Here is a 57,671-nt window from a genome sequence, read left to right as displayed (position 1 = left end):
ACGCTGCACAGCCCCCAGAATATCCCCATTACACCGCGCTCCCGAGAATAAAGATACCGGTAATAATCAGCCCTACGCCCAGCCAGTGGCGTGTCGTGACGGGTTCACGCCAAATTTTCCAGGCCGCCAGCGTGACCCAGACAAAGTTAAGGCTCAGCATGGGGTAAGCGATGCCGACGGGAATGTTTTGCAATACCGCCAGCCACAGCAACATGGCCAGACCGAGACATGCCAGAGCCAGACCAATCCACAGCGTAATGTGGCGTTTGCGCATGCGGAGTGGTACCGGGCGGGTAGCCTGTTTCTGACACAGTTGCCCGCATACGCTGAGCAGGCTGGCGAAGACTAATGCTAGCCAGATCATTTAGGTCGGTACTGAATCAGGACCAGACGCCCCTGGTTGTCGATGTAGTCGGCAGGAGGAATGGTAAGGTGATTAATGTCTTCATCCTTTGAGACAGACAGCACCAGCGTAATAATACCCTCCTGGCGATGTTGCGCTAACCAGTCGGGAAAGCCAGTCTGACTGACAAAGCGGCCCTGGGCATCGGGATAATTCAAGCCATATTTTAGCTCGCCCATTTGCCCGTACAGGATGATGTCATCGCGTTTCAGGCTCCAGGCGAGACCCGCAGCGACGCCTACGTTGTCTGCAAGCACGTAGCGACTTGATTGTAGTGACTCTTTGGTCATCTCAACAAAAAACTGCGGTTGTTTCGCTTCCATGACCCTGTCGGGGATCGCGTATCCAAACAACAGCGCCAGTCCCAGCGGGCACAGTGCGGCATATTTCCAGGTTTTTTGGCTATTGGTCAGCGTATACCAGCCAAAAAAAGTCCAGATAAGAAAGATGCCCCACGAATAAAAAACCTTATAGGTTTCGATATGCGTCCAGACCGGGGTCTTGAGCGGACCCAGCGTGGAAACGACAAAGGTGGCGATAATACCTGTCACTCCAAACAGGATATTGATCCCGCCATTGACGCGCAGGACGCCAGATCCTTTCTCCGCCGCCTGCACACCGAAACGCGCGATGAGGAGAGCCAGCGGCGCGAAGCAGGAAAGAATATAGGTGGGGAGTTTTCCTTTAGCGATGCTGAAAAACAGGATCGGCATGACAATCCAGCCGAGCAGATAGAGTGCGCTACGCGGAGTATCCCGCTCACGCCACCCCGTTTGCAGTGCACCGGGTAGAAGACCTAGCCAGGGCAAACAGCCTGCGATAAAGACGGGCAGGTAATACCAGAACGGGGCTTTATGCTGAGCGTCGTCCTGCGCGAAGCGCTGAATATGTTCGACCCAGAAGAAATAATGCCAGAAATCCGGCTCGCGCTGGGCAATCGCGATTCCCCATGGCAGCACAACTGCAATACAGCCGACCACCGCCAGCAGACCGTAAATAATGAGATCTTTCCAGCGTTTTTGCACAACTACCCATGGCAGCACGCTGAGTACCGGGACGGCAAGCGCGAGAAAACCCTTGGTCATCACCCCCATGCCGCAGGTTAGCCCCAACAGCAAAAAGGCGATGATTTTGCCGGTTTTCGTGGTGGCCTGCATGCCTTGCCAAAAACAGCACATGCCTGCCATCAACCATAGCGCGATGATCGGGTCGAGTACCGCGTAGGTGCCGATGCTGTAGACTGAAAAAAACGTTAAAAATATAAGCGAAGAGAGTATCGCAGTCCGCTTATCTCGCCATAACTGCAGGGCCAGCCAGGCGACCAACAGAGCGGTTAGCAAGGTGGCAAAAATAGCCCCGGCTCTGACGCCAAAATTGTTTGCACCAAATAACCACTGCCCGATGCTGTTTAACCAGTATCCGGCAATCGGTTTTTCAAAATAGCGTAACCCGAGAAAGTGCGGGACTATCCAGTCGCCGGATGTCAGCATTTCCCGGCTGATCTCCGCGTAGCGCGTTTCGTCAGGCTGCCACAGCAGGCGGCTATTGATGGGCAGAATAAAATACAACGCAATAAAGGCGATAAATCCCAGGCCGTAACGTATCGATTTCATTGCATCATATCCACGGGTTGCTGACAGCCGAGCCATCCCTCTCTGCCGGGTATTTTTCCACGCACGATCTGTCCTGTGGGAAGCGTACTGATATCGTCAGGCAGCAGGTCGCCAAGCGGGCAAAATGTTATCCCCATGTCGGCAGCGCGAATAAGCAGATCGTCAAAATTCTGGTGACAGGCAATCCCTTCGACTTCCGCATGAATCGTGTACACCGGCGTTCCTCTGCTCATCTGGATGTGGGAGAGAATATACGCGTTGAAGTCCACTGCCTGAACCTCCTGACCCACCACTTCATCCCATGTGGGTAAAGTAACGGGAATCTGCGGCGTACCTGTTTTCCCGGACGCCAGCCCAGGTCGGAATAACGACGTTCCCCGACAGTCGCTGTTATAGCGCAGGTTAAAGGTTTCTTTAGCGTGGACGACGCGTTCGTCGGCGCGCCATCCGGCCGCGGCAGAGCAGGTGACAGGCCGTCCGGTGATGCTCTCGAGCACTGTAATACCCTGCGAAATATCATCAATCAGTTGTTTGTCATTCCAGGTGCCACTTCGCGCCTGCCAGGCATGGTGATCCCAGGCATGCAGGCCGGTTTCGTGAACCCGGGCGGCTTGCGCAATAATGGCGGCATTCGCGTGGCCTATTTCTTTTCCTGGCCACGCAGTCCCGGCCAGTAAAATATCCCACCCGTAGAGAGAGACTGCGTTTGAGCGCAGCATCTTCCACAAAAATTGCGGTTTCACCAGACGCCAGAGATGGCGTCCCATGTTGTCAGGTCCAACGCTAAAGAAAAAACTTGCCCGAACGTTATGTCGGTTTAATGTCTCCAGCAGGCGGGGCACGCCTTCGCGCGTCCCCCTGAAGGTATCGACATCAATGCGCAAGCCCACTTTGGTCATGATGTGTGTTCCGTGATGTCCACGCTGCGTAAGAAGAAATCGAGCGTCTCTTCTACCGTTTCCTGCATGTCGATGGTCGGCTCCCAGTTCAGACAGCGTCGGGCATTACGAATACTCGGTTTACGGTGTTCAACGTCCTGATAACCTTTACCATAGTAACTGCTGCTTTCGACGTCACGGAAACCGGCAAACGGCGGGAAGTGCTGGCGCAATGGATGTTTTTCAAAGCAACCAAGCAGCATTTCTGCCAGTTCCTGAATGCTGGCTTCGTTTTCCGGATTACCGATGTTGATAATCTCGCCATCGCAGCGTCCGCCAGCGTTTTCTATGATGCGAAACAGCGCTTCAATACCGTCGCGAATATCCGTAAAGCAACGTTTCTGCTTACCGCCTTCAATCAGCTTAATCGGCGAGCCTTCCACCAGATTGAGGATTAACTGAGTAATGGCACGCGAGCTACCGATACGTGCGGCGTTCAGGCTGTCGAGACGCGGCCCCATCCAGTTAAACGGACGGAACAGCGTAAAGCGCAGACCTTCTTTTTCGCCGTATGCCCAAATGACGCGATCCAGCAACTGCTTGGAAACGGAATAGATCCAGCGCGGTTTATTGACCGGGCCAACGGTGAGGTTTGAGCGGTCTTCATCAAAGACCTTATCGCTACACATGCCGTATACTTCGGAGGTTGACGGGAAAATAATACGTTTCTGGTATTTCACGCAGTAGCGAATTATTTTCAGGTTCTCTTCAAAATCGAGTTCGAAGACGCGCAGCGGGTTGCGGGTATATTCAATCGGCGTGGCGATCGCCACCAGCGGCAGCACGACGTCGCATTTTTTCACATGGTACTCAATCCATTCGGAATGAATACTGATGTCGCCTTCGACAAAATGGAAGCGGGGGTGTTGCAGAAAGCGCCCAATGGCATCGCTGCCAATGTCGAGTCCATAAACCTCGTAGTTCTCTTCTTGCAGCAGACGCTCGGTCAGGTGGTTACCGATGAAACCGTTCACGCCGAGAATTAATACACGGGTACGGCGTTTGCTGGCAGAAACTGGCTGGCCGTTCAGGCGAGATCCCGCCACCAGACCCAGAACCTGCGCCAGCTGTGAACCTTGCATCGCAATGCCATCGCCTGCTTGTCCGGTCACGATTTCAAGCGCGCCATCGGCACAGGCTATTTGCAGCGGGGACGCAGAGAGCACGGTACCCGGTTGTGCGTCAGGGGTATTTGCGCACGGACGTGATGACCAGACGGTAAATTTATGCGTGCCGGCATAGCTAAACGCGCCCGGCCAGGGATCGGAGACCGCACGTACCTGGTTATGCAGTTGCGCTGCGGGGTTGTTCCAGTCGAGGAAGCTGTCATCCGGCGTGCGGCGCCCGAAACAGGTGGCATCGGCTTCCTGTTGCGGCGTTTCTTGAATGTTGCCCGTTTTGATGGCGGGCAGCGCCTGTTCCAGAACATGGCGGGCAGCCTGGCACAGCTTGTGGTGCAATGTTAATGCCACGTCATCGGGTGAAATAGCAACACGCTGTTGGGTGACGATGGTACCGGCATCCGCACGTTTGACCATGCGATGCAGCGTCACGCCCGTTTCCGTTTCGCCATTGACCAGCACCCAGTTTAACGGTGCACGGCCGCGATATTTCGGCAACAGCGAGCCGTGCAGGTTAAATGCGCCTACCGGTGCGAGATTAAGAATCTCATCGCTCAGTAAATGACGATAGTAGAAGGAGAAGATAACATCAGGTGCAAGCTGGCTGATGCGCTCAACCCACAACGGATGATTGACGTTGTCCGGGGCATAGACCGGGATCCCTGCGCTGGCCGCAAGCCGGGAAACGGAGCCAAAAAACGCATTTTCACCGGAATTATCGGTGTGTGTGAAAATAGCAGCGATGTCATAACCCGCATCCAGCAAAGCTTGAATTCCCAGACATCCCATATCGTGATAAGCAAATACGACGGCTTTCATGCGTGGTTTTCCTCGTTTGACTGCATGGTGTGTGGACGAATAACGTGTTGAACAAAGTAGCGGGGGCGGGCGCGGACATCGTTATAGATGCGACCGATATACTCGCCGAGTAATCCCATGCCAATGAACTGTGCGCCGATAAACGTAAACAGCACGGCAAATAGCATAAAGACGCCTTCTGCGGCCCACTGTGGGCCCAGCGTCAGGCGAAGTACGACCAGCAGGACGGACAAGGTGAAACCCGTGGCGGCAATCACGCTGCCCAGCAGGCTCAGCATGCGCAGCGGCGTGGTGGTCAGGCAGGTCACCAGGTCATACATCAGGTTAATCAAACGCATAAAGCTGTACTTAGAGTCGCCAAATTCACGCTCTGCATGGTGCACCGGGATTTCCGTCGCGCGACGGGCAAAGATGTTGGCCAGAATGGGAATGAAGGTGCTGCGCTCCTGGCAATGCAGCATGGCATCAACGATATGACGGCGATAGGCGCGTAGCATGCAGCCATAATCCCCCATCGCTTTACCGGTGGTACGTTGAATCAAATGGTTGATCATCCTCGAGGCCGTCTTACGAAAGATGCTGTCTTGCCTGTTTTGGCGCACCGTTCCGACCACGTCGAAGCCCTGGTCTGCGGTGGCGACCAGCCGTGGGATCTCTTCCGGCGGGTTCTGCAGGTCGGCATCCAGGGTAATAATCAAGTCACCGGTGACGTGGCTGAAACCGGCCATAATCGCCGAGTGCTGCCCGTAATTGCGATTCAGCAGAATAGAGACGATATGGCTGTTGTGGGCCTGTGAGGCGTCCATCATCAGCTGTGCGGAATTGTCGCTGCTGCCGTCATCGATCAGCAGGATTTCATAGTCTTTTCCCAGTTTTTCGCAGGCGGCGCTGGTGCGTCTGATGAGTTCCGGCAGGCTTTCCTGTTCGTTAAAAACGGGAATGACCACCGAGACTTTCTTGATCGGCGTGGCTTCAAACATGGTCATTGTCCTGCAATCTGGTGAAGTGTCGCGATGACACGTTGGGTGTCTTCGGCGGTCATGTCGGGGAATAAAGGCAGTGAACAAATGCGGGCGCTATTCCATTCTGTGTTGGGGAGCGACAGGGTGGGGAAGCGTTCGCGATAATACTTTTGCGTGTGCGCCGCGCGAAAATGCAGACCGGTACCGATACCTTCAGCCTTCAGTGCTTCCATTAAGGCATCTCTGCTCAGGCCGCAACGTGCCTCGTCAACACGAATAATAAACAGATGCCAGGCGTGAACGTGCGACCATTGCGGCAGGCTCAGTGGCTGAAAAGGTGTATCGGCCAGTGCCTGCTGATACTGGTGCGCAATGTCAGCGCGACGCGCGTTCAATGAGGCGAGTTTTTCCAGTTGCGCCAGGGCGATAGCGGCATTAATGTCGGTCAGATTGTACTTGTACCCAGGGGTTATAACTTCCGCCTGCGGTGCCCGGCCAAAGGTTTGCCGGTCATAGGCATCCACGCCCAGACCGTGGAATTTCAGACTGCGTAGACGTTGTGCGAGCACGCTGTCGTCGGTCACGATCAGCCCGCCTTCCGCGCAGGTGATATTTTTGATGGCGTGAAAGGAGAAAATTGCCGTACCGTGCGCGCCAACATGACGGCCTTTGTATAAGGTTCCCACCGCATGGGCGGCGTCTTCAATAACCGGGATGCCGTACCGTTCGCCGATAGCGTAAATCGCATCAAGATCGGCAGGGGCGCCGGCGTAATGCACCGGAATAATCGCTCTGGTACGCGGGGTGATGGCCGCTTCGATTTGTTCGGGAGTGAGCATCAGTGTATCGCGGTCGACATCGACCATCACCGGTGTTGCCCCCAGCAGGACAACCATATTGAGCGTGGAAACCCACGTCATTGACGGGGTTATCACCTCATCACCCGCGCCTATGCCAAGCGCCATCAGTGTGATGTGCATACCTGCTGTGGCGGAGCAGACAGCGATAGCATTTTTGTTGCCCGTCAGGCGGCAGAAGGCCTCTTCCAGTTGCTGATTTTTAGTGCCGGTGGTTATCCATCCTGAGTCCAGAACGGTCTTGGCGGCGGCAAGCTCTTCAGTACCGAAGGCCGGGCGAGAGAAAGGCAAAAAGTCAGACATCATTATTCCTTCAAGCCATTAAACGCCATCGCATATTTATTAGGATGATAAATAGAGGTGTCGTTAATTATTTCATCAGGCTGCAAAGATTAATGATTGAAGGTTAATTTATCCTTAAGAGTTTAAGGTTGGGAAATAATGTGGGCTTTCTGGGTTTTTTGATTATCCAATTGAAAATTAACTGTTTTTGTATTTTTGTCATGAGATGCTGGCATTGCTCCTTTTTATTAAAAATTTAAGCAATGCCGGTACATATATAATCCATTTTATCGCGATGAAGACGACAGCAATCCTTTCAGTTTTAACGTTTTTCGGGTGGCGACGTTTAAGTCGTAATGGGCGAGGTCCTGCGGTTTAACCCAGGCGAAGTCCTGAAACTCTTCGTTAATCTTCACCTCACGATTGGCTGAAACACAATCGAAGATCAGATAAATCATGTAGATCTCTTCCTGGCGACCATCAGCATAGGTTTTGGTGCGGATATCATCGCTAAAGGTCCACGGGGTAATCTCTGTGAGCACCAGCTGCTCGCCCAATTCTTCGCGTACTTCGCGACGCAGGGCCTCTTCGATACGCTCGCATGGCTCAACGCCGCCACCTGAAAGCGCCCATTGACCGGGGAACACGCCGCGGTCGTCGGCCATTTTACACAACAGATAACACCCTTCATTTTGAATTAATGGGCAAACAATAGTCCTTTGACGCACGACGATATTCCTTAAATTGAGAGGTGAGAGATAAAGAATACGGGAGCCAGGGCGAGGGTGAAAGTGATTATTATCAGTGCCGGCGTGATGTGCTAAACCCTTGTTGGTTAGTATTTAGTTACAATATGTTATTGCATCGCCTTTTTAGCTCATTGATTCCTCGCCATCAGGCAGTACAATCCAGCGGTTTTGGGGCTATGTTTAGTTTCTTGCTGGAAAGGATAGAAAATGAAAAAAAGTATTTTATTGGGCCTTGCTGGAATGCTGTTTGTTTCTGCGTCGGCGAGCGCGATAAGCATCAGCGGCCAGGCGGGGGAAGATTACACCAACCTTGGTTTCGGTTTCGGTACCGAGTCCTCCGGGCTGGCAGCCAGCGGTAACTGGATGCATAACGACGATGATGGTGATGTTGCCGGCGTCGGTCTTGGCCTGAATATCCCGATTGGTCCTCTGCTGGCCACCGTTGGCGGGAAAGGTGTTTATACCAACCCAAACGACGGCGATGAAGGCTATGCGGCGGCGGTTGGTGGCGGCTTGCAGTGGCCGATTGGCGACAGCTTCCGTCTGTTTGGCGAGTATTACTACTCTCCGGATTCGCTTTCCAGCGGTATTGATAGCTACGAAGAAGCCAATGCGGGCGCGCGTCTGACCATTATTCGCCCACTGAGTATCGAAGCCGGTTATCGCTACCTGAACCTGGCGGGTAAAGATGGCAACCGTGACAATGCGATTGCTGACGGCCCGTACGTTGGGGTTAACGCCAGTTTCTGATGTCCCTGGCGCGGCGTTCAGCTGCGCCTGTTTTTCCTTCTCTTACTCATTCTATTTCCCTCCATCCTCCATGTTCCCTCGCCATTGCGTTATAGTGTTTTGATTGCATAAGCAGGAGAACACAATGTTAAACGTGGAGATGCTATCCACCGGGGATGAAGTGTTGCACGGACAGATCGTCGACACCAATGCCGCCTGGCTGGCTGATTTTTTCTTCAATCAGGGATTACCGTTAACACGCCGCAACACGGTGGGCGACAATCTCGACGACCTGGTCGCCATTTTGCGCGAACGCAGCGAACATGCCGATGTATTGATTGTGAACGGTGGCTTAGGGCCAACCAGCGATGATTTGAGCGCGCTGGCTGCGGCAACGGCAAAAGGTGAAGGGCTGGTGCTGCACGAGGCATGGCTTGCTCAGATGGAGCATTACTTCCGCGAACGCGGTCGTATTATGGCACCGAGCAACCGTAAGCAAGCTGAATTACCTGCCAGCGCCGAGTTTATCAACAATCCGGTCGGGACCGCCTGCGGGTTCGCCGTGAAGCTGAACCGCTGCCTGATGTTTTTTACGCCGGGCGTCCCGTCAGAATTTAAAGTGATGGTTGAGCATGAGATCCTGCCGCGCCTGCGGGAGCGTTTCTCACTCTCCCAACCCCCGCTATGCCTGCGACTAACCACCTTTGGCCGTTCTGAAAGCGAGCTGGCGCAAAGCCTGGAACCGTTGCCTCTGCCTCCCGGGGTCACGATGGGGTATCGCTCATCGATGCCAATTATTGAGTTGAAGCTAACCGGGCCGGATTCCCAACGTGAAGCGATGCTGGCACTCTGGCCGGAGGTGAAGCGGGTCGCCGGGCAGAATATGATTTTTGAAGGTACGGAAGGGCTTCCCGCGCAAATCGCGCGGACTTTGCACTCGCGACAGTTCAGCCTGACGCTAAGCGAACAGTTTACCGCAGGGCTGGTCGCCCTCCAGCTTTCTCGGGTAAACGCCCCGCTGTTGGCCAGTGAAGTGGTGCCCTCTCAGGAAGAAACGCTGGCGCAAACTGCGCACTGGATAACCGAGCGACGCGGTAAACATTATGCCGGGCTGGCGCTGGCGGTATCAGGGTTCGAAAACGAACATATTAATTTTGCGCTGGCAACGCCTGAGGGTACACACGCGTTACGTGTACGACTTAGCGCTAATCGCTACAGCCTGCCGGTACGTCAGGAGATTTGCGCCATGATGGCCCTGAATATGCTGCGCCGTTGGCTTAACGATCAGGATATTGCCACCGAGCATGGCTGGATTGACGTGGTTGAATCACTGACCGTTTAGTTTGTTGTTGCCTGATGGCGCAGATTTTGTAGGCCGGATAAGGCGTTTACGCAGCCATCCGGCAGATGTTTTGCCAGATGGCATTTCGCTTATCAGCCTACAATTGGGATGTAGGCTTGGTTAGTTAACCTAACGCCTTAGCCAGCAGGGTGATTGGGTGCTCGCAGCGTTTGCTGGTGGACATCTCAATCTGCCATTTACAGGTTTCGCAGTCGGTGACGACGATATCGGCTCCGCTTTCTTCGATCTGGCGGAACAGCGGGGCGCCAATGGATTGCGACGTGGGGTAGTTTTCCTTTTTAAAGCCGTAGGTCCCGGCGATGCCGCAGCACTGGGAATCCAGCACCGTCAGTTCCAGACCAGGAATTTGACGCAGCAGCTCCAGTGTGTAGAGCGTCCAGCCCATTTTCTCCATATGGCAGGGGGTGTGGTAGACCACCTTCAGCGGCAGCGTTTTCAGCGGCAGCGTTTGCCCGCCGTCCAGTTTGCGCCACAGCCAACGGGTGGCCAGCTCAATATGTTCACGCAGGCCTGTGTTGTCGACATCCAGCACTTCGGGATATTCATCGCGAAGCGCAAAGGTACAGGTTGATGAGGTGGCAAGTACCGGAATACCTTTCCCGTCAATGGCTTCTCTGAGTGAAGCCACGTTGCTGACCGCCTGCTTACGTGCCTTATCGGTAAAACCGTTGGCGATCAGCGGCACGCCGCAGCACTTCTCTTTACTCAGCAACTGTACGCCGGTCCCCATCGCATTCAGCACTTTAATCAGGTCCTTGCCAAGCTGCGGATGGTTATAGTTCACAAAGCAGCCGTGAAAAAAGGCGACCTGATCCTGATACTGCGCCTGCTGTGCGGCAACGCTGCGGTACCAGCGGCGGAAGGTACCAAAGGAGTATTTTGGCAGCGTCCGGCGATGATCGATTTTTAACGCGTAATCGAGCAACTGACGCACGGGCTTCAGCGAGGTGGCGGTATTGACGATAGGCGCAAACGGTGTGGAAACGCTGCCCATCAAATCGGTATGGCTTAAGACAAAGTTGCGCAGCGACGGACGCGTGGTGTCATATTTGGCGCGCGCGCGCTGGATGATATCGCCAATTTTAACATCTGACGGACAGGCCACTTCGCAGCGTTTGCAGTTGATGCAATATTTCAGCGCGTCATCGTACAGCGCACCGTCTTTCAGGCGCAGGCGTTCCCCGTCCGGCCCGGCTTGTTTAGGGCCTGGATAGCTTGGATTGACGCGACTGACCGGGCAGGCCGTGGTGCACACCGTGCATTTGATACAACTTTCAAAACGTGTGTCGCTCATTGCGGGCCTCCTGCACGTTTCGCAATATGATGTGCGGCATGTAAGGCGCTGACTGCGCACACGCCGCCTCCGCAACCCTGGGCGATAGGGTCAAAACCGCCAAGCACCGATCCGATGGCAAACAGGTTCTCTACCGTTTTTCCCGCAAGCGTTGGGCGCAGGGTGTCATCAGTATTCACACCAAATTGTTGCCACGGCTGCGGATCGAAGACGTCGCGCTGATACCACTGCGCACGGGTTTCTGTTTGCTGGACATCCAGGCCAAGAATTGGCTCGTGGACGGCCTCGCGGGTCGCCACCAGTCCACTACTAAAGAAACTGCCGCTGGCGAGCACGGCAAAACGTGGACGCAATGGAATATCAGCATGATTGCGGGTCCACACTTCACTTACCACACCGTCCTGACAGGTGACTTTTTTCACCTCGTCACCGGGCATCCATACGCCGCCCTGGCGTACAAACTGACGCTGTAATTGATTGTGCAGGCGCATGCCGAGAACAGAAGGCGGTAAGGTGGGTAACAACATCAGCGAGCAGGGCAGACGCTCGTTGAGCCACTGCCAGAGCCGGGAATCGGCGAGACCGAAGCAGGCTGGCATAATAATCATGTCGCAGGTTTTTGCTATTGGCAGCAACGCGTCACAGAGCAGTGGCCATTTATCTTCGTTATCCAGCAGGCGTGCGATGTTAACCGCGCGAAACTCGGTGGGGTTGTCGCGCAGAACATCCAGTTCCGGCAGCTCGATTTCTGCGGTGTCGACGCTGAGGTTACGCTGGCTCAGTGAGGCCGCCGCGAGGTGTGCCTGAAAATCCAGTAACCCGCTGATGCCCACCACGCAGATACGCTGAGCAGACAGGGGCCAGACCGGTACTTCCGGCGAACTGAGCCAGGTTGAGCGCAAGGTCCCCAGCGGCGTTACGCGCTGATGTACCTGATGCACCTCGCCCTGCAACTGGGCACCGGATTCTTTCAACAGGGTTTGCGCCTGCTGCGCCAGTGACAGGACGTTTTGCGTACCGATAAGGCTATAAGGGTGCAAGGGGGCCTGCGTGCGCAGTGCGTTCAGACCTGCCTCGATATCGCTCACTGGCTGTCCATCAGGCAGCGTGCTGAGTAAATCCAGCGAGCCGGAGGAAAAATGCAGGGCGCTTTGGCCGCGGGTGACAATGGTGCAGCGCAGACCGCTTTTTTGCAGTTGCAGGCCGCACAGCAGTCCGGCGAGACCGCCGCCTATAATGACGGTATCAAATTTCATCCTGGTGCTCCTTTTCCAGACCGCATAACCCCTGATACACCCAGCGCGTGAACTCGCTTTCGCGCAGTGCATCTCCCCACGCAATCGGCTGCACGCCTTTCCAGCGTTCGTTGAGAAACTCGGAGAGCTGGGTGATCGACTGCGCGGCGGTGGTAACATTAAAACGTTGCAGTAACCCTGCGGCGCGGCAGGCGCACAGTTCGCCCTGGCATGTCCCCATCCCGACGCGAGTTCGGCGGCGCAAGTCCAGCAGGCTGTTGACGGTTAAATTTTCCACGGCGTATTGGACTTCGCCTGCGGTGACCGCCTCGCACTCGCAGACCAGGCTGCGATGCTGACGACCTTCGCTCAGCCAGACCGGGGTGCGATCGCCGTGACGGTAGACTGCCGAGCCGCGTAGCGGTGCGGGCAACGAGATCACGCGCTTAAGCGTGTGCTCGGTTGATTCCTGCGAACCTGGCAGCGCGACGTCCGCCGTGGTGCAAGGGCGAGTGTTGCCCAGCTTGCGGCAAACAGCGTCGGTGGCCCATTCAGCCATCAAGCGGTAGGTCATCAGTTTGCCGCCGGTAATGGTGATAAAGCCATCCAGACCGTCGCGTTCAGCATGATCGAACAACACAATGCCGCGGCTGACGTTACGACCGCTTGGATCATTGTCGCTGGCCACCAGCGGACGCACGCCGGAGTAGGCGCGTAAAATGCGCGTTTTCGCCATAATCGGCGCCAGCTTCTCCCCTTCACGCAGCAGGATATCCACCTCTTCAGCGGTGACGCGGTTGCTGTCGATATCATCGTAATCAATATGTTGCGAGGTGGTGCCGATCAGCGAGATAGTGTCGCCAGGCACCAGAATGTCGGCATCCGACGGTTTACGGCAGCGGTTGATGACATGCTGGTTAATACGATGATCCATGATCAACAACGAGCCTTTTGCCGGGAACATGCGGATGCTCAGATCGGCATATTCCGCGATCCGCTGGCCCCAGATCCCGGCAGCGTTCACCACCACCGGCGCATGCAGGGACTGCATCTCTCCGGTGAGATGATTGCGAACGTTCACGCCGCAGACGGTTGCACCTTCACGAATCAGCCCGGTCACTTCATGGGCCGTCAGAATGACCGCGCCATGCTCTCTGGCATCCAGCATGTTGGCAGCGGTTAAACGGAAGGGATCCACGGTACCGTCTGGCACTTTGACTGCGCCAATCAACTGCGGGTTCACTGCGGGCTCGATAATGCGCGCTTGTTGAGGGTCGATCGCTTCTGCACGAATGCCCGCATCTTCGCAGGCACGAATAAAGGTGGCCTGGAAGGAGAGTTCATCTTCCGGCAGTGTGATAAACAGACCGTCCGTAGGCTCTACGCAGTGGCGGGCGATACGTTTCAGAATTTGGTTTTCGCTAATACATTCACGCGCAGATTCTGCGTCAGTGACGGCATAGCGCGCACCGCTGTGCAGCAGGCCGTGGTTACGTCCCGTTGCGCCGGTAGCGATATCGTGGCGTTCTACTAAGATGACGCGCAATCCGCGCAGAGCACAGTCGCGTGCGATCCCGGCACCTGTTGCTCCCCCACCAATGATAATCACGTCACTTGTTTGCGAGTCGCGAGTTTTCATTGTTTTTCCTCACAGTTCGTTTTTTTATCATTTAGCCACATAAAAAACATGGATTGTTTGATTTCGCGCATAATCGCTCATTATTCGAAAATGAAACGTGATTTCGTGCGCCTTTATGAACATTTGTCATAAATCTGTAACAATCTGTGCTGTGTTTCACATTTTTGTGCTGAATCTTTCCTTAACATCGCGGCCACACTGGGGGAGGTTGCGTCGTGATGACGTACTTACAGTGTTTCCTTCGAACGAAAGACGGCCACGGAGGCTACATACTATGTTGAGCATTTTTAAACCCGCGTCACATACGGCGCGCTTACCTGCAGCGGAAATCGATCCCACCTATCGTCGATTGCGCTGGCAGATTTTCTTGGGGATATTTTTTGGTTATGCAGCGTACTATCTGGTACGTAAGAACTTTGCCCTGGCGATGCCGTATCTGGTTGAGCAGGGTTTCTCCCGTGGCGATCTGGGTTTTGCGTTATCCGGTATTTCCATTGCCTATGGTTTTTCGAAATTTATCATGGGGTCCATTTCGGACCGCTCGAATCCGCGCGTTTTCCTGCCTGCCGGTCTGATTCTGGCGGCGGCGGTGATGTTGTTCATGGGCTTTGTGCCGTGGGCGACGTCCAGTATCGCGGTGATGTTTGTGCTGCTGTTCCTGTGTGGCTGGTTCCAGGGGATGGGGTGGCCGCCGTGCGGTCGTACCATGGTGCACTGGTGGTCGCAGAAAGAGCGTGGCGGTATTGTGTCCGTGTGGAACTGCGCGCATAACGTCGGTGGTGGTCTGCCTCCGCTGCTGTTCCTGCTGGGTATGGCCTGGTTTAACGACTGGAAAGCGGCATTGTACATGCCGGCATTCGGTGCGATTGTTGTCGCCCTGATTGCTTTTGCCCTGATGCGCGATACGCCGCAGTCTTGTGGCTTGCCGCCGATTGAAGAGTATAAGAACGACTATCCGGATGATTACAGCGAAAAAGCCGAAGAAGAGCTGACTGCGAAGCAGATCTTCATGCAGTACGTGCTGCCAAACAAACTGCTGTGGTACATCGCGATCGCCAACGTGTTTGTCTATTTACTGCGTTACGGCATCCTCGACTGGTCGCCGACCTACCTGAAAGAAGTGAAGCATTTCGCGTTGGATAAATCCTCCTGGGCCTACTTCCTGTATGAGTATGCGGGTATCCCGGGCACCCTGCTGTGTGGCTGGATGTCGGATAAAGTCTTCCGTGGCAACCGTGGCGCAACCGGCGTGTTCTTCATGACGCTGGTGACCATTGCAACGATCGTTTACTGGATGAACCCGGCGGGCAATCCGAACGTTGATATGGCATGTATGATCATCATCGGCTTCCTGATCTACGGTCCGGTCATGTTGATTGGTCTGCACGCGCTGGAACTGGCGCCGAAAAAAGCGGCGGGTACGGCTGCAGGCTTCACCGGGCTGTTTGGTTACCTGGGCGGCTCTGTGGCGGCGAGCGCCATTGTCGGTTACACCGTTGACTTCTTCGGCTGGGACGGCGGCTTTATGGTGATGATTGGCGGCAGCGTGCTGGCGGTTATCCTACTGGTGGTCGTCATGATTGGTGAAAAGCGCCATCACGCAGAGATGGAACTGAAGCGTAACGGGGGATAATAGATGAAAACCACATTGAAAAGTCTTAGCGTCGCGTTAATGCTGACCGGTATGGTGGTCAGCAGTGCGGCCATCGCCGCAGACAAGATTGTGATTGCTCACCGTGGGGCCAGCGGCTATTTACCGGAGCATTCGCTACCGGCAAAAGCGATGGCCTATGCGCAGGGCGCGGACTATCTGGAGCAGGATCTGGTGATGACCAAGGACGACCATCTGGTCGTTCTGCATGACCACTATCTTGACCGGGTCACCGATGTCGCCGAGCGTTTCCCGGATCGCGCTCGTAAAGATGGCCGTTACTACGCCATCGACTTTACGCTGGATGAGATCAAATCGCTGAAGTTTACCGAAGGTTTCGATATCGAAAATGGTAAACAGGTGCAGACGTACCCCGGGCGCTTCCCAATGGGTAAATCTGATTTCCGTGTGCATACGTTCGAAGAAGAGATCGAGTTTGTTCAGGGATTAAATCATTCCACCGGTAAGAACATCGGTATCTATCCGGAAATTAAAGCACCGTGGTTCCATCACCAGGAAGGGAAGGACATTGCTGCGAAGACGCTGGAAGTGCTGAAAAAGTACGGCTACAGCGACAAACAGGATAAGGTCTATCTGCAAAGTTTTGATGTGGCGGAACTTAAGCGCATCAAGAATGAGCTGGAACCCAAAATGGGGATGGACCTCAACCTGGTGCAGCTGATTGCCTATACCGACTGGAATGAAACCCAGGAGAAAAAACCGGACGGCAGTTGGGTTAACTACAACTATGACTGGATGTTTAAACCGGGCGCGATGAAGCAGGTTGCTGAGTACGCGGATGGCATTGGCCCGGACTATCACATGCTGGTCGATGAGAAGTCGAAGAAAGGCAACATCGTGTTGACCGGGATGGTGAAGGATGCGCATCAGAACAAGATGACGGTGCATCCTTATACTGTGCGGGCCGATCAGCTGCCGGACTACGCGACGGATGTGAATCAGCTGTATGACATCTTGTATAACCAGGCGGGCGTGGACGGGTTGTTCACCGACTTCCCCGACAAAGCGGTGATGTTCCTGCATAAGCAGTAACGGTATCAGGCCTGCGATAGACGCTTATCGCAGGCTGTTAGATCAGACCGTCTGCGGTCAGTGTTTCCATACATGCCTGCAGTAAATATAAAGGGCTGCCGTCTACCGGCGGCTCTTTTGCCAATAATGATATTTGGCGATAAAACGTTGGCTCCAGCGCCACCGAACGAATTTGCATGCCAACCGCCTTTAATGTGAGCTCCGGTAACAAGGCGATTCCCAGCCCCTGACGAATAAAACTGATTGCCGTATCCGGGTGGTTGAACTCGTACTTAATGATTGGCTCAATACCTTGTTCTTTAAATAACGTCATGATGCTTAATTCATAGCGCCCTTTACTGATAATCAGCGGTTCTCCCACCAGTTCTTCTACTGAGATTGTGGCTTTGGCCGCCAGCGGGTGAGCCTCGGGGACAACAACGGTGAATTTGTCCCGATAAACCGGCACGCAGTACATGCCACTGACCGGAAAATGCACAAAACCCGCATCAATGCCTCCACTCTGCAGCGAATCAATAATGGCACTGCTGTTCTCTTCATAGGGAATGATTTTGATGTTGGGGTGATGCTGTTCAAAGTAGCGGATGATACCGGGCAAAATGCAGGCGCAGGCGCTGGGAAAACAGCCGATGTGCAAGGTTCGGGCGGGGTTTTGTTTCTCCTGTTCGGCGATCTCTTTTACGGCATTCGTTTGTCCAATGATGGTCCGTAAATGCGGGAGCAGCCGGATACCTACCGGGGTGAGCTGAATATCTTTGCGCCGCTCGCGGATCAAAATATTAACCCCTAACTCTTCTTCCAGCGCCGAAATAGCCTGACTGACGGCGGACTGGGTGGTGTATAACCGCTTGCTGGCTTCGGTAAAACCACCGTAGTCAAGCACGGCCAGCAGGGCGTGGATCTGGGTTAGTGTCATTAGTTATCTCTAATTAATACCATTAAAATGATTAATTTCTCTAATAAAATAAGCCTGTTTATACTGACTTTCTACCTTAAATACCCAAAATAATTTGCGTAGCCGACACATAAGCAACGTGAACTATGACGGGGATAAATCACATTTTGACGCACCTGTCCGTTGTTCAGTCGCTCTGAGCGTTGCCTGCGTGCGCCGTCGGGACAGGTTGCCGAGTATGAAAGAAAAATTGTGGACGAAAGATTTTTGGGCCATCACGATTATCAGCTTTATTATCTTTTTTGTTTTTTATGTCCTGTTGACGCTGTTGCCGATCTATATCCTGGAGCGTCTCCATGCGACCCCTGATAAGGCGGGTTTATTAGTCACCTTCTTTTTGGGGGCCGCCATTGTGGTACGTCCGTTTGCCGGACAATGGGTGGGAAAATATTCGAATAAAACGATTCTGGTGCTCTCTTCTCTGGCCTTTTTGGTGGTCACTGCGCTGTATCCTGTCTGCCATTCAATTGAATCACTGCTGTTTATTCGGGTGCTTCATGGTGTCACGTTTGGCGTTATTACTACGGTAAAAGGGACGATTTCCGCGCGGTTGATACCGGCCTCCCGACGTGGGGAGGGCATCAGCTTTTTCTCTTTAGCTATGGGACTGGCGATGGTCGTTGGGCCATGGGTGGGTCTGAACATGGCGCGCTGGGAGGCCTTTACTTCCGCGTTCTGGCTTTGTACAGCGGTAGCGGCGGTGGGCATTGTGCTGTCATTGATTGTTGCCGTGCCGTCGGTGATTCGTCATGCCGATGGCTCGCAGCCTAAGCTGGGGTTTGCCGCCATGTTTGACCGTGCCGCCTTGCCTTTTGCCATGGTGACCTTCTTCATGACCTTTTCCTACGCCGGGGTATCTGCCTTCCTGGCGCTGTATGCACGCGAGCTGGATCTGATGGCCGCCGCCAGTAACTTCCTGCTTTGCTACGCTGTCTGCCTGATGATCTGCCGAACGTTTACCGGCAATATTTGTGATAAAAAAGGACCGAAATACGTGGTTTACCCGTGCCTGGTCGCCTTTACCGTAGGGCTTGTGGTGCTCGGATATACCCACGGCAGCATCATGATGATTATTGCCGGAGGGCTGATTGGCATTGGCTACGGCTCGGTGACACCGGTGTTCCAGACGCAAATTATTAGCGAGGTAGAGCCGCATAAAATTGGCATCGCCAATTCGCTTTTTTTCAACGCAATGGATGCGGGAATGGCGATTGGGGCATTTATTATGGGGATGATGGTAGAAGGCGTGGGGTATCGGGCGATTTATCTGGTCGGTGCCGTGCTGGTGGTTCTTGCCGGAGCGCTGTACATCATGCAGATGAAAAAACGCGGAGACGTGGTGCTGGTCTCCGCGCATGAAGTTCACTAGGCGTTACATCTCAATCTCAATGTCACCCTTTGCCCGGCAACAGCAGGGCAGTATCTCACCCGGCTGAATAAAGGCCAAAGGCTCTGCAATCCAGTCAACCTGACCCGCTACCAGGCGGGTACGGCAGGAGCCGCAGTAGCCTTCACGACATTGATACTCGACCTCAACATTGTGCGATTCAAGCGCGGCCAGCAGGGAAGGATGTTCATCCTGGCACAGCAGCTGCGTGCCAGAGATGCGTAGGGTAATACGGCCCATCAGAGCTGGAAATTACTCAGATCGTCGGTATCGACTTCGGCATCGATTTGCCCGACCAGATAAGAGCTGACTTCCACTTCTTGCGGTGCAACCTGCACGTTATCGGACACCAGCCAGGTGTTGATCCACGGAATGGGGTTCGAACGCGTTTGGAACGGCAGGTCAAGCCCTACGGCCTGCATACGAATGTTAGTGATGTACTCGACGTACTGGCACAGAATATCTTTGTTCAGACCGATCATTGAACCGTCGCGGAACAGGTAATCAGCCCACTCTTTTTCCTGCACAGCGGCCTGTACGAACAGGTCGTAGCAATCCTGTTTACACTCTTCGGCAATCTCTGCCATTTCCGGATCGTCTACGCCGCTGCGCAACAGGTTCAGCATATGCTGGGTCCCGGTCAGGTGCAGGGCTTCGTCACGGGCGATCAGGCGAATGATTTTCGCGTTGCCTTCCATCAGTTCGCGCTCGGCAAAAGCAAAAGAGCAGGCGAAGCTGACGTAGAAGCGGATCGCTTCCAGTGCGTTAACGCTCATCAGGCACAGATACAGTTTCTTCTTCAGCTCGCGCAGGTTCACGACCACCGTCTTACCATTGACCGTGTGCGTACCAACGCCGAGCAGATGCCAGTAGCTGGTCATCTCGATTAACTCGTCGTAGTAGCTGGAGATCCCTTCCGCGCGCTTCTGGATCTGCTCATTGGTGACGATATCGTCAAACACCACCGCCGGATCGTTAACGATGTTACGGATGATATGGGTGTAAGAGCGTGAGTGAATAGTTTCCGAGAAGGCCCACGTTTCCACCCAGGTTTCCAGCTCAGGGATCGAGATCAGCGGCAGCAGCGCGACGTTTGGGCTGCGTCCCTGGATGGAGTCCAGTAAGGTCTGGTACTTCAGGTTGCTGATAAAAATGTGTTTTTCATGCTCTGGCAGTGCCTGAAAGTCAATGCGATCACGAGAAACATCGACTTCTTCCGGACGCCAGAAGAAAGAGAGCTGCTTTTCGATCAGTTTTTCGAAGATGTCATATTTTTGCTGATCGTAGCGCGCGACGTTCACCGGCTGGCCGAAGAACATCGGTTCCAGAAGCTGGTCATTTTTCGTCTGTGAAAAAGTGGTGTATGCCATTGATGTGAATCCTTTGTGGGATGAGCGCCGGATGGCGGTGCAAGCACCTTATCCGGCCTACAAACCGTGCAATCGTAGGCCGGGTAAGCGTAGCGCCACCCGGCATTATTCATCAGATCTTACATGCGCCGCTTTCGCAGCCATCGTCCTGGATAGACGGCACCATATCGTCCTGAGTATCTTCAGCACCGTCGCGGGTGTTCTGATAATACAGCGTTTTGACACCAAATTTGTAGGCGGTGAGCAGGTCTTTCAGCAATTGCTGCATCGGCACTTTCCCTGACGGGAAGCGGGACGGATCGTAGTTGGTATTGGCTGAAATCGATTGATCGATAAACTTCTGCATCACGCCAACCAGTTGCAGGTAGCCGTCGTTATTGGGCATTTCCCACAGCAGTTCATAGGCATTTTTCAGGTGTTCGTAATCCGGTACTACCTGACGCAGGATGCCATCTTTCGAGGCTTTGATACTCACGTGACCGCGCGGTGGCTCAATGCCGTTGGTGGCGTTGGAGATCTGCGAAGAGGTCTCAGACGGCATCAGAGCAGAGAGTGTGGAGTTACGCAGACCGTGAGTCTTGATCGATTCACGCAACGCTTCCCAGTCGTGATGCAGCGGTTCGTTGACGATGGCATCCAAATCTTTCTTGTAGGTATCGATCGGCAGAATACCTTTGGCATAGGTGGTTTCGTTAAACCACGGGCACGCACCTTGCTCTTTAGCCAGCTCATTCGAGGCTTTCAGCAGGTAATACTGAATGGCTTCAAAGGTTTTGTGGGTCAGGTTATTGGCGCTGCCGTCAGAGTAACGTTTACCGTTCTTCGCCAGCCAGTAAGCGTAGTTGATCACCCCAATACCCAGCGTACGGCGACCCATGGCGCCACGCTTGGCGGCAGGGATCGGATAATCCTGATAATCCAGCAGCGCATCCAGTGCACGTACCGCCAGCACGGCCAGCTCTTCCAGTTCGTCAAGGCTGTTGATAGCGCCGAGGTTAAAGGCCGACAGCGTACACAGGGCAATTTCACCGTTTTCGTCGTTAACGTCGGTCAGCGGTTTGGTCGGCAGCGCGATTTCCAGGCACAGGTTGGACTGGCGCACTGGTGCGATAGCCGGATCAAACGGGCTGTGGGTGTTGCAGTGGTCAACGTTCTGAATGTAGATACGACCGGTAGAGGCGCGTTCCTGCATCATCAGCGAGAACAGCTCAACCGCTTTTACGCGTTGTTTACGAATGCTGTCATCGTTTTCGTATTGGGTGTACAGGCGCTCGAATTCGTCCTGATCGGCGAAGAACGCGTCGTACAGGCCCGGAACGTCGGACGGGCTGAATAGGGTGATGTCGCCGCCTTTCAGCAGGCGGGTGTACATCAGCTTGTTGATCTGTACGCCGTAGTCCATGTGACGTACGCGGTTGCCCTCGACGCCACGGTTGTTTTTCAGTACCAGCAGGCTTTCAACTTCCAGATGCCACATCGGGTAGAACAGCGTGGCCGCACCGCCGCGTACGCCGCCCTGAGAGCAGGATTTCACCGCAGTCTGGAAGTGCTTATAGAACGGGATACAGCCGGTGTGGAACGCTTCACCGCCGCGAATCGGGCTACCCAGCGCACGAATGCGTCCAGCGTTGATGCCGATACCGGCGCGCTGGGAAACGTATTTCACGATGGCGCTGGAGGTGGCGTTAATGGAATCCAGGCTGTCGCCGCACTCGATCAGCACGCAAGAGCTGAACTGACGGGTTGGGGTACGCACGCCAGACATGATTGGCGTTGGCAGCGAAATTTTAAACGTCGAAACGGCGTCGTAGAAACGCTTAACGTATTCCAGACGGGTTTCACGCGGGTAGTTCGAGAACAGGCAAGCTGCCACCAGAATGTAGAGGAACTGGGCGCTTTCGTAAATCTCACCGGTGACGCGGTTTTGTACCAGATATTTGCCTTCTAACTGCTTCACGGCAGCATAGGAGAAGGTCATATCGCGGTCGTGCACGATGAACGAGTCCATCTGCTTGAACTCTTCTTCCGTGTAGTCTTCCAGCAGATGATTGTCGTATTTGCCCATTTCAACCATTTTTACCACATGGTCGAACAGCGCTGGCGGTTCGAACTCGCCGTACGCTTTTTTGCGCAGGTGGAAAATGGCCAGGCGGGCAGCCAGGTATTGGTAATCCGGTGCATCGCGGGAGATCAGATCGGCGGCGGCTTTGATAATCGTTTCGTGAATATCGGAAGTCTTGATGCCGTCATAAAACTGAATGTGGGAGCGAAGCTCGACCTGAGAAATCGATACGTTATTCAGTCCTTCTGCCGCCCAATCCAGAACTCGGTGGATTTTGTCGAGATTGATGCGCTCTGTACTACCATCACGCTTTGTCACCAGCAGACTCTGATTCATGTGGTTTTTTACCTGTCCGTGAAAGAAAAAAATATCCCCCGTATTGTCCACAGTGCCATGTTGTGACTAAGTCTGTGGATAAATACTATATGTAGGGGTTGTTTGATAAGATAGACGCTATATGGTGAGTATTCTAGTAGGGATTCTTTTCAGTACAAGAGTTGATTTTGGCGTTAAATTGAGGTTGCAAAAGGGTAATAATCGCTAAGTGCGCGTCTTATAAGGCCTGGCGAGGATGTCAATAATTGAGAAAAAAAATAGAAAATTTGATCGAGTGCTGATTTCTTCATCGAAGAGCGATTACGTTATATGATCTGGCACAGAGTTTGTACGCCTGATAAGCGAAACGTCATCAGGCGTGCAGATAAGTTACTCGGCTTTCGCGGTGGTGTGCACCATATAGTTCACGTCCACGCCTGGACCCAGCTTAAAGGTGTTGGTGATCGGGTTGTAGTGCAGGCCGGTCATGTGGCGCTCTTTTAACACTGTCTGATCAACCCACTGTAACAATTCCGCAGGCTTAATAAATTTTTTCACATCGTGCGTGCCTTTAGGCACCATGCGCAGAATGTACTCCGCGCCAACCACCGCCATCAGCCACGACTTGCCGTTGCGATTGAGCGTGGAGAAAAACACCTCGCCGCCAGGTTTCACTAACTGCGCGCAGGCTCTGACCACCGACTGCGGATCCGGTACGTGTTCCAGCATTTCCATGCAGGTCACCACGTCGTACTGGTGTGCATGTTTTTCGGCGTGTTGTTCCACAGTTTCTTGTACGTATTCCACCTGAATGCCACTTTCCAGCGCATGCAGTTTTGCCACCTGTAGCGGTTCAAAACCCATATCCAGGCCGGTGACCGTCGCGCCTTCGCGCGCCATGCTTTCAGCCAGAATGCCGCCGCCGCAGCCGACGTCGAGCACTTTTTTACCAAACAGCCCGCCTGCGCGCTCGGTGATATAACCCAGACGCAGCGGGTTAATGCGGTGCAGAGGCTTAAATTCACCTTCAAGATCCCACCAGCGCGACGCGACTGCTTCAAATTTGGCAATTTCTTCATGGTCAACGTTCTGAGTCACCGGGGCTTTTTCGGCATTCATTGGGGCTTCTACTCCTTAATTAGCAATACAAACGAGTATATCAGCCTGGCAGGATGAATAAAGCCTCTCTCAGGGGGAATCCATTTACCTGAATCTGCACGGATGTGTTATAATTTGCGACCTTTGAATCCGGGATACAGTAGAGGGATAGCGGTTAGATGAGCGACCTTGCGAGAGAAATTACACCGGTCAACATTGAGGAAGAGCTGAAGAGCTCGTATCTGGATTATGCGATGTCGGTCATTGTTGGCCGTGCGCTGCCGGACGTCCGAGATGGCCTGAAGCCGGTTCACCGTCGCGTACTTTACGCCATGAACGTATTGGGCAACGACTGGAATAAAGCCTATAAAAAATCTGCCCGTGTCGTTGGTGACGTAATCGGTAAATACCACCCTCATGGTGATACCGCCGTTTACGACACCATTGTTCGTATGGCGCAGCCATTCTCCCTGCGTTACATGCTGGTGGATGGTCAGGGTAACTTTGGTTCTGTCGATGGCGACTCCGCCGCAGCGATGCGTTATACGGAAATCCGTATGTCGAAAATCGCCCACGAGCTGATGGCTGACCTGGAAAAAGAAACGGTTGATTTCGTCGATAACTATGACGGCACCGAACGCATTCCGGACGTCATGCCGACCAAAATTCCTAACCTGCTGGTGAACGGTTCGTCCGGTATCGCGGTAGGTATGGCGACCAACATTCCGCCGCACAACCTGACAGAAGTGATTAACGGCTGTCTGGCCTACATTGACGATGAAGACATCAGCATTGAAGGGCTGATGGAACACATCCCAGGTCCGGACTTCCCGACCGCCGCGATCATCAACGGTCGTCGTGGTATTGAAGAAGCCTATCGTACTGGTCGCGGTAAAGTGTACATTCGCGCCCGCGCGGAAGTTGAAGCTGACGCGAAAACCGGTCGTGAAACCATCATCGTGCACGAAATTCCGTATCAGGTGAACAAAGCGCGCCTGATTGAGAAAATTGCCGAGTTGGTCAAAGACAAACGCGTTGAAGGCATCAGCGCGCTGCGTGACGAGTCTGATAAAGACGGTATGCGCATCGTGATTGAAGTCAAACGTGACGCGGTCGGGGAAGTGGTTCTCAACAACCTTTACTCCCAGACCCAGCTGCAGGTTTCCTTCGGTATTAACATGGTTGCGCTGCACCATGGTCAGCCGAAGATCATGAACCTGAAAGATATTATCGCTGCGTTTGTGCGTCACCGTCGTGAAGTGGTTACTCGCCGTACTATTTTTGAACTGCGTAAAGCCCGCGATCGTGCCCACATCCTTGAAGCGTTAGCGATTGCACTGGCCAACATCGATCCGATCATTGAACTGATCCGTCGTGCGCCGACCCCGGCTGAAGCGAAAGCCGGACTGGTTGCCCGTTCGTGGGAGCTGGGTAACGTATCGGCGATGCTGGAACGTGCCGGTGATAACGCTGCCCGTCCTGAATGGCTGGAACCTGAGTTTGGCGTGCGTGACGGTCAGTACTACCTGACTGAACAGCAAGCCCAGGCGATTTTGGATCTGCGCTTGCAGAAACTGACCGGCCTTGAGCATGAAAAACTGCTCGACGAATACAAAGAGCTGCTGGAGCAGATCGCTGAATTGCTGCACATTTTGGGCAGCGCCGATCGCCTGATGGAAGTGATCCGTGAAGAGATGGAGCTGGTTCGCGAGCAGTTCGGTGATGAGCGTCGCACTGAAATCACCGCCAACAGCGCTGACATCAACATCGAAGATCTGATTACCCAGGAAGATGTTGTCGTGACCTTGTCTCATCAGGGCTACGTCAAATATCAGCCGTTAACCGATTACGAAGCACAGCGTCGTGGCGGTAAGGGTAAATCAGCAGCACGTATTAAAGAAGAAGACTTCATCGACCGCCTGCTGGTGGCCAACACCCACGATACGATCCTGTGCTTCTCCAGCCGTGGTCGTCTGTACTGGATGAAGGTCTATCAGCTGCCGGAAGCGAGCCGTGGCGCGCGTGGACGTCCAATCGTCAACCTGCTGCCGCTGGAAGCCAACGAACGTATCACCGCGATCCTGCCGGTACGCGAGTACGAAGAGGGCGTGAACGTCTTTATGGCAACCGCTAGCGGTACCGTGAAGAAAACGGCGCTGACCGAGTTCAGCCGTCCACGTTCAGCCGGTATTATTGCGGTTAACCTGAATGAAGGCGACGAGCTGATTGGCGTGGATCTGACCTCCGGGTCTGACGAAGCAATGCTGTTCTCTGCCGCCGGTAAAGTGGTGCGCTTCAAAGAAGATGCCGTGCGTGCGATGGGTCGTACAGCGACCGGCGTGCGTGGTATCAAGCTTGCGGGCGAAGACAAAGTTGTTTCGCTGATTATTCCGCGTGGCGAAGGCGCTATCCTGACCGTGACGCAAAACGGTTATGGTAAGCGTACCGCGGCGGAAGAGTATCCAACCAAGTCGCGTGCGACGCAGGGCGTTATCTCCATCAAAGTCACCGAGCGTAACGGTTCCGTTGTTGGCGCGGTGCAGGTGACCGATAGCGACCAGATCATGATGATCACCGATGCCGGTACGCTGGTGCGTACTCGCGTGTCGGAAATCAGCGTGGTTGGGCGTAACACCCAGGGCGTTATCCTCATCCGCACGGCGGAAGATGAGAACGTAGTGGGTCTGCAACGTGTAGCTGAACCGGTTGATGACGAAGAACTGGATTCCATCGACGGCAGCGCAGCGGAAGGGGACGAGGATATCGCGCCTGAAGCAGAAAGCGATGACGATGCGGCGGATGACGCAGAAGAATAATTAAGTTGTAATGAGAAGGGCCGGAGAAATCCGGCCCTTTTTTTTAGTTCATTCTTTCTACTATCATCGCAATCCCCTGGCCGCCGCCGATGCACAGCGTCGCCAGTCCAAGGGTTTTATCCCGCGCCTGTAGCGCGTGTAGCAACGTCACCAGAATGCGCGCCCCGCTGGCGCCGATAGGGTGCCCAAGCGCGATTGCTCCGCCGTTGACATTCACCTTTTGCGCATCAAATCCCAGCGTTTCCCCTACTGCCAGAAACTGTGCGGCAAACGCCTCATTGGCCTCAATCAGGTCGATATTAGACAATTGAAGCCCGCTCAGTTGCAGCGCTTTTTGCGTCGCCGGAACCGGACCCATGCCCATCATGGCAGGCGCGACGCCGCCGCAGGCATAGGCTTTGATGCGCGCCAGCGGCTTCAGCCCAGCAGCCAGCGCCGCCGCCTCTTCCATGATTACCAGCGCGGCGGCACCGTCGTTGATCCCCGAAGCGTTACCGGCCGTGACGGTGCCTGCTTTGTCGAAGGCCGGACGTAATGCGGCAAGGCCTTCCGCCGTAGAGTCGGCTTTGGGGAATTCATCACGATCAAACATGATCGCTTTTTTCCGCGATACCACACTCACAGGGACGATCTCTGCCTCAAATGCCCCTGACTCTATTGCCGATACCGCTTTACGCTGCGACATCAGCGCCAGTTCATCCTGCATCTCCCGGCTAATGCCATACTCCTTGGCGACATTTTCAGCGGTGATCCCCATATGGTAGCCATGCTCGGCGCAGATCAGACCGTCGCGCAGGATTACATCTGACAACTGTCCGTCCCCGAGGCGATATCCCCAGCGGGCTTTAGCGTCTAACAAGTACGGTGCCTGACTCATATTTTCCATACCGCCGGCGACAATTGCCTGAGCCTGCCCGGCCTGAATCGCCTGCGCAGCAAGCGCCACGCTTTTAAGGCCAGAGCCGCAGACTTTATTAATGGTAAAGCCGCACACGGTATCGGCGAGACCGCTTTTTAACAACGCCTGGCGTGCCGGGTTCTGTCCTAAACCTGACTGCAGCACGTTACCCATGATCACCTCGTCAACCTGGAGTGGGTCGAGGCGGGCACGCTCCAGCGCAGCTTTAATCACCGTTGATCCGAGTTCGACGGCGCCGGTGGTGGCTAGTGCGCCATTGAAGTTACCGATTGCGGTACGTGCCGCGCTGACGATGACACAATTTTTCATTTTTCTGTTCCCTTAAGTAAGTGGCTGCCGTCAGAACAAGGTCAATCCGATGACGAAAATGACGCCGGAGAAAAGCAGGGCGGTGATGCAGTAGCCCATAATGTCGCGCACGCCCAGCCCGGCGATAGCCAGCGCAGGTAAAGCCCAGAACGGTTGCGCCATGTTCATCCACTGCTCGCCGTAGGCGATAGCCATCACCGATTTACCGAGGTCAGCACCGAGCGCCTGTGCGGCTGGCAGCACGAACGGTCCCTGAATCACCCAGTGTCCACCCCCTGATGGCACGGCAAAGTTAATCAGCGCGGAACTGAAGAAGGTCATTAATGGGAAGGTGTCTTTGTTGGCGACGTTGATGAAGAATTCGGTAATCAGCCCGCCGAGACCGGAATGCTCCATCATCAACTGAATACCGGCGTAGAAGGGGAACTGCACCAGGATCCCCGCAGTGCTGCGGGCGGCGGCGCTGACGGCACGCATATAAGCCATTGGCGTTTTGTGCAGCAGCAAACCGGCAATCATAAACATCAGGTTGACGGTGTTGATGGTGAGGTTGAAACCCTTGTCGGCGAAATACAGTGCCAGGTAAGCAATCCCCAGTCCGCCAATGATCAGCGTCAGAATACGGCTCTCTTCCAGACGCTCGGACGGCGGTGCGTCTGGCGGGAGTTTCTTCTGGAAATCATCTTCTTCCAGCAATAATTTTGGATCGATGCTTACCACATCAGACGGTTTCGGCGTCATCATGCGGGTGATGAACGGCATGACCACAATCAGTGCCAGAGTGATGAAAATATTGAAATCGGTAAACAGGGTGTCGCTGACCGGAATTAATCCAGCAACGTGCTCGACCGGGTTGCCCGGTGTGGCCGCCAGCAACGGCATTGAGCCGGAGAAACCCCCACCCCAGGTCAGAAAGCCGATGTAGGCGCAGGCAATCAGCAGCGGGTAGCCAGAGCCGGGTACCCGACGGGCGACTTCACGAGCAAACATCGCTCCCACCACCAGACCAAAGCCCCAGTTGATGACGCTGGCGACCGCGGCAAAGAATGTCACCAGCATAACGCCCTGTGTGGGGGTTTTAGCGGCTGAAGCGGCGGTGCGCAGCAGACTTTTAACCGGACCGGAGCTGGCCAGCGCGTGGCCGGTGACGATGATCAGCGCCATCTGCATACCAAATGCCAGCAGATTCCAGAAACCGTCTCCCCAGAACTTGACCATGCTGATCGGTGTTTGCGGCGTCAACCACAGCGCAATGGCGAACGTTATCAGCGTCAGCAGCATGGCGAAGATCAGCGGATCGGGCAGCCAGCGGCTGACGAAGCGCGTCATAAAGCGTGACATACGACCAATCATACGTCACCTCGCAGGATCAGCAGATCGTCGGCAATATCAAACTGCGCTTCGGTTTTTTCACGCAGGGCGACGATATCACAGCCTTCAGCGATTTCTGTCAGCCACATTTTACCGTCAATGAAGCGGAAAACGGCGAGTTCGGTGACCAGCATATGTACCGCGTGCTGGACCGTCAGTGGCATGGTGCAATGGCGGAGAATTTTAGCCGCGCCATCTTTCGCACAATGTTCCATGGCGATAATGACTTTACGCGCGCCGGTGACCAGATCCATTGCGCCGCCCATACCGGGCACCATCTTACCGGGAACCACCCAGTTGGCGAGGTTAGCCTGTTCATCAACCTGCAACCCACCGAGGACACAGGCATCCACATGGCCGCCGCGAATTAACGCGAATGACATAGCGCTATCAAACATTGCGGCACCGGGCAAAATACCACACGGTTGCCCACCGGCGTTGACCAGATCGGGATGGGCGGTGGTGACCGGACCCAGCCCGAGAAAACCGTTCTCGGACTGTAGGGTGATGTGAATATCTGCGGGCAGGTAGTTGGCGACCATCGTTGGCAGGCCGATGCCTAAATTCACCACGTCGCCGTCGCGAAGTTCTTGCGCCACGCGGCGCGCAATACGTTGTTTAGCATCCATGATTAGCTCTCCTGTGGAATGACGATATGGTCGATAACGGCGCCGGGGGTGACTATCTGGTCAGGGAGAAGCGAACCTGTTTCGACCATTTCATCCGGCTCCACCAGCGTGAGGTCGGCGGCAAGGGCGATCAGTGGGTTGAAATTGCGCGCGCTGAGTTGGTAGGTGAGGTTGCCAAGCATGTCTGCGCGGTGCGCACGAATCAGCGCCAGGTCCGCACGTAATGGGCGTTCAAGCAGCCAGGTTTTGCCATCAAGCGTCAGGGTCTGCTTGCCGTCTTCGACAATGGTGCCAACGCCGGTCGGCGTCAGAAAACCGCCAAGCCCCGCGCCGCCGCAGCGAATTTGCTCAATCAGGGTGCCTTGCGGCACCAGTTGAACCTCCATTTCACCTGCAATCATGCGTCGACCGGTTTCAGGATTGGTGCCAATGTGCGAAGCAATTACTTTGCTCACACGGCCATTGACGATCAGCGGCCCGATCCCGGTATCGACAAAGGCCGTATCGTTAGCGATAAGAGTCAGATCTCTGACGCCGGACTCAAGTAGAGCTTCAACCAAACGGGGTGGGGTACCAACCCCCATAAAGCCCCCGACCATGATGGTCATGCCGTCGCGAAAGAAATGTGTAGCGTCTTGTAAGGTAAGAAGTTTTGTTTTCATTCTATTTCCCTGTTGCCTGGTCCATTTTGGGTACATCAGGGAATTGCAAGCGGGATGCCAGAATGGTGAAATAGAAAGAAATATCGTTAATTAATTGAATCAGAAGGGTTATTTGTTCTCTGAATATGTGATAGTGATGGGGGAACTATGCAGAGTTTTGCGCAGTGTGCAAAATTCTGCATAGCAACTTTCTGTCTCAAACCCCTGTCGGGTCGATGTCATATTCTTGAAGTTTATACATCAGGGCGCGTCGGCTGATACCCAGCATCAGCGCCGTGCGGGTGCGGTTGCCGTCCTGTTGTTCAAGAACCTCCACGATGATCCGTTTTTCCTCGCGTTTAATTTCTTCTTTCAGGCTACGTTCCCCAGTCTGAGTGGGTTTTACTTCGGTTGTTGCGCTGACGGGTGAACGGAACTGGTCGGGAAGATCGTCGGCAAAAATCACCGCGCCGGTGTTCATTACCACCGCGCGTTCAATCACATTGGAGAGTTCACGGATATTGCCCGGCCACGACCAGGCACTGAGGATCGACATTGCCGTTGGGTCGATATCGATGATATCGCGCTGATTCTCAGAACTGAATTTTTGTAAAAAATGGTTGGCCAGCAGGGCGATATCTTCCCGCCGATCGCGTAACGGTGGCAGCTGAAGGTGGATGACATTCAAACGATAAAACAGATCTTCGCGGAAAGTGCCTGCTTTCACCATTGTTTGCAGGCTACGGTTGGTGGCGGCGATAATGCGGATATCGACGCGAATGGTTTGATGCCCGCCGATGCGTTCAAATTCTCTTTCCTGCAAAATGCGCAGCAGCTTCGCCTGCAGGCCTGGTGGCATTTCGCCAATTTCATCAAGGAAAAGCGTACCCTGATGGGCGCGTTCGAATAAACCCTGGCGCAGCGTTTGCGCCCCGGTAAACGCCCCCTTTTCATGACCGAACAGCTCGCTTTCCAGTAACGATTCCGGCAGGGCGGCGCAGTTGATTTTGATAAAAGGACCGTTGGCGCGTCGGCTGTTGTAATGAATGGCGCGGGCAATCAGCTCTTTTCCGGTGCCGCTCTCACCGCTTACCAACACGCTGGCCTGCGAGAGGGCGATTTTCGCCGTATCTTTACAGATATCCATCATCAACGGGCTGTTGGTCAGGATATGCCCCCATTGCCAGCTGGTACTTAGCGCTTTATGCAGGTTGCGGATCTCCTGCTTCATCGCCTGTAGCTGCAACGCGCGCTGGATAACCAGATTAAGCTCATCCAGATCGAAAGGTTTGATCACGTAATCAAATGCGCCGCTGCGTAACGCTTCCACCGCCGTCTCAACTTCGGCGTAAGCGGTCATCAGAATGACGGGGATCCGCGGTTGACACGTACGCATACGTTTTAGCGCCTCAATACCGTCCATAACCGGCATACGAATATCCATCAACACTACGTCAGGCTGCGTTTCGTTAAACAGCGTCAGGCCAGCCTCACCGTCGCAGGCGCTGTGCGTCTCATGTCCTTGCAGGGAAAACGCGGTCGTCAGCATACGGCAAACATTGGCTTCATCATCAACGATGAGAATACGGTAGGTGGTTTTCATTCTGACGGGGTTTCCTGCGGATAAGTCGGTAAAATAAGGGTGAAGGTGGCACCGCAGCCCGGCATGCTGGCGACGCGAATATCGCCCTGATGGGCGTTAATAATCCGCTGGCTGAGGGCCAGACCAAGCCCTGTTCCCGAGGCTTTGGTGGTGAAGAACGGATCAAATATTTTTTTCTGCAGCGCAATATCGATGCCGCAGCCGTTATCCTCGATGGTCACCGCCTGTTGTGACGCCGTGTATTGCCAGGTACGGATCTTAATGTCACCGCGTGCGCTGATGGCTTGTACCGCGTTGATTAAAATGTTGAGGATCACCTGCTTAAGTAACTCGCGATCGGCAACGATCGCTGGCAGGTTGGGGTGTAACTCGGTGGTAAAATTAATGCGCGCCTGAATACCGGCGGTTTGAACCAGGATCAGCGTCTCCGTAATCAGCGTATTGAGCTGTACCTGCTGCCATTTGCTGCGTCGGGGACGGGAAAAATCCAACAGTTGCTGAATTACTCTGTTGATTGAGTCAATTTCGTTCAGCACCACAGATAAATATTCCTGATGCGCCGGCAAGGTCGTTTGTTGGCGGATAATCTGCACATAACCACGGATTGCCGTCAGCGGATTTCTCACTTCATGAGCCACGCCGGCCATCAGTTCGCCGAGGGTGGCAAGCCGCTCAGTTTGTGCCAGTCGCCGCTGGGTCTCTTTACGGGCGGTTAAATCGGAGAAGAAAACCAATGCGCCGATCAGTTCGCCGTGTGCATTATGGATCCGGCTGGAAGTGACGCTTATCTCAATGACACGGTCGCGTCCGGGAAAGCTGACTTCCTGAGCGACATGTTCGGTACCATGTTCCAGCGTATCCAGCACCGGGCTGGAAAATGGGGTGTTGGAAAAAATCCTGGCATAAGGTTGCCCGACTAACTCATGCAACGTGTAACCGGTAATTTGTTCCGCTGCGGGGTTCATCGTGGTGACATCACCCTGTCTGTCGATAGCAATCACCCCGTCGGCGGCGTTTTCAATAATCAGATCGTTAAGGGTTTTGGTTTCCAGCAGCGTTTGCGCCAGCGCATTGACGCTGCGGCTAATTTGCCCCAGTTCGCCGGGCAATTCTGGCAGTCGGGTTGGCGTCTTTTGTCCCAGCGTTAACAGACCGTCGGTGATGATGTCGATATTGGCGCTGAGACGGCGGGAGAACAGCACGATCAGCAGCAGGCTGATGAGCAGTCCTGCCGCCAGCACGGCGACGATTCTGACGTCCATTTTTCTCGCTTGCTGGCGAATATCTTCCGTCAGTTCGTTGGCCCAGATATAGCCAATAACCTCACCATGACGTTTGATCGGTAGCATTGAATTAAGGATGTCGCCGCGCACCTGTTGGCCTGAGACGACGATGGCCGACTGGGTGCTCATCACGTCACGTCCTGGGTGGTCAGGTGAGATAGTGAGTCCCACATTGCCCTGATAAAGCGCAGAAGGGGAGTAGGTGATCACGGCATCGAGGGCTTTGTGGTAGTAGCCCGCGCCCACGCCGGGAAACGCCTGTGTGATGCGCTCGGTGATGGGGCCCAGCGCCTGATTAAGCGCACGAATGCGCGCGTCACGCGGCAAATTTGCATAGTCGCTAAAACGATCGCCCAAGGCATCGTTTAGCAGGGCTAACACTGATGACAGTTTTTTCTCTTTTTCAGATAAGACTGCTGAACGGCCTTCGGTTTCTACGATATAACCAATGGATATCGTCGGTACTGTCACCATCAGAATGGCCATCATGATCATTTGGTTGCGTAAACGTCGCGGGGTTAAACGACGCGTCAGCCATTTCAGGTCGGGCATTCTGACATCCGTACAAGGTATTTAAGTCAAACGACGATTATCAGAGGTTAAGATAATGTTTTCTCAGCGGTGTATCATATTCCCGTAAAGAGAGGGCATTGCGACGCCGGGCATTTACCGCTACCTTAACCACACTTATTCATACCCTGAGGCGGAGCTTCGCCCCTTTGAAATACCTTGCTTCTGTTCATGCAACCCTAAAAGTCTCACGCTACCTGTTCAGAGCGCTGGCGCTGCTGGTCTGGCTTCTGATTGCTTTTGCGAGTGTGTTCTACATTGTGAATGCGCTGCATCAGCGAGAATCGGAGATCCGTCAGGAGTTTACGCTTAGCTCCGATCAGGCGCAGCGCTACATTCAGCGCACGTCTGATGTGATCAAAGAGCTGAAATATATTGCAGAGAACCGCTTAACGGCGGAAAACGGCGTGATGTCGCTGCGGGCGCGGGATGACAAAACCGTTGTGCCTAATTTTGAGCCGTTGTTTGCTGATTCCGACTGTGCGGTGATGGGCAACGCCTGGCGTGGTTCACTGGAATCGCTGGCGTGGTTTATGCGCTACTGGCGCGACAATTTCTCCGCCGCCTATGACTTAAACCGCGTGTTTCTGATCGGCAGCGATAACCTGTGTATGGCCAACTTTGGTCTGCGTGATATGTCCGTTGAACGCGATGAGGCGTTGAAAGCGTTGCATGAACGCATCGTTAAGTACCGCAATGCGCCGCAGGACGAAAACGGCAATAACCTGTTCTGGATAAGCCAGGGGCCGCGTCCGGGCGTGGGCTATTTTTATGCGCTGACGCCGGTGTATCTGGCTAATCGCCTGCAGGCGCTGCTTGGCGTTGAGCAGCCGATTCGTATGGAAAACTTCTTCACGCCGGGTAATCTGCCGATGGGCGTGACTATCCTTGATGAAAATGGTCACGCGCTGATTTCGCTGGCTGGCCCTGAGGGGACGATCAAAGCTGAACCGCGTTGGATGCAGGAGCGTTCCTGGTTTGGTTATACGCCGGGTTTTCGCGAGCTGGTGCTGAAGAAAAATCTGCCGCCATCATCGCTCAGTATTGTGTATTCCGTCCCGGTCGACATGGTGCTGGAACGCATTCGCCTGTTGATCCTCAACGCTATTCTGTTGAATGTGCTGGTGGGCGCGGCGCTGTTTATGCTGACACGTATGTATGAGCGACGTATTTTTATCCCTGCGGAAAGCGATGCCCAGCGTCTGGAAGAGCATGAACAGTTTAACCGTAAAATTGTTGCCTCTGCGCCAGTCGGTATTTGTATTCTGCGCACTATCGACGGTATTAACATCCTGAGTAACGAGTTGGCGCATACCTATCTGAATATGTTGACCCACGAGGACAGGCAGCGGCTCACACAGATCATATGCGGTCAGCAGGTTAATTTCGTTGATGTGCTCACCAGCAATAATACCAATCTGCAAATCAGCTTTGTGCATTCGCGCTATCGCAATGAAAACGTGGCGATTTGCGTACTGGTTGATGTTAGCGCACGTGTCAAAATGGAAGAGTCGCTGCAGGAGATGGCGCAGGCAGCGGAGCAGGCTAGCCAGTCTAAATCGATGTTCCTCGCCACGGTCAGCCATGAGCTGCGTACGCCGCTGTACGGCATTATCGGCAACCTGGATTTGCTGCAAACCAAAGAGTTGCCGAGTGGTGTCGATCGGTTGGTCACGGCGATGAACAACTCCTCAAGCCTGCTGCTGAAAATTATCAGCGATATTCTCGACTTCTCAAAAATTGAATCTGAACAGCTTAAGATTGAGCCGCGTGAGTTTTCACCGCGCGAGGTGATGAACCACATTACGGCCAACTATCTGCCGCTGGTGGTACGTAAGCAGCTGGGATTGTACTGTTTCATCGAACCGGATGTGCCGGTGGCGTTGAATGGCGATCCCATGCGTTTGCAGCAGGTGATCTCTAATCTGTTGAGCAATGCGATTAAGTTCACCGATACCGGCTGCATTGTGCTGCATGTGCAGCGTCATGGTGATTATCTCAGTATTCGCGTACGTGATACCGGCGTGGGCATTCCGGCCAAAGAAGTCGTGCGTCTGTTCGATCCGTTCTTTCAGGTCGGCACCGGGGTTCAGCGTAATTTCCAGGGAACCGGATTGGGGCTGGCGATTTGTGAAAAACTGATCAGCATGATGGATGGTGATATATCCGTCGATTCCGAACCCGGAATGGGCAGCCAGTTTACGGTGCGTATTCCACTGTATGGTGCGCAGTATCCACTGAAGAAAAGTGTGGAAGGGCTGACCAATACCCGCTGCTGGCTGGCGGTACGTAACGCTTCACTGTATCGCTTTATCGAAGCCAGCCTGACGCGTAACGGGATGACGGTGCTGCGCTATGAAGGTCAGCAACCCGACGCTGATGACGTGTTGATTGCCGATGATGAGCAGGAACAGGCATGGCAGGGACGCGCCGCGGTGATTTTCTGTCGCCGACATATCGGCATTCCGCAGGAGAGAGCGCCGGGTGAGTGGGTGCACAGCGTGGCCTCACCGCACGAGCTGCCTGCGCTGCTGGCGCATATATATCGTGTTGAGCTGGAGGATGAAAATCTCTCCAGCGCGCTGCCTGCGCCGGATAAACTCGGCAATACCTATGATGACATGATGATTCTGGTGGTTGACGATCATCCGATCAACCGCCGCTTGTTGGCCGATCAGCTGGGATCGTTGGGGTATCAGTGTAAAACAGCCAATGATGGTGTAGACGCACTCAATGTGCTGAGTAAAAATCATATCGATATCGTGTTGAGCGACGTCAACATGCCGAATATGGACGGTTACCGCCTGACGCAACGCATTCGTCAGCTGGGGCTCACACTGCCGGTGGTTGGCGTAACGGCGAATGCACTGGCAGAAGAGAAGCAGCGTTGTCTGGAGTCAGGGATGGATAGTTGCTTATCCAAGCCGGTGACGTTGGATGTGCTGAAGCAGACGCTGACGGTGTATGCGGAAAGAGTGAGAAAAACGCGGGGATAAAAAATGCCGGATGGCGGCGTTTTCCTTATCCGGCCTACGGAACATACCTCAATGAGGTATCGTTCGTAGGCCGGATAAACGTAGCGCCATCAGGCATGTTGATGGTAAAAGGAATCAGTCTTTGTCGGACGGGCTTAGCGTCACGGACGAGAGATAATTAAGCAGGGCGATATCGTTTTCAACGCCCAGTTTCATCATCGCGGACTTTTTCTGGCTACTGATGGTTTTAATGCTGCGGTTGAGCTTTTTGGCGATTTCAGTGACCAGGAAACCTTCCGCGAACAGGCGCAGAACTTCGCTCTCTTTCGGCGAAAGACGTTTGTCACCATACCCGCTGGCACTGATTTTCTCCAGCAAACGAGAAACGCTTTCTGGGGTAAATTTCTTGCCTTTTTGCAGCGCCGCCAGTGCTTTTGGCAGATCCGTGGGCGCACCTTGTTTCAGCACGATCCCTTCAATGTCGAGATCCAGCACCGCGCTGAGGATCGCCGGGTTGTTGTTCATGGTCAGGACGATGATCGACAGGCTCGGGAAATGGCGCTTGATGTATTTAATTAACGTGATCCCGTCACCGTATTTATCTCCCGGCATAGAGAGATCGGTTATCAACACATGCGCGTCTAATTTCGGCAAATTGTTGATCAGTGCAGTGGAGTCTTCAAATTCGCCGACAACGTTTACCCATTCGATTTGCTCAAGTGATTTACGAATACCGAACAGTACAATCGGATGGTCATCGGCAATAATTACGTTCATAGTGTTCATGTATTGGGCTACCTTGCTACAGCAAGCTCTTGACGTAAGCGTCAATGTCGCTGATGTATTTTTCTATACCTGGAGCATCTTTTTCTTGAATAAGATGTTCCAGCGCTTCACATAACTGCTTGCCGGGTACCAGATTAAGCATGGCAAACACGCCTTTCAGGCGATGGGCGGTTTGGGCTAACGCAGCGAAATCGCTGGTTTCCGCCTCAGTATACAACCTCTTAACATCATCCGGTACTGTGTCTACAAAGAGTGCATAGTAACCACTGGCATGAAGTTCGGCGTTTTCATCTCCGCCGAGGGGGATTTCCTGGATCTCTTCCTGCGCCAGCTGCTCTTCTATTAGCTCGAGGACAGCTTCCTGCATAGCATTGCTCATATTAAAGTTGACGCGCAGCTGGCCAGGGCCAATTTTGCGTACGCCAGACTCATCATCGCTTAAAAGCAAGCCCGAGGCAGTAAGATTAGACGGATTATCAGTTAAAAAGAGATCATATTCTTGACTACTCAACCGTTCATCGGGCGTGATGCAGGTGGCTCCCCAGTTTTCTAGCTGACGTAATACGATGCTACGTACCTCACTGGAGGTGACATCAACCATCACGCAGACGTCATCCAACAGGCGCTCTTCAATGTCAGCATGTTGGTCATGCAGCGGCATTTTAACATGGACGATATAACGCGTTCCAAGTTCTTCACGCGCTTTGATATTCAGGTGCCCGCCCAGTTTACGGGCCAGCTGATCGCATAGCCAAAACGTCAGCGGGTTGGCTTTGCCATAGCGATCGCCCTGCGTTTCATTGATGAACGGAAAGTGTAGATTATCAATTTCATTCAACGTTACGCATTCACCAGTATCCAGAATACGGAAGGTCAGGCGCTCTGCCTCTGATTCATCCTGGTCAACTTCGAGGGTAATTTTCCCAATTTGCGTGGTGGTTACCGCGTATTGAATCAACAGCAGCAGAATACGGCGCAGGGCGTCACGGTCGCCGCGGCGTTCATCGCTGGCGCTGAGGTTATTTTTAATCAGCAACTGCAGGCCTTTGCGTTTAATGACCGGCAGAACGTCAGGTACCACTTCATCAATTAACGTTTGAACGGAGAACAGCGTGGACTCGCTTTTCCAGCTGTCGCTTTCGAGAATATTGGCCAACTGAATTTCATCAACCATTCGCACCAGCACATCGGCCTGATTTGCCAGTTTTTGACGGTCAGGCGTATTGAGTGCGGCGGCATTAACGGCCAGTATTCTGGCCGGATCTTTCAGGGCATTGCCGATATTCTGCATAAAGGCGGCGCGGGCCTGCTGGTTTTTCTCATACAGGCGCTGGGCTTGTTTCAGTTTTTTATTCACCAGTACTTCTTTGTCCTGGTCGCGAATAATAAAGATCTGTGTGCGCGGTGAGATCTGGCTGCGAAACAGTCTGATTTCATACAGCTCATTATTGACGGTGGCCTGGATTACTCCCTGATGCTGTTCCGCCATGCTGGTAATATTTTGCAAATTCAAATGCGGCAGCAGGTGGTCGGCAATTTTATTGCTGATGACCGTACGGTTGGCTTCCTGGTCGTGCACCAATAAGCCCAGCGGCAGCAGTGAAACAATCTCTTCGTTGATTGCTCGCAAAACGCGTAATTCATTATTGGCGGCAAGATTTGGCGCCACGTCGGTCGAGCGAGCAGGGAGGTGGCGAAAGGTGGTATAGCCAAACAACGCCAGTGCCAGCAATGCGATGTTCAGCAACAGCGGCAGCAGGATATTTTGCAAGGTGTCGAGCAGCAATGAACCGAACGGGACCTGCCAGACCAGTCGCATATCCGTTGAGTTTAGCGCCGATGAAATCTCAATTTTGGCGTTATTGAAGCTGATACTGACGCTGTCAGGCGACTCTTTTTCATTACTGTGCTCGACCGTTGAGGTGGCATCAGGTTCCAGATGAAAACTGTCCAGCGGCATGCCTGGCGGGATCAGATCATTAATGGGCAGGTCAAACGCCACCACGGTGGCCAGATGTCCCGGCTGATTAAAGGTGGTACGCAGCGTGAAGTAATGGCCGTTTTGCCAGACCAGGCGGCGCAGCGAGGAGAAGCTTTCACGTTCATCCAGCGCATTGGCCTGCTGTAGCATTTCTGCGCGGCGCGAATCGACGATATTACCAATCGTCGACTCTTTAAAGCCGGAGGTCAGATCTTTCAGTGGCAACGTCGAAATCAGGATCAGGCTGTTGTCCTGGCCATTGAGATAATACATTGACCACGGGACATTCTCGGCCCCCCACAGGGTATCCAGGTAGGTTGAGATACGCTGGGTCATCTCCAGCGTTGAGCTGTCATGCGAGCCAAAAATAAGCGCTTCGGTCTTTCTGCGTGGTTTCTCAAGATAGTAGATATCTTGTTTCAAACGGGTTTCTTGTAGTCCATCCGCTGTGGCGGATTGCGGGGTGGCGGCAATATTGTCATAAATTTGCCACGTGACGTACCGCCAGGTATCTACTCGTTTATGGATGGCATGCGTGATATCGACAATCTGATAGCTCTTATCTTTTAGCCAGGTGTTGACCGCGCTCTGGACCATCACGCCCATCATCACTAACAGCACAACGATCAGTAATAAGAAGAAACGGGTAATACTTCCCGGAAGCAGGGAGAATCGGGTAGAAGCCGTTGTGTCTGACTGACTCATTCGTGTTTAAGACCTGTTAGAACGATGCTTAAGATGAAGGGGCAGTATAAAGGGTAATGGATGAATTGCCATACTCTCACCGCATTGGACGCGCGGCATGTGTTTACCGCACATGTAGCCATCGTCAAGGCGTGGTCAATCTGTACAACCCGCAGTGTCAGGTATAAATATAAATCTTGAACCTAAGAATTTAGCATTAAATAACAAGAAATTATTAGATAAGCTTAGGTGTGATTAATGCACAGGGAAATAGTTAATAGTTGTTATAGTTTTTCCGTGGTAGCACGGGAGAGCCAGTTTTGTGTAAAGAAGGGTAAAAAAAAACCGAACGCAGTGCATTCGGTTGAAATAGGGGTAAACAGACATTCATGAATGAATGACGGTAATAAATAAAGTTAATGATGATAGCAGGGCTATTTTAGTTGCGAGTGAAGATTTTGTTTTGTCATTCAGTGCTATGAGTTTTATCAATGTAATTGATTGATTTATATTGCTATATGTATGTTTTTTGACTATTCGTGCTTATTTTGCTCATTTTTTGATTTTTAAAAAGTTCCCTGATATTAACATTTTGAAACATCTGTGTAGATAAATGAAACACCTTAAAAGTTTTAGTATCATATTCGTGTTGGATTATTCTGTGTTTTTGCGGAGAATGAAGTTGCCGACTGGTTAATGAGGGTTAGCCAGTGAGCAGTGGCATAAAAAAGCAATAAAGGCATATAACAGAGGGTTAATAACATGAAAGTTAAAGTACTGTCCCTCCTGGTACCAGCACTGCTGGTAGCAGGTACCGCAAATGCGGCTGAAATTTATAACAAAGACGGCAACAAATTAGACCTGTACGGTAAAGTCGATGGTCTGCACTATTTCTCTGATGACTCTACTAAAGATGGTGATCAGACCTATATGCGTATCGGCTTCAAAGGCGAAACTCAGGTCAGCGACCAACTGACCGGTTACGGCCAGTGGGAATACCAGATCATGGGTAACTCCTCTGAAAACGAAAACAACTCCTGGACCCGTGTGGCATTTGCAGGTCTGAAATTCGCTGATGCCGGTTCTTTCGACTACGGTCGTAACTACGGCGTGGTTTACGATGTAACGTCCTGGACCGACGTTCTGCCGGAATTCGGCGGCGACACCTACGGTTCTGACAACTTCATGCAGCAGCGTGGTAACGGCTTCGCGACCTACCGTAACACCGATTTCTTCGGCCTGGTTGATGGTCTGAACTTTGCCATTCAGTACCAGGGTAAAAACGGTAGCCCGGAAGGCGAAGGCATGACGGGAGTGACCGGCAACGGTCGTGATGCACTGCGTCAGAATGGCGACGGTGTTGGCGGATCGATCACGTATGATATCGGTGAAGGCTTCGCGCTGGGTACCGCAGTCACCAGCTCCAAACGTACTGACGAGCAGAACCGTTTGAACTTCGGTACTGGCGACCGTGCTGAAACCTACACCGGTGGTCTGAAATACGACGCGAACAACGTGTACCTGGCTGCACAGTACACCCAGACCTACAACGCAACGCGTGCAGGTGATTTAGGCTGGGCTAACAAAGCGCAGAACTTCGAAGCCGTTGCACAGTACCAGTTCGACTTCGGTCTGCGTCCGTCCGTGGCTTACCTGCAGTCCAAAGGTAAAGACCTGGGTCGTGGTTATGGTGACGAAGACATCCTGAAATATGTTGATGTTGGCGCGACTTACTACTTCAACAAAAACATGTCTACCTACGTTGATTACAAAATCAACCTGCTGGATGACAACCAGTTCACCCGTGATGCGGGTATCTCTACCGATGATATCGTAGCGCTGGGTCTGGTTTACCAGTTCTAATCTGCGTTCATTGTTATTAAAAGGCCCTGCGGGGCCTTTTTTCATGCCGTTATTCCGGCGTACAGGCAACCCTTTTTGGTGTACTCTTGCGTCCGTTCGCATGAGGATTATCACGTATGGATATGAATTTTTACCGCGTAGCCCTGTTGGCTGCGACGATCTTTTTCGTTGGTTGCGATAACGCGCCAAAATCGGCTCAGACCACACCCCCCGCCGCCACCGTCCTGGATGGCAAAACCATGGGCACCTTCTGGCGGGTTAGCGTGGTGGATGTCGATGCCAAACGCGCCGAAGAACTGCGGGCCAAGATCCAGACGCAGCTTGATGCTGACGATCAACTGCTCTCTACCTATAAAAACGATTCTGCGCTGATGCGCTTTAACCTGTCGAAAAGCCTGTCACCCTGGCCGGTTAACGATGCCATGGCGGATATCATCACCTCGGCGCTACGCATTGGCGCGAAAACCGATGGCGCGATGGACATCACCGTCGGCCCGTTGGTTAACCTGTGGGGATTTGGTCCGGACCAGCAGCCGCTGCATATCCCCACGCAGGCACAGATTGACGCCGCGAAAGCGCAAACCGGGCTGCAGCACCTGACCGTAATCAATGACACGCGGCAGAATTATCTGCAGAAAGATCTAGCGGATCTGTATGTCGATCTCTCTACCGTTGGTGAAGGTTATGCTGCCGATCATCTGGCCCGACTGATGGAGCAGGAGGGGATCGCCCGTTATCTGGTGTCCGTTGGTGGGGCGCTGAACAGCCGGGGGATGAACGCCGAGGGACGTCCGTGGCGCGTGGCGATCCAGAAGCCCACCGATCGGGAAAACGCGGTGCAGGCGGTTGTCGATATTAACGGTCATGGCATCAGCACGTCTGGCAGTTATCGCAATTACTATGAACTGGACGGTAAGCGTTTGTCGCATGTTATCGATCCGCAAACCGGTCGGCCAATTGAGCACAATCTGGTCTCGGTGACGGTGATTGCGCCAACGGCGCTGGAAGCCGACGGCTGGGATACCGGGCTGATGGTGCTTGGCACTGACAAAGCCAAAGAGGTCGTGCGTCGTGAAGGGCTGGCGGTCTATATGATCGTCAAAGAAGGTGAGGGGTTTAAAACCTGGATGTCGCCGCAGTTCAAAAGCTTTCTGGTCAGCGATAAAAATTAAAAAGCAAGATTGCGGGTTTTTACGTTCTGCAATGCGGACACACTAAGGCTAAGCGCTATGCTTAACAAAGGAGTCCATCATGAAAAATGTTTGTCGCGTAACCGATGAGGAGCGCTGGCAGTCGGTGTTGCAGCGTGACGCCGACGCCGACGGTCAGTTTGTTTTTGCTGTGCAAACCACCGGTATTTTTTGTCGGCCGTCCTGTCGGGCCAAACATGCGCTGCGTAAGAATGTCCGTTTCTTTGCCGATGTCGGGCAGGCGTTAGCGGCAGGGTTTCGTCCCTGTAAACGCTGTCAGCCGGATAAAGCCAACGCGCAGCAGCACAGGCTGGAGAAGATTAGCCTGGCCTGCCAGCTGTTAGAGCAGGAGTCGCCGCTCACGCTGGAGGCTTTAGCCCAGCAAGTGGCGATGAGCCCGTTTCATTTACATCGCCTGTTTAAAGCTACGACGGGCATGACGCCGAAAGCGTGGCAGCAGTCCTGGCGCGTCAGGCGTTTGCGTGACGCGCTAGCGAAAGGCGCACCGGTGACCCAGGCGATTTTGAATGCCGGCTTCCCCGACAGCAGCAGCTATTACCGTAAAGCGGATGGAGCGCTGGGCATGATGGCGAAGCAGTTTCGTCAAGGCGGCGATAAGCTGGCGATTCGCTATACCGTGGCGGACTGCGTACTGGACCGCTGCCTGGTAGCGGAAAGCGAACGCGGTATCTGTGCAATTTTACTCGGTGACGACGACGCCACGCTGGTATCAGAGCTGCATGAACTGTTCCCTGCCGCACAAGATATGCCTGCTGATACCGATTTTCAGCAACATGTCCGTGAGGTGATCGCGGTTATTAACACGCGTAATACCCCGCTGATACTGCCTCTGGATATACGCGGAACCGCGTTTCAGCAGCAAGTGTGGCAGGCGCTGCGCGATATTCCTTGTGGTGAAACGGTGAGCTACCAGCAGCTGGCGAATGCCGTGGGGAAACCGAAAGCGGTACGCGCGGTGGCGAGCGCCTGCGGGGCAAATAGGCTGGCGATTGTGATCCCGTGTCATCGGGTGATCCGCGGCGATGGCGCGCTTTCAGGTTATCGCTGGGGCGTCGCCCGCAAGGCGCAACTGCTGCAACGTGAAACCACAGGTGAGGACAGATAATGCTCGATCTCTTTGCGCAGGCAAAACCCTGGCAGGAGCCGCTGGCGTCCGGCGCGGTCATTTTGCGCCGTTTTGCGTTTGATGCTGCACCTTCTTTATTACAGGCAATGGCGGTTGTCGTCAGACAATCGCCGTTTCGCCAGATGGTGACTCCCGGCGGGTATACGATGTCGGTGGCGATGACCAACTGCGGGCAATTGGGCTGGACGACCGATCAGCATGGTTACCTTTATTCACCGAGCGATCCGCTGACAGGGTGCGCATGGCCGCCTTTGCCAGAGGTCTTTACCGATTTGTGCCAACAAGCGGCAACCGCTGCAGGCTATCCCGATTTTCGACCGGATGCCTGTTTGATTAATCGTTACACGCCAGGGGCAAAGCTGTCATTGCATCAGGATAAAGACGAACCCGACCTGCAAGCGCCTATCGTTTCTGTCTCGTTGGGCCTGCCCGCAATCTTTCAGTTTGGTGGTCTGAAGCGTAGCGATCCGTTAAAACGTCTGCTGCTGGAACACGGCGATGTGGTGGTGTGGGGCGGGAAATCGCGCTTGTTTTATCATGGGATACAGCCGCTTAAGACGGGGTACCATCCGTTGACGACCGACTGCCGTTACAATCTGACTTTTCGCCGTGCATGTAAAGAAGAATAAAAATAAGAATTATTATTGCCGTAAGCGAGGAGATGTTTAAACTGCGGGCTGTTATTACTTGTCCGGGTTGAACACATGGAACTTTTACTTCTTGTCTGGCGGCAGTATCGCTGGCCATTTATCAGCGTCATGGCGCTCAGCCTTGCCAGCGCTGCGTTGGGAATTGGGCTGATTGCGTTTATCAACCAGCGCCTGATTGAAACGGTCGACACCACGCTGATGGTGCTGCCGGAGTTTCTCGGCCTGCTGCTGCTGCTGATGATTGTAACCCTTGGCTCACAGCTGGCGCTGACCACGCTGGGGCACCACTTTGTCTACCGTCTGCGTAGCGAATTTATCAAACGTATTCTGGATACCCACGTCGAACGCATCGAGCAGCTCGGTAGCGCCGCGTTGCTGGCGGGCTTAACCAGCGATATCCGCAATATCACCATCGCCTTTGTCCGCCTGCCGGAGCTGGTTCAGGGGATCATATTGACCGTCGGGTCGGCGGCATATCTGGCGATGCTGTCGACCAAAATGTTGCTGGTGACGGCAATCTGGATGGCGATCACCATCTGGGGCGGATTCGTGCTGGTGGCGCGGGTGTACAAACACATGGCCACGTTGCGTGAAACCGAAGACAAGTTGTACAACGATTACCAGACGGTGCTGGAAGGGCGCAAAGAGCTGACCCTTAACCGTGAACGCGCCGAGCATATTTTTAATCAACTGTACGTCCCGGATGCCAAAGAGTACCGCCACCATATTATCCGCGCCGATACCTTCCACCTGAGCGCGGTCAACTGGTCGAACATTATGATGTTGGGTGCCATTGGCCTGGTGTTCTGGATGGCTAACAGCCTCGGCTGGGCGGATACCAACGTTGCGGCAACCTATTCGCTGACGCTGTTATTCCTGCGTACGCCGCTGCTGTCCGCCGTTGGTGCGCTGCCCACGCTGCTCACCGCCCAGGTGGCGTTCAATAAACTGAATAAATTCTCCCTGGCACCGTTCAAGGCGGAATTCCCACGTCCTACAGCCTTCCCGAACTGGCAAACGCTCGAGTTACGCGACGTGGTTTTCCACTATCAGGACAATGCCTTCTCCGTTGGGCCGGTCAATCTGACTATTCACCGTGGCGAGCTTATCTTCCTGATTGGCGGTAACGGTAGCGGGAAATCCACGCTGGCCATGTTACTGACCGGGTTATACCAGCCGCAGTCTGGCGAGATCCTGCTCGACGGTAAGGCGGTGGCAGTCGACAAGCCCGAAGACTACCGCAAGCTGTTCTCCGCCGTGTTTACTGACGTCTGGCTGTTCGACAAACTGCTGGGGCCGGAAGGCAAAGACGCTAACCCGGCGCTGGTTGATAAGTGGCTGGAACATCTGCAGATGGCGCACAAGCTGGAACTGAACGACGGGCGCATTCTGAATCTTAAGCTGTCGAAAGGGCAGAAAAAACGCGTGGCGCTGCTGCTGGCGTTAGCCGAGGAACGCGACATTATTCTGCTGGATGAATGGGCTGCCGATCAGGACCCGCACTTCCGTCGCGAATTCTACCAGGTGCTGCTACCGCTGATGCAGGAGATGGGCAAAACCATCTTCGCCATTAGCCATGACGATCACTACTTTATTCATGCCGATCGCCTGCTTGAAATGCGCAACGGCCAACTGACTGAGCTGCTGGGCGACGATCGCGATGCTGCCTCGCGAGATGCCGTAGCTCGCACAGCGTAACCCAACCAACCGCCGGTTTTTTGTTCATCCGGCGGCTTCGTTTATTGTTATTTACATAATTCGGCATCATGATTAATGATATTTCATATCATGGATTTATGATTAATGTCCGTAATACACAAAAACAGCGCCAGGCTACGTGATGAAGAACGTGCCCGCCTGATCTGGCTGCTGACCACTGATAAAGCCATTATTTCAACGTTGTTGGGCAAGCTTACCCTGGCTGAGCAATATGATGTCGGTACGCTGGCCGACGATATTGCTGAGGTAGGGGCGCTGGTGGCGCATTTGCCGCCACCCGATCTGGCCGATACCCTCGAAGCCTTACCCTCCGAAGAACGTCACGCGCTATGGCGACTGATCCAAAGCGACAAGCGTGGTTATGTGCTGCTGGAGGCGTCTGAAAACGTCTGGGACGATCTGATCGATGAAATGTCGGACAGGGAATTGCTCGACGCGCTGCAATACCTCGACATCGACGAGCAGATTTACGTCGTGCAGCATTTACCGCGTAACCTGACTGGTCGACTGCTGGCGACGTTACCGGCGGAAGAGCGGGCGCGCGTACGCCAGGTGATGCACTACGAGAAGAACCGCGTCGGTGCGATCATGGAGTTCGAGGTCATTACCGTGCGCCCGGACGTGACGCTGGAGGTGGTACAGCGCTACTTGCGACGGCTGGGTAAAATGCCGGAGAACACCGATAAACTCTTCGTCACCGACCGCAATAAAGTACTGGTGGGCGAGCTGACGTTAACCTGCATTCTGCTGAACGACGTGCAGCGCAAAGTCAGTGAGGTGATGGAAGACGATCCGCTGACCTTTTCCCCGGAAGATATCGCCGAGCACGCCGCGCGTACCTTTGAACGTGATAACCTGGTCAGTGCGGCGGTGGTGGACCCAACCGGCAAGCTGATGGGGCGTTTAACCATCGATGAGATCGTCGATGTGGTGTATGAAGAAACGGACACCGATCTGCGCCGGATGGGGGGCTTAAGCGCCGGAGAAGATGTCTTTGCCCCGGTTACCAAAGCGGTAAAAACCCGTTGGGCCTGGCTGGCCGTCAATCTCTGTACCGCGTTTATCGCCTCGCGCGTCATTGACGGTTTTGAACACACGATTTCACAGCTGGTGGCGCTGGCCTCGCTCATGCCCATCGTGGCGGGGATTGGCGGCAATACCGGTAATCAGACCATCACCATGATTGTTCGCGCGCTGGCGCTGCAAAACATTCAGCCAGGAAACCTGACGTTTCTGATCCTGCGTGAAATGGGCGTGGCGGTGATTAACGGGCTGGTCTGGGGCGGGATTATGGGCGGCATCACCTGGTGGTTGTACGATGACATGGCGCTCGGCGGCGTGATGACCCTGGCGATGATGCTTAATCTGTTAATGGCAGCGCTGATGGGGGTGATTATTCCAATGACTATGGTCAAGCTGGGGCGCGACCCGGCGATCGGCTCAAGCGTGATGATCACCGCCATCACCGACACCGGCGGGTTCTTTATTTTTCTCGGTCTGGCGACGCTGTTTTTGGTGTAGTCGGGCGTTTGCCTCTGACGATGCGCGGCAGGACCAGCATCGTCAATACCCCGGCAACCACGCCAATAGCCAGGTTGCCGGTCGACACCGTTGCGGCAACGGTAATCAGCATCACCAGCGTTTCGCTGACCGGCATTTTCGCCAGTGTTGCGGGCTGGATGCTGTGCCAGCTGAAGGTTTTCACCGCCACAATCACCATAATCCCTGCCAGTACCGACATGGGTATTTTCGCCATCACCTCGCTTAACGCGGTGACCAACAGCAGCAATACCAGCCCGGCGGCAAAGGTGGAAACACGGCTGCGTCCTTTACCCATCTCAACGTTAACAATCGTTTGACCAATCATCGCGCATCCGGCGATGCCGCCATAAAAACCGGCCAGAATATTGGCTATCCCCAGTCCGGTACTCTCGCGATTCTTATTCGACGGCGTGACCGTCAGATCGTCAACCAGTCGGGCAGTGAGCAGAGACTCCATCAAGCCGACAAAAGCGATACTCAGCGCGCAGGGCCAGATAATGGCCAGCGTGTGCAGATTGAGCGGCACGAATAGCTGCGTGAATCCGGGTAATCCACCGCCCATTGCGCCTTCGTCACCGACGGTCGGCAACAGCTGCCCGCTGGTTACGGTGAAGACCGTCAGCAGCACGATGGCAATCAGTGGCGCGGGAATGCTTTTAATAAACCGCGGTACCCACAGCACAATCAGCAGCGTCAGAACAAACAGGCCCCAAATCAACGGGCTTTTACTCCAGAAGTGCGGAACCTGTGCAAAGAAGATCAAGATGCCCAGCGCGTTAACAAAACCGGTCATCACGGCTGTTGGGATAAAACGCATCAGACGCGCCATCCCCAATACGCCAAACAGGATTTGGATAACCCCGGCCAGCACCACGGCTGGCAGGATGTACTGTACGCCGTGCTGATGCACCATTGGGCCAATCACCAGCGCCACCGATCCGGCAGCGGCGGTCACCATGGCCGGACGTCCGCCTAAGAAGGACATTGCCAGGCACAGGACAACCGAGGCTATCAGGCTGACTTTAGGGTCCACGCCGGCGATGACAGAAAAGGAGATCACTTCCGGGATAAGCGCCAGCGCTGTGACCACGCCGGCCAGCGTTTCGCGCATCAGCAGGCGGGGTTGACGCAGCACAACGCCGACGGAATGTTCCGCCACAGCGGCAGGGGATGAATGAGTTGCAGACATAGTTACTCTCAGGTCAGAAATGGCCTGATAACAGCAGACCGGCAGGCATCCGTGCGGTGAATAGCAAAGCGCTGCATAGTACCCGCCTGACGGGCAGGTTTCCAGAAATGATTGTCAATAACCGTATAAAGAATCAACCTATTAATAACATTTTTAAAATTTAAACATAAATTATAAACAATATTTTATTATTTTTTACTTAAGTGTTACCGTTAACCCGCAATATTTTCACCTGCAATAAAAGCGAAAAAGCGATACTAAAAGTAAGGCATTAACATGATGAAAAAAGTGACAGCCATGCTCTTCACCATGGCGTTAGGGCTGAACGTTGTCTCTATGGCGGCACAAGCGAAAGCGACGGAAGAGCAGGAAACGGATGTACTGCTAATTGGCGGCGGCATCATGAGCGCCACGTTAGGCACTTATTTACAGGAGCTGGAACCCAATTGGTCAATGACCATGGTTGAGCGACTGGATGGTGTGGCCGAGGAGAGTTCAAACGGCTGGAACAACGCCGGTACGGGCCACTCTGCTCTGATGGAATTAAACTACACGCCGAAAAAAGCCGACGGTACCATCAGCATTGAAAAGGCCGTTGAAATTAACGAAGCCTTCCAGATTTCCCGCCAGTTTTGGGCCTATCAGGTCAACAACGACGTGATGCATGACCCGCGTTCATTTATCACCACCGTGCCACATATGAGCTTTGTCTGGGGTGATGAGAACGTCAACTTCCTGCGTGCGCGTTATAAAGCCCTGCAGCAAAGTTCGCTGTTCCGTGGCATGCGTTACTCCGAAGATCACGCCCAGATCAAAGAGTGGGCGCCGTTGGTGATGGAAGGACGCGATCCAAACCAGAAAGTGGCGGCAACGCGTACCGAGATTGGGACTGACGTCAACTATGGCGAAATTACACGCCAGCTGATCGCCTCGTTACAGAAAAAGCCTAATTTTGCGCTGCAACTCAGTACTGAAGTACGGGGCTTTAAGCGTAACGCCGATAACAGCTGGACCGTCACGGTTGCCGATCTGAAAAACAACGCAGCGGAACGCGACATCAAGGCGAAGTTTGTCTTTATCGGCGCCGGTGGCGCTGCGCTGAAACTGTTGCAGGAAACCGACATCCCGGAAGCGAAAGGCTACGGCGGATTCCCGGTTGGCGGCCAGTTCCTGGTGGCGGAAAACCCGGATGTGGTGAATCGCCATCTGGCGAAGGTTTACGGTCAGGCTTCTGTCGGCGCACCGCCAATGTCCGTTCCGCATATTGATACCCGCGTTCTGGATGGTAAACGCGTGGTGCTGTTCGGGCCGTTTGCGACCTTCTCCACCAAGTTCCTGAAAAACGGTTCATTGTGGGATCTGCTGAGTTCTACCACCACCTCGAACGTTATGCCGATGATGAATGTGGGTCTGGATAACTTCGATCTGGTGAAATATCTGGTCAGCCAGGTGATGCTCAGCGACGACGACCGTTTTGCTGCGCTGCAGGAATACTACCCGCAGGCGAAGAAAGAAGACTGGCGTTTGTGGCAGGCTGGCCAGCGCGTGCAAATCATCAAAAGTGATGAAGACAAGGGCGGCGTGCTGCGTCTGGGGACCGAAGTGGTGAGCGACAAAGACGGCACGATTGCCGCACTGTTGGGTGCATCACCGGGCGCGTCAACGGCGGCACCGATCATGCTGCATCTGATGGAAAAAGTGTTTAAAGATAAAGTCGCCAGCCCGCAATGGCAGGCGAAGCTGAAAACGATTATTCCGTCTTACGGCACCAAGCTGAACGGTAACGTCGAGGCCACGGAACAAGAGCTGCAGTACACCAGTGGCGTTCTGGGTCTGAAATACGATAAACCGCAGGTGGCTGATGAAACGCCTCAACCGCAGTTAAAACCTCAGGCTCAACCGCAGCCAGAGCAGAAAGCGGTTGCGGATATCGCACTGTAAATAAAATGCCGGATGGCGCTGCGCTTATCCGGCCTACAGCACGCTACACGTAGGCCGGATAAGGCGGTACGCCGCCATCCGGCACATTCTCATTTATCGCGCGACTGCGTCCTGAATCTTCTCTTCTGCTTTCCAGATACGGTATTTTACTTCTACGTTTTCCGGGGTGTAGACCACAATCGGTAATTTGCTGTTGTAACGCAACATACCGTCGTCACCCAAATGAGCGGTAATAAACTTCTTCTCTTTCTTGCCGTCCGGGCAGGCCATCATGGTTGACACCGGAGAGGTAACTTTGTCGACTACGTAGTAGTCGTAACCCCAACCTTCCAGCGTTTTGCTGTCCAGTTCTCCGCCCAGGCGATGCTGGTTGCAGTCAACCTCCAGCGTTTGGCCGATCAGCAGTTCTACCTTGAGAGTAGATTCATCATTCTCAGGAGTAAGCTGGATAACCTGGCGTTTCATCCCTTTGTCTGCTTTCGGATACGGGGCGACTTTTTCCAGCGGCTGATCGGGAGTATCACTGGTTGCTGCCCATGCAGAGGTGCTGGCAAACGTGGCTAGCAGGATGGCAGGGACGATGGTCTTCATCTTATTGTTCACAGTGTTTCCTTTCTTCTGTCTTCTGAACGTGTTTGTCGCAGGTTAGCATATTCACATGCGCTATTAATCTAAATTTACTTATATTTAAAGTGCATTGGTTGAGTGTTTAATTGTTAAATAGTGATATGTTCTAAGAATTATCTTATTTTTAAGATTATTCTCTTGGGTGTGCTTTCGTTATATAACTGTTTATATAACTCATTGAAATGTGAGTAAAAGCGCGTTTTTTTATCTCAACTCCACTCTCTTTTGATCCGGCAACAGCATTTACCCCAATTGGGGTATGCACCTCTAACACATCCTGAAATATCTTACTGTTAAAAATAACTACTCATAAATAGTGCGGTTACTTATTGTCGTTCAACCCGCTCAGGGAGAGCGTCATTTATGGAAGGACAATGTCATGGTTGATTTATCCCGTCGAGGCATGTTGACAGGTAGCTGGCGTAACGCCAGTACGGGGATCCGTCCGCCGTGGAGCATGGAAGAATCTCACTTTCTGGCGCATTGCCTGCGTTGTGACGCCTGCGTCCAGGCGTGTGAAACCGGCATCCTGCAGCGAGGCCAGGGCGGTTTTCCGAGCGTAAATTTCAAACACGGCGAGTGCAGCTTTTGTTACGCCTGCGCAGAGGCCTGTCCCGAATCACTCTTTCTTCCGCGCCACACCAGGGCCTGGGATCTGAATGTTACGATCGGTGAAAACTGTCTCGCCAATCAATCTGTAGAGTGCCATCGCTGTCAGGATAGCTGTGAACCCATGGCCATTACCTTTCGCCCCACGCTGTCCGGTATATATCAGCCACAGCTCGACAATCAAGCCTGTAGCGGATGTGGTGCGTGTGTCGCGACCTGTCCGGTATCAGCCATTAATGCGGAGTACCACCATGGACACTAACTGGCAGGTTTGCAGCCTGGTCGTTCAGGCCAAAAGTCAGCACATCAACGATATCGCTACGCAGTTACGTACATTTCCAGGTTGTGAAGTTGCACTCAGCGATGTGGAAAGCGGCCAACTGATTGTGGTGGTAGAAGCAGAACACAGTGAAACACTAATGAAAACAATTGAGTCAGTGCGCAACGTTGCGGGCGTACTGGCGGTGTCGCTGGTTTATCACCAGCAGGATGAGCAAGGTGAGGAAACACCATGAAACTCAGTCGTCGTAGCTTTATGAAAGCTAACGCCGTTGCGGCCGCTGCGGCGGCTGCCGGGTTAAGCGTGCCGGGCGTTGCCCGCGCGGTAGTCGGTCAGCAAGAAGCGATCAAATGGGACAAAGCCCCGTGCCGTTTTTGCGGTACTGGCTGTGGCGTATTGGTTGGCACCCAGCAAGGCCGTGTTGTGGCATGCCAGGGTGACCCGGAAGCGCCGGTTAACCGTGGACTTAACTGTATTAAAGGGTATTTCCTACCCAAAATCATGTACGGAAAAGACCGTTTAACGCAGCCAATGCTGCGCATGAAGGACGGTAAATATCACAAAGAAGGCGAGTTCACCCCGATTAGCTGGGATCAGGCCTTTGATGTGATGGAAGAAAAATTCAAAACGTCGCTGAAAGAGAAAGGACCTGATGCCATCGGCATGTTTGGTTCCGGTCAGTGGACCATCTGGGAAGGCTACGCCGCCGCGAAGCTGTTCAAAGCCGGTTTCCGTACCAACAATATCGACCCGAACGCACGTCACTGCATGGCGTCGGCGGTGGTGGGCTTTATGCGTACCTTTGGTATGGATGAGCCGATGGGCTGCTATGACGATATCGAACATGCGGATGCGTTCGTGCTGTGGGGTGCGAACATGGCGGAGATGCACCCAATTCTGTGGTCGCGCATCACTAACCGTCGTCTGTCCGATCCCAACGTCAACGTTGCGGTTCTCTCTACCTATCAGCATCGTAGCTTTGAGCTGGCAGATAACGGCATGGTCTTCACGCCGCAAAGCGACCTGGTGATCCTCAACTATATCGCCAACTATATCATTCAAAACAATGCGATAAACCAGGATTTCTTCAGCAAACACGTTAACCTGCGCAAAGGTGCGACGGATATTGGCTACGGCTTACGCCCAACGCATCCGCTGGAAAAAGCCGCGAAAAACCCAGGTTCCGATGCGTCTGAGCCGATCAGCTTCGAAGAGTACAAGGCGTTTGTTGCGGACTATACGCTGGATAAAACCGCAGAAATGACCGGCGTGCCGAAAGATCAGCTGGAACAGCTGGCGCAACTGTATGCCGATCCGAAGAAGAAAGTTATCTCCTACTGGACGATGGGCTTTAACCAGCATACTCGCGGCGTATGGGCCAATAACCTGGTCTATAACCTGCACCTGCTAACCGGCAAAATCTCTCAGCCTGGCTGCGGACCGTTCTCGCTGACCGGTCAGCCTTCCGCCTGTGGTACCGCCCGTGAAGTGGGGACGTTCTCTCACCGTCTGCCTGCGGACATGGTGGTGACTAACGAGAAGCACCGCGATATCTGTGAGAAACACTGGAATATTCCGACCGGCACCATCCCGGCGAAAGTCGGTCTGCACGCCGTGGCGCAGGACCGTGCGCTGAAAGACGGCAAGCTGAATGTCTACTGGGTGATGTGTAACAACAACATGCAGGCCGGGCCAAACATCAACGAAGAGCGTATGCCGGGCTGGCGCGATCCGCGCAACTTTATCATCGTGTCCGATCCGTACCCGACCGTCAGCGCTCTGGCTGCCGACTTGATCCTGCCGACCGCAATGTGGGTGGAAAAAGAAGGGGCCTACGGTAACGCCGAACGTCGTACTCAGTTCTGGCGTCAGCAAATTAAAGCGCCGGGTGAAGCGAAGTCTGACCTGTGGCAAATGGTGCAGTTTGCCCGTCGTTTCAAAACCGAAGAGGTCTGGCCGGAGGAACTGCTGGCACAGAAACCGGAGCTGCGCGGTAAAACGCTGTACGACGTGCTGTTCGCCACGCCTGCGGTGACGAAATTCCCACTGACGGAACTGGCTGACGATCAGCTGAACGATGAATCCCGCGAGCTGGGCTTCTATCTGCAAAAAGGGCTGTTCGAAGAGTACGCCTGGTTTGGTCGCGGTCATGGTCACGATCTGGCGCCATTTGACGATTATCACAAAGCGCGCGGTTTACGCTGGCCGGTGGTCGACGGTAAAGAGACCCAGTGGCGCTACAGCGAAGGTAACGACCCTTACGTGAAGGTGGGCGAAAGCTACAAGTTCTATGGCAAGCCGGATGGCAAAGCGGTCATCTTCGCGCTGCCGTTTGAACCCGCCGCAGAAGCGCCGGATAAAGAGTATGACCTGTGGCTCTCCACCGGTCGCGTGCTGGAGCACTGGCACACCGGCAGCATGACGCGCCGCGTGCCTGAACTGCACCGTGCCTTCCCGGAAGCCGTCCTGTTTATTCATCCGCTGGATGCGAAAGCCCGCGATCTGCGTCGTGGCGACAAGGTGAAAGTGGTTTCCCGTCGTGGCGAAGTGATTTCGATTGTTGAAACCCGCGGTCGTAACCGTCCACCGCAGGGGCTGGTGTACATGCCGTTCTTTGACGCCGCACAGCTGGTGAACAACCTGACGCTGGATGCGACGGATCCGCTCTCTAAAGAGACGGATTTCAAGAAGTGCGCCGTGAAGCTGGCGAAGGTGTAACGCGTTATGTCCCGGTCAGCAAAACCCCAAAATGGCCGCCGCCGCTTTCTGCGCGATATGGTTCGCACAGCGGGCGGGCTGGCAGCCGTTGGCGTGGTGCTGGGGTTGCAACAGCAAACTGCACGTGCAACTGGCGTGCGGTTGCGTCCGCCAGCGGCATTGAGTGAGGACGCCTTTGCCAGCGCCTGCGTGCGCTGTGGACAGTGCGTTCAGGCGTGTCCCTATGACACGCTGAAACTGGCGACGCTGGCCTCCGGGCTGGCGGCCGGTACACCGTATTTTATCGCTCGCGATATTCCCTGCGAAATGTGTGAAGACATCCCGTGCGCCAAAGTCTGCCCCAGCGGCGCGTTGGACAAGGAAATTGAATCGATCGACGATTCACGCATGGGGCTGGCGGTATTGCTGGATCACGAGAACTGCCTTAACTATCAAGGGCTGCGCTGCGATGTCTGTTATCGCGAATGTCCAAAGATAGACGAGGCCATCACCCTGGAACTGGATCGCAATATGCGCACCGGTAAGCACGCGCGGTTTATTCCGACCGTGCACAGCGATGCGTGCACCGGATGCGGTAAATGCGAAAAGGTTTGCGTGCTGGAACAGCCGGCAATAAAAGTGCTGCCGCTGTCGCTGGCGAAAGGGGAGTTGGGACACCATTACCGCTTCGGTTGGCTGGAGGGGAACAATGGCAAATCGTAAACGTGATGCCGGGCGTGAAGCGCGGGAGAAAAAAGGCTGGTGGCGCAGCCACCGTTGGCTGGTGCTGCGTCGTCTGACGCAGTTTTTGGTGCTGGCGATGTTTCTCAGCGGCCCGTGGTTCGGGGTGTGGATCCTGCATGGCAATTACAGCAGCAGCCTGTTGCTGGATACCATCCCATTCACCGATCCGCTGATTACGCTGCAAAGCCTCGCCAGTGGTCATCTGCCCGCGACCGTAGCGTTAATCGGTGCTGCACTTATTACGGGGCTGTATGCCCTGGCCGGTAAGCGGTTGTTTTGCAGTTGGATCTGCCCAATGAACCCGGTCACTGATTTGGCAAGTGTGTTACGCAGAAGGTTTGACCTGAATCAGTCTGCGACTATTCCGCGCCATATACGGTACGTCCTGCTGGTCGTTATCCTGGTGGGATCCGCGCTGACCGGTACGTTGCTGTGGGAGTGGATAAATCCGGTCTCTTTGCTGGGACGTAGCCTGGTAATGGGATTCGGTAGCGGTATCCTGCTGATTATTGCACTGTTTTTATTTGATTTGCTGGTTGTTGAGCATGGCTGGTGCGGGCACCTTTGCCCATTAGGCGCGCTGTATAGCGTGCTGGGAAGCAAAGGGGTGTTAACCGTGTCAGCGAAAGAACGCGAGAGATGTAACCGCTGTATGGATTGTTTTCATGTTTGCCCGGAACCGCATGTGCTACGTGCCCCGGTGCTGGATGAGCAAAGTCCGGTGCAGGTAACCAGTCGCGATTGCATGGGTTGCGGTCGCTGTGTGGATGTCTGTTCTGAGGATGTTTTTACAATAACAACACGATGGAGTTCGGGAGCGAAATCATGAAAAGCCATGACCTGATTAAAGCGCTGAGTCAAATGGCGGCCGCGCTGGCCCTGGTAGTGAGTGGGGCCGTTTGGGCTGCAAACGGAGTGGATCTGAGCCAGTCACCGGAAGTCTCGGGGACCCAGGAAGGGGCGATTCGCATGCCGAAAGAGCAGGAGCGTATGCCGCTGAACTATGTTAAC

The 57,671-nt window shown here is 53.8% G+C and carries 46 protein-coding genes (2 of these 46 running past the window's edge); 20 read left to right on the top strand and 26 right to left on the bottom strand.

The annotated features are described in order from the left end of the window. From arnF to nudI, 8 genes are all read right to left on the bottom strand, one after another. A protein-coding gene (arnF, locus tag QNN86_RS02425; RefSeq protein ID WP_182269491.1) for a 4-amino-4-deoxy-L-arabinose-phosphoundecaprenol flippase subunit ArnF crosses the window boundary here: on the bottom strand, positions 1 to 29 show its 5' portion. It extends 370 nt beyond the left edge of the window; 29 of the gene's 399 nt are visible here — the first part of the coding sequence; the start codon lies at positions 27 to 29; its stop codon lies beyond the left edge, outside the window. Continuing rightward, positions 29 to 364, bottom strand: coding sequence for a 4-amino-4-deoxy-L-arabinose-phosphoundecaprenol flippase subunit ArnE (gene arnE, locus QNN86_RS02420; protein WP_181617424.1), 336 nt, complete (start codon positions 362 to 364; stop codon positions 29 to 31). Before arnE ends, arnF begins: the two co-directional genes overlap by 1 nt. Next, positions 361 to 2,016 (bottom strand): lipid IV(A) 4-amino-4-deoxy-L-arabinosyltransferase, encoded by a 1,656-nt coding sequence (gene arnT, locus QNN86_RS02415; protein WP_182269492.1) that lies wholly within the window; start codon positions 2,014 to 2,016, stop codon positions 361 to 363. The genes arnE and arnT overlap by 4 nt, the downstream gene beginning before the upstream one ends. Further along, positions 2,013 to 2,915 carry a 4-deoxy-4-formamido-L-arabinose-phosphoundecaprenol deformylase gene (arnD, locus tag QNN86_RS02410; protein WP_414210575.1) on the bottom strand — a complete coding sequence of 301 codons (903 nt, stop codon included), beginning with the start codon at positions 2,913 to 2,915 and terminating at the stop codon, positions 2,013 to 2,015. The genes arnT and arnD overlap by 4 nt, the downstream gene beginning before the upstream one ends. After that, positions 2,912 to 4,894, bottom strand: coding sequence for a bifunctional UDP-4-amino-4-deoxy-L-arabinose formyltransferase/UDP-glucuronic acid oxidase ArnA (arnA, locus tag QNN86_RS02405; RefSeq protein ID WP_414210574.1), 1,983 nt, complete (start codon positions 4,892 to 4,894; stop codon positions 2,912 to 2,914). Before arnA ends, arnD begins: the two co-directional genes overlap by 4 nt. Further along, a complete protein-coding gene (gene arnC, locus QNN86_RS02400) occupies positions 4,891 to 5,874 on the bottom strand; it encodes an undecaprenyl-phosphate 4-deoxy-4-formamido-L-arabinose transferase (protein WP_279277894.1) in 984 nt (327 codons plus the stop codon). The genes arnA and arnC overlap by 4 nt, the downstream gene beginning before the upstream one ends. A 2-nt stretch (positions 5,875 to 5,876) precedes the next feature. Continuing rightward, entirely contained in the window at positions 5,877 to 7,016 is a 1,140-nt protein-coding gene (gene arnB, locus QNN86_RS02395) for a UDP-4-amino-4-deoxy-L-arabinose aminotransferase (RefSeq protein WP_414210573.1), read from the bottom strand. A 266-nt stretch (positions 7,017 to 7,282) separates the two neighbouring features. Continuing rightward, positions 7,283 to 7,723, bottom strand: a complete 441-nt coding sequence (gene nudI, locus QNN86_RS02390; RefSeq protein ID WP_414210572.1) for a nucleoside triphosphatase NudI — start codon at positions 7,721 to 7,723, stop codon at positions 7,283 to 7,285. A gap of 228 nt (positions 7,724 to 7,951) precedes the next feature. On the opposite strand from nudI, the gene QNN86_RS02385 reads away from it, so the two are divergent. Together QNN86_RS02385 and QNN86_RS02380 are read left to right on the top strand one after the other, a co-directional pair. Then, positions 7,952 to 8,494: a YfaZ family outer membrane protein gene (locus tag QNN86_RS02385; RefSeq protein WP_181617417.1), complete on the top strand. Its 543-nt coding sequence runs from the start codon at positions 7,952 to 7,954 to the stop codon at positions 8,492 to 8,494. A 124-nt stretch (positions 8,495 to 8,618) separates the two neighbouring features. Continuing rightward, on the top strand, positions 8,619 to 9,815 hold the full coding sequence (locus tag QNN86_RS02380; RefSeq protein ID WP_279277896.1) for a nicotinamide mononucleotide deamidase-related protein YfaY: 1,197 nt from the start codon (positions 8,619 to 8,621) through the stop codon (positions 9,813 to 9,815). A 124-nt stretch (positions 9,816 to 9,939) separates the two neighbouring features. Here the strand turns inward: QNN86_RS02380 and glpC are convergent, their stop codons facing one another. The 3 genes from glpC to glpA are packed head-to-tail and all read right to left on the bottom strand — an operon-like array spanning position 9,940 to position 14,004. Next, positions 9,940 to 11,130, bottom strand: coding sequence for an anaerobic glycerol-3-phosphate dehydrogenase subunit GlpC (gene glpC / locus QNN86_RS02375; protein WP_182269500.1), 1,191 nt, complete (start codon positions 11,128 to 11,130; stop codon positions 9,940 to 9,942). Next, positions 11,127 to 12,386, bottom strand: coding sequence for a glycerol-3-phosphate dehydrogenase subunit GlpB (gene glpB / locus QNN86_RS02370; RefSeq protein WP_414210571.1), 1,260 nt, complete (start codon positions 12,384 to 12,386; stop codon positions 11,127 to 11,129). The genes glpC and glpB overlap by 4 nt, the downstream gene beginning before the upstream one ends. After that, on the bottom strand, positions 12,376 to 14,004 hold the full coding sequence (gene glpA, locus QNN86_RS02365) for an anaerobic glycerol-3-phosphate dehydrogenase subunit A (protein WP_117343428.1): 1,629 nt from the start codon (positions 14,002 to 14,004) through the stop codon (positions 12,376 to 12,378). The genes glpB and glpA overlap by 11 nt, the downstream gene beginning before the upstream one ends. Positions 14,005 to 14,278: 274 nt before the next feature. On the opposite strand from glpA, the gene glpT reads away from it, so the two are divergent. Together glpT and glpQ are read left to right on the top strand one after the other, a co-directional pair. Further along, a complete protein-coding gene (gene glpT / locus QNN86_RS02360; protein ID WP_115257931.1) occupies positions 14,279 to 15,637 on the top strand; it encodes a glycerol-3-phosphate transporter in 1,359 nt (452 codons plus the stop codon). Positions 15,638 to 15,640: 3 nt separating this feature from the next. After that, entirely contained in the window at positions 15,641 to 16,708 is a 1,068-nt protein-coding gene (glpQ, locus tag QNN86_RS02355) for a glycerophosphodiester phosphodiesterase (RefSeq protein ID WP_181617413.1), read from the top strand. Positions 16,709 to 16,745: 37 nt separating this feature from the next. Here the strand turns inward: glpQ and QNN86_RS02350 are convergent, their stop codons facing one another. After that, positions 16,746 to 17,624 (bottom strand): LysR family transcriptional regulator, encoded by an 879-nt coding sequence (locus QNN86_RS02350; RefSeq protein WP_414210570.1) that lies wholly within the window; start codon positions 17,622 to 17,624, stop codon positions 16,746 to 16,748. Between the two features lie 217 nt (positions 17,625 to 17,841). Here QNN86_RS02350 and QNN86_RS02345 point away from each other — a divergent pair, with 217 nt between their 5' ends. After that, positions 17,842 to 19,032, top strand: a complete 1,191-nt coding sequence (locus tag QNN86_RS02345) for an MFS transporter (protein ID WP_414210569.1) — start codon at positions 17,842 to 17,844, stop codon at positions 19,030 to 19,032. 3 nt (positions 19,033 to 19,035) lie between these two features. Here QNN86_RS02345 and yfaE read toward each other — a convergent pair whose 3' ends face one another. The 4 genes from yfaE to ubiG form a co-directional block, all read right to left on the bottom strand. Continuing rightward, positions 19,036 to 19,290, bottom strand: a complete 255-nt coding sequence (yfaE, locus tag QNN86_RS02340; protein ID WP_096756406.1) for a ferredoxin-like diferric-tyrosyl radical cofactor maintenance protein YfaE — start codon at positions 19,288 to 19,290, stop codon at positions 19,036 to 19,038. After that, positions 19,290 to 20,420, bottom strand: coding sequence for a class Ia ribonucleoside-diphosphate reductase subunit beta (gene nrdB, locus QNN86_RS02335; RefSeq protein WP_174360347.1), 1,131 nt, complete (start codon positions 20,418 to 20,420; stop codon positions 19,290 to 19,292). The genes yfaE and nrdB overlap by 1 nt, the downstream gene beginning before the upstream one ends. 112 nt (positions 20,421 to 20,532) lie before the next feature. Then, positions 20,533 to 22,818, bottom strand: coding sequence for a class 1a ribonucleoside-diphosphate reductase subunit alpha (nrdA, locus tag QNN86_RS02330; RefSeq protein ID WP_182269505.1), 2,286 nt, complete (start codon positions 22,816 to 22,818; stop codon positions 20,533 to 20,535). 369 nt (positions 22,819 to 23,187) lie between these two features. Then, complete coding sequence (gene ubiG, locus QNN86_RS02325) at positions 23,188 to 23,916, bottom strand: bifunctional 2-polyprenyl-6-hydroxyphenol methylase/3-demethylubiquinol 3-O-methyltransferase UbiG (RefSeq protein WP_414210568.1); 729 nt, start codon at positions 23,914 to 23,916, stop codon at positions 23,188 to 23,190. 158 nt (positions 23,917 to 24,074) lie between these two features. Between ubiG and gyrA the strand changes: the two genes are divergently transcribed. After that, positions 24,075 to 26,711: a DNA topoisomerase (ATP-hydrolyzing) subunit A gene (gene gyrA, locus QNN86_RS02320; protein ID WP_182269506.1), complete on the top strand. Its 2,637-nt coding sequence runs from the start codon at positions 24,075 to 24,077 to the stop codon at positions 26,709 to 26,711. Between the two features lie 43 nt (positions 26,712 to 26,754). On the opposite strand, the gene QNN86_RS02315 is transcribed toward gyrA, so the two are convergent. The 6 genes from QNN86_RS02315 to atoS form a co-directional block, all read right to left on the bottom strand. Then, positions 26,755 to 27,939, bottom strand: a complete 1,185-nt coding sequence (locus QNN86_RS02315; RefSeq protein ID WP_182269507.1) for an acetyl-CoA C-acyltransferase — start codon at positions 27,937 to 27,939, stop codon at positions 26,755 to 26,757. A gap of 30 nt (positions 27,940 to 27,969) precedes the next feature. Beyond that, the gene (locus tag QNN86_RS02310) at positions 27,970 to 29,292 is read right to left on the bottom strand and encodes a TIGR00366 family protein (RefSeq protein ID WP_414210567.1); all 1,323 of its coding nucleotides are present in this window, start codon (positions 29,290 to 29,292) and stop codon (positions 27,970 to 27,972) included. Then, complete coding sequence (locus QNN86_RS02305; protein ID WP_414210566.1) at positions 29,289 to 29,939, bottom strand: 3-oxoacid CoA-transferase subunit B; 651 nt, start codon at positions 29,937 to 29,939, stop codon at positions 29,289 to 29,291. Before QNN86_RS02305 ends, QNN86_RS02310 begins: the two co-directional genes overlap by 4 nt. Before the next feature lie 2 nt (positions 29,940 to 29,941). After that, positions 29,942 to 30,601: an acetate CoA-transferase subunit alpha gene (gene atoD, locus QNN86_RS02300; RefSeq protein WP_414210565.1), complete on the bottom strand. Its 660-nt coding sequence runs from the start codon at positions 30,599 to 30,601 to the stop codon at positions 29,942 to 29,944. 196 nt (positions 30,602 to 30,797) lie between these two features. Next, positions 30,798 to 32,183, bottom strand: coding sequence for an acetoacetate metabolism transcriptional regulator AtoC (gene atoC / locus QNN86_RS02295; protein ID WP_414210564.1), 1,386 nt, complete (start codon positions 32,181 to 32,183; stop codon positions 30,798 to 30,800). Continuing rightward, complete coding sequence (gene atoS / locus QNN86_RS02290) at positions 32,180 to 34,018, bottom strand: two-component system sensor histidine kinase AtoS (protein ID WP_414210563.1); 1,839 nt, start codon at positions 34,016 to 34,018, stop codon at positions 32,180 to 32,182. Before atoS ends, atoC begins: the two co-directional genes overlap by 4 nt. A 167-nt stretch (positions 34,019 to 34,185) precedes the next feature. Between atoS and rcsC the strand changes: the two genes are divergently transcribed. Next, entirely contained in the window at positions 34,186 to 37,032 is a 2,847-nt protein-coding gene (gene rcsC, locus QNN86_RS02285; RefSeq protein ID WP_414210562.1) for a two-component system sensor histidine kinase RcsC, read from the top strand. Between the two features lie 114 nt (positions 37,033 to 37,146). On the opposite strand, the gene rcsB is transcribed toward rcsC, so the two are convergent. Then, a complete protein-coding gene (rcsB, locus tag QNN86_RS02280; protein WP_045445418.1) occupies positions 37,147 to 37,797 on the bottom strand; it encodes a response regulator transcription factor RcsB in 651 nt (216 codons plus the stop codon). Between the two features lie 16 nt (positions 37,798 to 37,813). Then, the gene (gene rcsD, locus QNN86_RS02275) at positions 37,814 to 40,483 is read right to left on the bottom strand and encodes a phosphotransferase RcsD (protein ID WP_414210561.1); all 2,670 of its coding nucleotides are present in this window, start codon (positions 40,481 to 40,483) and stop codon (positions 37,814 to 37,816) included. Positions 40,484 to 41,224: 741 nt separating this feature from the next. Between rcsD and QNN86_RS02270 the strand changes: the two genes are divergently transcribed. The 6 genes from QNN86_RS02270 to mgtE all read left to right on the top strand — a co-directional run bounded on the left by QNN86_RS02270 (position 41,225) and on the right by mgtE (position 48,552). Continuing rightward, positions 41,225 to 42,325: a porin OmpC gene (locus QNN86_RS02270; RefSeq protein ID WP_181617400.1), complete on the top strand. Its 1,101-nt coding sequence runs from the start codon at positions 41,225 to 41,227 to the stop codon at positions 42,323 to 42,325. A gap of 116 nt (positions 42,326 to 42,441) precedes the next feature. Continuing rightward, on the top strand, positions 42,442 to 43,497 hold the full coding sequence (gene apbE, locus QNN86_RS02265; protein WP_181617399.1) for an FAD:protein FMN transferase ApbE: 1,056 nt from the start codon (positions 42,442 to 42,444) through the stop codon (positions 43,495 to 43,497). A gap of 79 nt (positions 43,498 to 43,576) precedes the next feature. Continuing rightward, positions 43,577 to 44,641 (top strand): bifunctional DNA-binding transcriptional regulator/O6-methylguanine-DNA methyltransferase Ada, encoded by a 1,065-nt coding sequence (gene ada, locus QNN86_RS02260; RefSeq protein WP_414210560.1) that lies wholly within the window; start codon positions 43,577 to 43,579, stop codon positions 44,639 to 44,641. Next, positions 44,641 to 45,291: a DNA oxidative demethylase AlkB gene (gene alkB / locus QNN86_RS02255; protein WP_182269514.1), complete on the top strand. Its 651-nt coding sequence runs from the start codon at positions 44,641 to 44,643 to the stop codon at positions 45,289 to 45,291. The genes ada and alkB overlap by 1 nt, the downstream gene beginning before the upstream one ends. 75 nt (positions 45,292 to 45,366) lie before the next feature. Then, positions 45,367 to 47,010, top strand: a complete 1,644-nt coding sequence (locus tag QNN86_RS02250; RefSeq protein WP_181617396.1) for a multidrug ABC transporter permease/ATP-binding protein — start codon at positions 45,367 to 45,369, stop codon at positions 47,008 to 47,010. A 105-nt stretch (positions 47,011 to 47,115) separates the two neighbouring features. Further along, complete coding sequence (mgtE, locus tag QNN86_RS02245; RefSeq protein WP_414210559.1) at positions 47,116 to 48,552, top strand: magnesium transporter; 1,437 nt, start codon at positions 47,116 to 47,118, stop codon at positions 48,550 to 48,552. Here the strand turns inward: mgtE and QNN86_RS02240 are convergent. Beyond that, on the bottom strand, positions 48,515 to 49,762 hold the full coding sequence (locus QNN86_RS02240) for a SulP family inorganic anion transporter (protein WP_182269516.1): 1,248 nt from the start codon (positions 49,760 to 49,762) through the stop codon (positions 48,515 to 48,517). The genes mgtE and QNN86_RS02240 overlap by 38 nt on opposite strands. A 279-nt stretch (positions 49,763 to 50,041) precedes the next feature. Here QNN86_RS02240 and mqo point away from each other — a divergent pair, with 279 nt between their 5' ends. Next, positions 50,042 to 51,703 carry a malate dehydrogenase (quinone) gene (gene mqo / locus QNN86_RS02235; RefSeq protein WP_279278104.1) on the top strand — a complete coding sequence of 554 codons (1,662 nt, stop codon included), beginning with the start codon at positions 50,042 to 50,044 and terminating at the stop codon, positions 51,701 to 51,703. 93 nt (positions 51,704 to 51,796) lie between these two features. Here the strand turns inward: mqo and eco are convergent, their stop codons facing one another. Continuing rightward, positions 51,797 to 52,294, bottom strand: a complete 498-nt coding sequence (gene eco / locus QNN86_RS02230) for a serine protease inhibitor ecotin (RefSeq protein WP_182270837.1) — start codon at positions 52,292 to 52,294, stop codon at positions 51,797 to 51,799. Between the two features lie 415 nt (positions 52,295 to 52,709). Between eco and napF the strand changes: the two genes are divergently transcribed. The 6 genes in view from napF to napB are tightly spaced (at most 6 nt apart) and all read left to right on the top strand, a layout consistent with a single transcriptional unit that may run on beyond the window. Beyond that, positions 52,710 to 53,201, top strand: coding sequence for a ferredoxin-type protein NapF (gene napF, locus QNN86_RS02225; protein WP_096756428.1), 492 nt, complete (start codon positions 52,710 to 52,712; stop codon positions 53,199 to 53,201). Beyond that, positions 53,191 to 53,454: a chaperone NapD gene (gene napD / locus QNN86_RS02220; protein ID WP_096756429.1), complete on the top strand. Its 264-nt coding sequence runs from the start codon at positions 53,191 to 53,193 to the stop codon at positions 53,452 to 53,454. The genes napF and napD overlap by 11 nt, the downstream gene beginning before the upstream one ends. Then, on the top strand, positions 53,451 to 55,937 hold the full coding sequence (gene napA / locus QNN86_RS02215; RefSeq protein WP_414210558.1) for a nitrate reductase catalytic subunit NapA: 2,487 nt from the start codon (positions 53,451 to 53,453) through the stop codon (positions 55,935 to 55,937). Before napD ends, napA begins: the two co-directional genes overlap by 4 nt. Before the next feature lie 6 nt (positions 55,938 to 55,943). After that, positions 55,944 to 56,639, top strand: coding sequence for a ferredoxin-type protein NapG (napG, locus tag QNN86_RS02210; protein ID WP_414210557.1), 696 nt, complete (start codon positions 55,944 to 55,946; stop codon positions 56,637 to 56,639). After that, positions 56,626 to 57,489: a quinol dehydrogenase ferredoxin subunit NapH gene (gene napH / locus QNN86_RS02205; protein ID WP_181498427.1), complete on the top strand. Its 864-nt coding sequence runs from the start codon at positions 56,626 to 56,628 to the stop codon at positions 57,487 to 57,489. The genes napG and napH overlap by 14 nt, the downstream gene beginning before the upstream one ends. Continuing rightward, positions 57,486 to 57,671, top strand: the 5' portion of a protein-coding gene (napB, locus tag QNN86_RS02200) for a nitrate reductase cytochrome c-type subunit (RefSeq protein ID WP_096756433.1). Its footprint extends 264 nt past the window's final position; the window shows 186 of its 450 coding nt (coding positions 1-186); the start codon lies at positions 57,486 to 57,488; the stop codon falls past the right edge of the window. The genes napH and napB overlap by 4 nt, the downstream gene beginning before the upstream one ends.

Source organism: Citrobacter sp. C348 (assembly GCF_047467975.1).
Lineage (GTDB): Bacteria > Pseudomonadota > Gammaproteobacteria > Enterobacterales > Enterobacteriaceae > Citrobacter > Citrobacter gillenii.
The sequence above is the reverse complement of the archived record's forward strand: the minus strand, read 5'-3'. Positions and strand labels throughout refer to the sequence as shown.

What these genes read in the sequence shown, in the direction of transcription:
- arnE (WP_181617424.1), bottom strand. Translation starts at nt 364, where the DNA reads ATGATCTGGCTAGCATTAGTCTTCGCCAGCCTGCTCAGCGTATGCGGG.
- arnT (WP_182269492.1), bottom strand. Translation starts at nt 2,016, where the DNA reads ATGAAATCGATACGTTACGGCCTGGGATTTATCGCCTTTATTGCGTTG.
- arnD (WP_414210575.1), bottom strand. Translation starts at nt 2,915, where the DNA reads ATGACCAAAGTGGGCTTGCGCATTGATGTCGATACCTTCAGGGGGACG.
- arnA (WP_414210574.1), bottom strand. Translation starts at nt 4,894, where the DNA reads ATGAAAGCCGTCGTATTTGCTTATCACGATATGGGATGTCTGGGAATT.
- arnC (WP_279277894.1), bottom strand. Translation starts at nt 5,874, where the DNA reads ATGTTTGAAGCCACGCCGATCAAGAAAGTCTCGGTGGTCATTCCCGTT.
- arnB (WP_414210573.1), bottom strand. Translation starts at nt 7,016, where the DNA reads ATGTCTGACTTTTTGCCTTTCTCTCGCCCGGCCTTCGGTACTGAAGAG.
- QNN86_RS02385 (WP_181617417.1), top strand. Translation starts at nt 7,952, where the DNA reads ATGAAAAAAAGTATTTTATTGGGCCTTGCTGGAATGCTGTTTGTTTCT.
- QNN86_RS02380 (WP_279277896.1), top strand. Translation starts at nt 8,619, where the DNA reads ATGTTAAACGTGGAGATGCTATCCACCGGGGATGAAGTGTTGCACGGA.
- glpC (WP_182269500.1), bottom strand. Translation starts at nt 11,130, where the DNA reads ATGAGCGACACACGTTTTGAAAGTTGTATCAAATGCACGGTGTGCACC.
- glpB (WP_414210571.1), bottom strand. Translation starts at nt 12,386, where the DNA reads ATGAAATTTGATACCGTCATTATAGGCGGCGGTCTCGCCGGACTGCTG.
- glpA (WP_117343428.1), bottom strand. Translation starts at nt 14,004, where the DNA reads ATGAAAACTCGCGACTCGCAAACAAGTGACGTGATTATCATTGGTGGG.
- glpT (WP_115257931.1), top strand. Translation starts at nt 14,279, where the DNA reads ATGTTGAGCATTTTTAAACCCGCGTCACATACGGCGCGCTTACCTGCA.
- glpQ (WP_181617413.1), top strand. Translation starts at nt 15,641, where the DNA reads ATGAAAACCACATTGAAAAGTCTTAGCGTCGCGTTAATGCTGACCGGT.
- QNN86_RS02350 (WP_414210570.1), bottom strand. Translation starts at nt 17,624, where the DNA reads ATGACACTAACCCAGATCCACGCCCTGCTGGCCGTGCTTGACTACGGT.
- QNN86_RS02345 (WP_414210569.1), top strand. Translation starts at nt 17,842, where the DNA reads ATGAAAGAAAAATTGTGGACGAAAGATTTTTGGGCCATCACGATTATC.
- yfaE (WP_096756406.1), bottom strand. Translation starts at nt 19,290, where the DNA reads ATGGGCCGTATTACCCTACGCATCTCTGGCACGCAGCTGCTGTGCCAG.
- nrdB (WP_174360347.1), bottom strand. Translation starts at nt 20,420, where the DNA reads ATGGCATACACCACTTTTTCACAGACGAAAAATGACCAGCTTCTGGAA.
- nrdA (WP_182269505.1), bottom strand. Translation starts at nt 22,818, where the DNA reads ATGAATCAGAGTCTGCTGGTGACAAAGCGTGATGGTAGTACAGAGCGC.
- ubiG (WP_414210568.1), bottom strand. Translation starts at nt 23,916, where the DNA reads ATGAATGCCGAAAAAGCCCCGGTGACTCAGAACGTTGACCATGAAGAA.
- gyrA (WP_182269506.1), top strand. Translation starts at nt 24,075, where the DNA reads ATGAGCGACCTTGCGAGAGAAATTACACCGGTCAACATTGAGGAAGAG.
- QNN86_RS02315 (WP_182269507.1), bottom strand. Translation starts at nt 27,939, where the DNA reads ATGAAAAATTGTGTCATCGTCAGCGCGGCACGTACCGCAATCGGTAAC.
- QNN86_RS02310 (WP_414210567.1), bottom strand. Translation starts at nt 29,292, where the DNA reads ATGATTGGTCGTATGTCACGCTTTATGACGCGCTTCGTCAGCCGCTGG.
- QNN86_RS02305 (WP_414210566.1), bottom strand. Translation starts at nt 29,939, where the DNA reads ATGGATGCTAAACAACGTATTGCGCGCCGCGTGGCGCAAGAACTTCGC.
- atoD (WP_414210565.1), bottom strand. Translation starts at nt 30,601, where the DNA reads ATGAAAACAAAACTTCTTACCTTACAAGACGCTACACATTTCTTTCGC.
- atoC (WP_414210564.1), bottom strand. Translation starts at nt 32,183, where the DNA reads ATGAAAACCACCTACCGTATTCTCATCGTTGATGATGAAGCCAATGTT.
- atoS (WP_414210563.1), bottom strand. Translation starts at nt 34,018, where the DNA reads ATGCCCGACCTGAAATGGCTGACGCGTCGTTTAACCCCGCGACGTTTA.
- rcsB (WP_045445418.1), bottom strand. Translation starts at nt 37,797, where the DNA reads ATGAACACTATGAACGTAATTATTGCCGATGACCATCCGATTGTACTG.
- rcsD (WP_414210561.1), bottom strand. Translation starts at nt 40,483, where the DNA reads ATGAGTCAGTCAGACACAACGGCTTCTACCCGATTCTCCCTGCTTCCG.
- QNN86_RS02270 (WP_181617400.1), top strand. Translation starts at nt 41,225, where the DNA reads ATGAAAGTTAAAGTACTGTCCCTCCTGGTACCAGCACTGCTGGTAGCA.
- apbE (WP_181617399.1), top strand. Translation starts at nt 42,442, where the DNA reads ATGGATATGAATTTTTACCGCGTAGCCCTGTTGGCTGCGACGATCTTT.
- ada (WP_414210560.1), top strand. Translation starts at nt 43,577, where the DNA reads ATGAAAAATGTTTGTCGCGTAACCGATGAGGAGCGCTGGCAGTCGGTG.
- alkB (WP_182269514.1), top strand. Translation starts at nt 44,641, where the DNA reads ATGCTCGATCTCTTTGCGCAGGCAAAACCCTGGCAGGAGCCGCTGGCG.
- QNN86_RS02250 (WP_181617396.1), top strand. Translation starts at nt 45,367, where the DNA reads ATGGAACTTTTACTTCTTGTCTGGCGGCAGTATCGCTGGCCATTTATC.
- mgtE (WP_414210559.1), top strand. Translation starts at nt 47,116, where the DNA reads ATGTCCGTAATACACAAAAACAGCGCCAGGCTACGTGATGAAGAACGT.
- QNN86_RS02240 (WP_182269516.1), bottom strand. Translation starts at nt 49,762, where the DNA reads ATGTCTGCAACTCATTCATCCCCTGCCGCTGTGGCGGAACATTCCGTC.
- mqo (WP_279278104.1), top strand. Translation starts at nt 50,042, where the DNA reads ATGAAAAAAGTGACAGCCATGCTCTTCACCATGGCGTTAGGGCTGAAC.
- eco (WP_182270837.1), bottom strand. Translation starts at nt 52,294, where the DNA reads ATGAAGACCATCGTCCCTGCCATCCTGCTAGCCACGTTTGCCAGCACC.
- napF (WP_096756428.1), top strand. Translation starts at nt 52,710, where the DNA reads ATGGTTGATTTATCCCGTCGAGGCATGTTGACAGGTAGCTGGCGTAAC.
- napD (WP_096756429.1), top strand. Translation starts at nt 53,191, where the DNA reads ATGGACACTAACTGGCAGGTTTGCAGCCTGGTCGTTCAGGCCAAAAGT.
- napA (WP_414210558.1), top strand. Translation starts at nt 53,451, where the DNA reads ATGAAACTCAGTCGTCGTAGCTTTATGAAAGCTAACGCCGTTGCGGCC.
- napG (WP_414210557.1), top strand. Translation starts at nt 55,944, where the DNA reads ATGTCCCGGTCAGCAAAACCCCAAAATGGCCGCCGCCGCTTTCTGCGC.
- napH (WP_181498427.1), top strand. Translation starts at nt 56,626, where the DNA reads ATGGCAAATCGTAAACGTGATGCCGGGCGTGAAGCGCGGGAGAAAAAA.